Raw genomic sequence first — 56,624 nt, forward strand, 5'->3', positions numbered from 1 at the left:
CCGGCGCCGACACGTTTGACTTCAATTATTACGAAGACAGCCTCGACCAGGACGTGGTTGAGGATTTCAATGTTGCCGAAGACATCGTCGACCTGATGGGGCTGTATTCACGCGCGCTCGGCATATCCGTGTTCGAAAATGCCGTACAGTCTGGCAACGACGTGATTCTGGCGCATCCCAGCGGCCTCGGCTCGACACTGGTCCTTCGCAATGTGGACCTTGGCGACCTGACGGAATCGAACTTCCTGTTCTCTCCGCTCGTGGCTCAGGACGATGACCTCACTGTTTCCGCCACAGGTACGCTGACGGCGAATGTGCTGGACGATAATGGGAATGGTCCGGACACAAATGACTTCCAGAACACCACAGGCGTCTATGGCGTGTCGCTTGATCCGGACACACCGTTTTTCAGCTTCAGCACGGAGCCGCTCATTCTGGGTGAGGGCGCCACATTCTTCGTCAATCCCGATGGCAGCGTCGACCTCAATCTGAACGGCGCCTTTGACTATCTGCGTGATGGCGAGTCGCTGACGTTCCAAATCTATTATGAAATGCGCGATCAGGATGAGGCATATTCGGACCGCGGAACGATCAATCTGACGATCACCGGTGTCGATAATGACATCGACTACATTGAAGGCGGTATCGGTGACGACACGCTGACCGGCGGAACCACGGATGACCAGATCGTCGGCCTTGAGGGGAACGATACGATTGATGGCGCATCCGGCAACGACACTCTGGTTGGTCTGGAAGGTGACGATACCCTGACCGGCGGCACCGGCCGTGATTGGCTCTTCGGCGGAGATGGCAATGACATTCTTTCGGGCGGCATGGGCCCGGACCGCCTGTCCGGAGACGTCGGCAATGACACGCTGACGGGCGGTTCTGGTGCCGATACGTTCGTTTTCCTGCCAGAAACGGAAGAAGTCTATGTCGACGGGCAGCCCGAATATATTCCGGTTGCCATCGGCGATGACGTGATCACGGACTTCGACCCGTCTGAAGACCTGATCGATCTGTCCGGCTTCTCCAGCCGCAGCGTCCGCGAAGCTGTCGCTCTAAGCGCCGTTCAGTCCGGGGCCGATGTTGTCCTCACAATCGGGGGAGACTCGCCCGGCACAATTACGCTGCAGAACACGGATCTGGGGGACTTGTCGGAGGCGAACTTCGTATTCTTCCCGCTTGTCCTGCAGGATGACTATATCACCGTTTCTGCGTCTGGTCCGCTCACAGCCAATGTGCTTGATGACAATGGCAATGGTGCCGACGCGTCCTACGGCGCCCCGCTCCAGGGCATGTACGGCACCTTCAGTCCCGCACTGAACAGCTCTTCCTATCCGGGCGGATGGTTCACGTTTGGAGACGGGGTTCAGGTCGGCATCAATTATGATGGGTCGATCATCTACAATCCGAACGATGCGCTGGACTATCTGCGCGACGGCGAAAGCGTCACCTATGAGATCGTCTACACAATCGGCAATGAAGACGGCTACCGGGATACCGCCACGCTCTATCTGTCCGTCACAGGCGAGGCGAACACAACGGGCTTCCAGGACGGGGACGGTGATGGCAACACCCTGACCGGAGGCACCGAAGACGACACGCTCAACGGCTTCGGCGGCAATGACACACTCGATGGCGCCACGGGGAATGACCGGCTCCATGGCGGCGACGGGGAAGATGCACTGACAGGCGGGGCGGGCCGGGACCGTCTGTGGGGCGATGCCGGAAACGACACACTGAACGGCGGCCTCGGGCCCGACGCCCTGCTCGGCGGCGATGGCAATGACACACTCTATGGCGGCACAAGCTTCGACAAGCTGCTCGGCGGGTCCGGCGATGACATGCTGAACGGTGAGGATGGCGACGACATCCTCTCCGGCGATGACGGAGACGACACGCTTTATGGCGGTGACGGTAACGACACCCTGAACGGCGGTGCAGGCAATGATGCGCTGTGGGGCGGTGAAGGAACCGACACGATGACCGGCGGCGCCGGCTTCGACGTGTTCTACATCGGCAATGGCGAAAACCAGGTCATCACGGACTTCAACCCGACCGAGGACCGGATCGTGCTGGACGGCATGAACTTCTTCTACACCCAGGACGAGCTCGAACTGGTGCAGTCGGGCAAGGATGTGATCCTCACGCCGATCGAAGACTCCGGCTATTTTTCCCTCACGATCCGAAATGTCTCGCTGGAGCAGCTGCAGGACTGGATGATCACCTATGAGATCATTCTCGGATCAGAGGCGGAAAGCGCCGCCAAGCCGGAGACGGCCGCGCCGGAATGGCTGCCTCTGCCTGAGCCTTCCCACGCCCTGCCCCAGCCGGACCTGTCGCACGATGACGGGGGCTACGCCCCCTATGACCCGGTCTTCGACCTCTTCGATTCCGCGCCGCCAGACTGGCACCTGGCCTGATCCCTTCGCGAGGCGTACCGCCCCTCGGTAAGGTTACGTATTGATTTTACCGGAGTCAGGGCCGACCCTGCCCGTCACAAATGGCAACCGTGCAGGAGGCGATTATGGGGAATCTGACGGTCGACAATCTGGCAATTTACGCCCTTATCGGGTTTGGCTGTCTTGTCCTGATCATGGTGGGCATCACGGCCTGGGTTGTGCGCAAGGCGTTCAGCGCGCCGGTAACGCCGCCACAGGTCGAGCCGCCCAAGGACTAGAACAGGAACCATCCGGGCATCATGACCGACACAATCCGCCGCTCCGGCGAAGAACGGCAGGCTTCGATCCAGCACACTTCGGCCGCGCTCGGCATCGACGAGGCGCTGGTCTCGCAGCTGGTCGATACCTTCTATGCCCGCGTGCGTGAGGACGACCTGCTCGGCCCCATCTTCCAGTCGGCTTTGGGGGAGGACTGGGACCCGCACCTCGCCAAGCTGAAGGATTTCTGGTCCGCCATCGCGCTGGGCACGCGGCGCTATAATGGCCGCCCCATGCCCGCGCATCTGCGCCTGTCAGACCGCATCAGCGAAGCCCATTTCGGGCGCTGGCTGGGCCTGTTCCGCGAAACCGTCGACGAGCTGATGCCGAATCCCGCCGCCGCCGACTTCTTCTACGACCGCGCGAACATGATCGGCCGGAATTTCCAGGCCATGATCTTCGCGCTGAACTCATGAGTTTCGTGACAGTCTTATGACATCTACAGCCTGATCTTTCGAATCCAGTTGAAAATTCCGGCTGTATGCGGCTGATGCGGCACATCGCCTGCAAGCGAAGGGGCTCTCATGGCTGACGGCAAGGAACCGACACTCGTCAAGGAAACCCTCGATAAGGACCTTGCCAAAATCGGCAGGGCCGAGGCCGCCGTTCAGGCCACCGCACGCAGTGTAGTCGCCCCCGGTCTCGCCTTCCTGTTCCTGGCTGCCATCGTCGTCATCGGCGGGGCCCTGCTGGGCGGACAGGACAATGGCCTCCTGATCATCGCTGCGGCCGCCATCGGCGGCTATATGGCCCTCAATATCGGTGCCAATGACGTGGCCAACAATGTCGGCCCGGCGGTCGGCTCCAAGGCGCTGACCATCGGCGGCGCGCTCGTCATCGCGGCCATCTGTGAAAGCGCCGGCGCCCTGCTGGCCGGCGGCGACGTGGTTTCCACGATTTCCAAGGGCATCATCGACCCGTCCACCGTGCCGACGACCGAGACCTTCGTCTGGCTGATGATGGCGGCGCTGATCTCCTCGGCGCTCTGGGTGAACCTTGCCACCGTGCTGAACGCGCCGGTCTCGACCACGCATGCCGTTGTCGGCGGCGTGATGGGCGCCGGCATCGCCGCGGCCGGCTTCGGCGCGGTGCACTGGCCCACCATGGCCTCCATCGCCGCCAGCTGGGTCATCTCGCCCGTCCTCGGCGGCATCATCGCTGCGGCCGTGCTGGCCTTCATCAAGATCTTCATCATCTACCGGGAAGACAAGATCGCCGCCGCGCGCCGCTGGGTGCCCATGCTGATCGCGATCATGGCCGGCGCCTTCGGCACCTACATGTCGCTCAAAGGCCTGAAGCACCTGCCCTGGTTCGATCATATCGGCCTGCCCAAAGCGCTGCTGATCGGCCTCGGCGTCGCCATCTTCGCCTGGATCGTCACCCACCCGTTGATCAAGCGCCAGTCGCGTGACATGCCCAACCGCAACCAGTCGCTGCGCGAGCTCTTCGTGTGGCCGCTAATTTTCTCCGCTGCCCTGCTCTCCTTCGCGCACGGGGCCAATGACGTCGCCAACGCCATCGGCCCGCTGGCCGCCATCGTCCATGCGGTTGAGGCCGGCGAAGTCGCCTCCAAGGTCCAGATCCCGCTCTGGGTGATGCTGATCGGAGCCGGCGGCATCTCCTTCGGCCTCGTTCTGTTCGGGCCGAAGCTGATCCGCATGGTCGGCGAGTCGATCACCAAGCTGAACCCGATGCGCGCCTATTGCGTCGCGCTGGCCGCCGCCGTGACCGTGATCATCGCCAGCTGGCTGGGCCTGCCGGTCTCCTCCACGCACATCGCCGTCGGCGCCGTGTTCGGCGTGGGCTTCTTCCGGGAATGGTTCACCGCGAACTCGAAGACGCGCCTGCGCTACATCCACGCCTATGCGCCGAATGCCGCCAAGACGCAGTATGCCGGTGTCCAGCGCCGCAAGGCCGCCCGCAAGCTCGTCCGCCGCGCGCATGTGAACACGGTCGTCGCCGCCTGGCTGATCACCGTTCCGGCCTCAGCCGTGCTGGCCGCCGCCATCTTCTTCGCGCTGGAGCATTTGTTCGGCGTGGTCCCTGCCACCTAAGCCAGATCCAGAGCGCGCAGCACGGCGCCCTGATCGAAATAGGGCCGCTCGCAGATGATGCGGTCACTGCCCGGCGCGAACTCAAACGTCGCCGCCATCCGCACCCGGAAGCTGCGCCCCGTCGGCTCGATCACCTTGTCGCCCACGCGCAGCGGCCCGGTATGCGTGCCGGTCAGCCAGAACTCGACCAGAACCGTGTCCTTGTCCTCGTCCGCCGCGATGGAGATGATCTCATTGTCCTGGTCCGGGAACGGTGTGCGCGACAGCTCGAAATAGCGCCGCACCGCCGCCTCCCCATCAAACACCTGCCCGCCGCCATGCATCTCGTAGCGCGGATGTTCAAACGTCGCGATCACCGCATCCCAATCATGCGTGACTTCGAGCGCCATATGATTGCGGACGTTTGCGATGCGGGCTTCGGTGAGTTGGGTCATGGTGCATTCCTTCTAAGGCTCCCCAAGAAATCTTCCAGGGACCAAATTTGATCACGAACAGATTCGGGATACTTCTTCTGAAGCCTACTCGGCACGACCAACTTGACGCCCGCTGCTGTCATCTCAGAAAATTGATTAACAGATATTCCTTCCTGCAACGTAAGAAGGTATTTGGTGGAAACGCGATCGGCTTCGTTCAGAATTTGTCGCCACCTGTCCTTACACGTTGTTTTTGCCGCCAACACAGTCAATTTCTCCGCAGGAAATGACGCGTCATTGTAGTTGGACACGCTCGGAAACAAAAAATCGGGTTTCTTATTGCCTTCAATTTTCGGATTGTACTCGTAGTCGATTCCTTCCCTGAGCCCCTCCTCATCAAAGATGGACTTAGCATGGTATTCAAGCGATTTTCCGGCTCTTGATTTTCTGCTTTGCAGAACCGTCTGCGCCATTCCAAGGAAATCATCGAGCGTACTGAAGCCCTTCTGAATTTCTGGCGTATAAAATGCACGCTCAACGCTTCGAAAAACTTCAAATTCGCAGTCCCGTCTGCGAAGAATGCGGTCATCTACCGGCTTTTCCCGATCCGGCCGTAGACTGATCGCCTTTCTAATAATCTCCAAACCACTCGGAAACGAACTAAGCCAGTCCTGCGGAATATCTTCCGTTCGAAGCACACAGCTTGCCGCGTGGACTTCAGAACTCTCAGACCGGATCTTTAATTTGGGCTCCCAGACAACCGTTTCACCAGGCTCAACTGGGCCAGAAATGTCTTCCAGCTGAACTTCTTCCTCGTGGTTTCTGCAGATCCAGACCTGACAGTTAACTGGGGTTTCCAATGCAAACGCGAAGGCAACCAGCGCTCCGGTATTCTCCGGGTCTAGGAGAGGATTCTCCTTGCCGCCCAGCTTGGTCATTCGAGTTTCATTGCGTCCGCTGGCAGGATTTTCGTGAAACTTGTTGTTGTAGTAGATTATGTTTGAAGTCGTTTCAAAACCGTCGGGCAGAACTTTGAGAATGACTTCATCGCGGGGATTTTTTTGACTAAGGTCAGTCAAACTAGGCATTAGTCGAAATGCCAAATCCTTCGGCACATAAGGTCCGGCCTGATGTCCGCCGGTTAGCTGAGTGTCGTTTCCCGAAAGCCGCTTTAGGTACCAGACAAAGCCTTTTCCTGATACTTCCTCAACCCAATCATCTAGTTCCATGTTGGATCTCCAGAGATTTGGATTTCTTGTCGATCAGAACTCACCCAATTGCCCAATAACCGAATACGCTCAGAAACTTCTGAAGCATCACGAAAAGAACACTCCCACACTACTGCAACCCTCCAACCACTGTTCTTCAATACTTCCATCGCGGTTTTATCACGGGCAACGTTCTTTTCAATTTTGGAGCGCCAGAATTCTTTCCGCGTTTTGGGCCACTTGAAGTATTTGCAATCGTGCTTATGCCAAAAACAGCCATGAACAAAAATTACGGCCCTATACTTCGGAAGAACCAAATCGGGCCGTCCTGGCAGCCTTTTATCGTGCAGCTTGTAGCGGAACCCCATCGCGTGCAGTCCGCGCCGCACGATCATTTCCGGTTTTGTGTCCTTGCCACGAATGCCGGACATCATCCGGCTACGTACTTCAGGGCTTACAACGTCAGCCATTCACAGCCATACGCCGCCCTCGGTACAAGTCGCGCTGGCGCTTTTCCTTCCCCGAAAGGTCCTTCGCAACCGCAGCCCGGATATGCGGCTCCATCACTTCCGCAATGGCTTCCACGACTGGAACGACGACAGCATTCCCGCACTGTTTGTAAGCCTGCGTGTCTGAAACGGTCGTTGACCAAATCCGGTTGCCACGCTCAAACCCCATAAGTCGCGCACACTCTGTTGGCGTCAACCGTCTGGGACGGCGGCCCTTCCCTCGGTCGACGAGGATTTCGGAACCATCCTTGTAATAGCGGGCCGACAGCGTCCGGGTCACGTCATCCGGCCCGAACAGGCCGTAACCAAAACCATTGCCCTTGGCGTTATGTTTGGCCTTGTAATCCTGAAGGTACTGCCAGAGCTTTGGCGTCAGAGTGTATTTCTCGGAAACCTGTTCTTCCGGCATCAGTATGCTGCCAAGCGTCGGCCACGGCTTTTCAGGCACCCGCAAATCATCAAAAGAAAAATCTGCCTCCTGACGAAATCCAACAATAAAGATACGCTCTCGTTTCTGCGGCACCCACGGTTCAGAACTAATGACCCGAGTAGTTACGTGATAGCCCAACTCTTCGCGAAGCACCTTCATGATGGTGGCAAATGTGCGCCCTTTGTCATGGCGCTCAAGATTCTTCACATTTTCCAGCAAAAAGGCCTTGGGCCGGTGTCGCTTGATGATCTGGGCCACATCAAAAAAGAGCGTACCCTGTGTTTCATCTAGAAAACCATGCTGCCGTCCGAGGGCGTTCTTCTTGCTCACACCGGCAATGGAAAACGGCTGACAGGGAAAGCCCGCCAGCAGCACATCATGCTCGGGGATTCGATCCAGTGCCGTGTCGTCCTTCGTGAACTCCCGAATGTCCCCTGCGAATAAATGGTCTTCATCTTCGGGGAAGTTGCGTACGTAGGTTTCGCGCGCATACTTGTCCCATTCGCTGGTGAAAACGCATTTGCCGCCAATCGCCTCAAAGCCGATGCGCAGCCCGCCGATACCGGCAAAAAGGTCGATGAATTTGAAAGCAGGTTCAACACGATCCGGCCTCCGCGAAGCGGCGTACTGTTCCAGAATAATGAGCACCGCTTTCTTGGGTTCAGTCTCTCCCTCGTCGTATCGGCGCACCGTTCTCTCGGCCAACCCCAAGAGGCTCGCCGCCTCCTTGTGGGAAAGCCCGCACTCCTGCCTCAATTTGGCAAATTCATTCGTCATGGAAGCCCCGGATTCCTGGGTGGAATTTTGACAAACTGTCGTGATTTGACTCGGCAAACAAGCTCAAAGTTCGTTTTTTGTTCGCTTTTTCACAGATTTCAGCTGCTCAAAACTGCGTCCGAACACAACAAGAACACCCTAGACAGCCCCGCTCCCCCGCTCCATATCTCGCCCTATGGCTCGGTCTCCCTCCAAAACTGTTTCGGAAGCCCCGGCGATTTTCGGGGCGGATGGCTTCGCGCGTGATGCGGCGGGGGCGCTGCCGTCGGACAACTGGACGCCGCACCGGCCGGACCGCAACTGGGTCAGCGTCGACGATTCCCGGCCGCTGCGCGTCGCCTCCCCCTATGAGCCGGCGGGCGACCAGCGCACGGCCATTCCGGAACTCGTCGAGGGCATCGCCGCCGGCGAGCGCGACCAGGTCCTCCTCGGCGCGACGGGCACGGGCAAGACCTTCACCATGGCCAAGATCATCGAGGCGACCCAGCGCCCGGCCCTGATCCTCGCCCCGAACAAGACGCTCGCCGCGCAGCTCTATGGCGAGTTCAAATCCTTCTTCCCCGACAATGCGGTGGAGTATTTCGTTTCCTACTACGACTACTACCAGCCGGAGGCCTACGTGCCGCGGTCGGATCTCTATATCGAGAAGGAATCCTCCATCAACGAGGCGATCGACCGGATGCGCCACTCGGCCACCCGCGCGATCCTGGAGCGCGACGACGTGATCATCGTCGCCTCGGTGTCCTGCATCTACGGCATCGGCTCGGTGGAGACCTATACCTCGATGACGTTCAAGCTGGAGGAAGGCCAGCGCATCGACCCGCGCGCCGTTGCAGAGCGCCTGGTGGCGAACCAGTATGTGCGCAACGACATCAACTTCGTCCGCGGCTCGTTCCGCATCAAGGGCGACGTGATGGACATTTTCCCCGCCCACTATGAGGACCGCGCCTGGAAGCTCTCCTTCTTCGGCGACGAGCTGGAGAGCATCACCGAGTTCGACCCCCTCACCGGCCGCACGCAGCAGAAGCTGCCAGCCATCAAGATCTACGCCAACAGCCACTACGTCACGCCGCGCCCGACGCTCAACCAGGCCATCGAGCAGATCAAGGCGGAGCTGAAATCCACCATCGCGCACTTCCAGAAGCACGGGAAACTGCTGGAGGCCCAGCGCATCGAACAGCGCGTGCAGTACGACATCGAAATGCTGGCCGCCACGGGCAGCTGTAACGGCATCGAGAACTATTCGCGCTACCTCACCGGCCGCAAGCCCGGCGAGCCGCCGCCGACCATGTTCGAATACCTGCCCGACAACGCCCTCGTCTTCGCCGATGAGAGCCACCAGACGATCCCCCAGATCGGCGCCATGTTCAAAGGCGACTTCAGCCGCAAGTCGACGCTGGCCGAATACGGCTTCCGCCTGCCCTCCTGCATGGACAACCGGCCGCTGAAATTCGAGGAATGGGACGCCATGCGCCCGCAGACGGTGCACGTCTCCGCCACGCCCGGCCCGTGGGAGCTGGAGCGCACCGGCGGCGTGTTCACCGAACAGGTCATCCGCCCCACCGGCCTGCTCGACCCGCCGGTCGAGGTCCGCCCCGTCTCCAATGACGGCGCCAACCAGGTCGACGATGTCATGGCCGAGGTGAAGGCCGTCGCCGCGAAGGGCTACCGCTCCCTCATCACGACGCTGACCAAGAAGATGGCGGAAGACCTGACGGACTTCCTGCACGAGAACGGCGTGCGCGTGCGCTACATGCACTCAGACGTCGACACGATCGAGCGGATCGAGATCATCCGCGACCTGCGCCTCGGCCAGTTCGACGTGCTGGTCGGCATCAACCTCCTGCGCGAGGGGCTCGACATTCCGGAGTGCGGTTTTGTCGGCATCCTCGATGCGGACAAGGAGGGGTTCCTCCGTTCAGAGACCAGCCTCGTGCAGACCATCGGCCGCGCGGCGCGCAACGCCGAGGCGCGCGTTGTTCTCTATGCGGACAAGGTGACCGGCTCCATGCAGCGCGCCATGGACGAGACCGACCGCCGCCGCGCCAAGCAGATGGCCTATAATGAGGAACACGGCATCACGCCGACCACGATCAAGCGCGACGTCGCCGACATCCTCAGCGAGCTCGGCGAGAAGAAGGACGTCTCGGCAAAAGGCCGGGGCAAAGGCAAGGACAAATCCCGCGGCCGCACCCGCGCCGTCGCCGAAGAAAAAGCCTTGCCACTTGCGGGCGAAAAGGGGCACAATCTCAAGGCTGTGGTCGCCGACCTCGAAAAACAAATGCGCGAAGCCGCCGCGAACCTGGAGTTCGAAGAAGCCGCGCGACTGAGGGACGAGGTGAAGCGGCTACGGGAGGAGGAATTGGGGCTCTAAAAACGGCTGGTCAGCCAATGTGGCGCGGCTTAGGGCCGAATCTATTGAGAATTCAGCGTGGATCGTGACGTAAAAGCCAAATACTTCAGGGTTTCAGACAGAGATGCGGGAGGTTTGAGTTTTGATGAGCAAATTCTAGACTTCCTCGTGCGTTCTCCGCGACCACGTGATCGCGAATACACAACAGAATCTGGACACTTAGTTCGAATAGAGTCTGTCGAAAACGAACCGGATTGGGTTTCCGGAAATTTTTGTAGAATCCAAACGGACAACATCCCACCAGAAGTAACCGATGACGGGTTGCAGGCGGTCCAGCTTGCAAACGGTCGCGGGCTGGGTCACCAAAACGCCTTCCTGTTTCACAGACCAACGCGAATTCTTCTGTGGCAGCAGAATCGACTTGGCGTGAGTTTTTTGGATTTGGCTCACTACCTCAACCGAGATGTTGATTTCGTGAGCTTCTTTCTGTTCGAGCCGGTAGGCGTTGAAGAAGCTTGGTCACACTTCGCGAACAACAGCATTAAAAAGGCCGTTGTGAAATTTGCCGGAGAAAGGCCAGCCGATCCGCCAGAGGGAGAAGTAGTCCCTGCTATACTGCAAGCTCGAGACATCGCCGAACGATACTCTGGGCTTGAGGTAGAAATCACCATCTCGGTGGGACGTAGCCGTCAGCACTTTCTCAATAAACACAAGCTCGGCGATACGATCCGCAGATTAACTCTGCGTGACGATCTAGAGAAACTGAAGGTGTTTACGGATGGGGACTTGAACGAGAAAGTCTTAGACTTTATAGATGAACATATGGAGAACATCGCGAAGCTGGATCTACCATCAGACGATCCTGATCGAAACTATACCGTCAGGAAATCTTTTCTGAGAGAATCATTCGAAAGTAGATTGGCGGACTTGGTGGCACGATATGGCTCATGAAGATCAAACGCCTTCTTTACCGTGTTTGGCATTTTGAAGAGTCCCACAACGCTGCCATTTGGTTTGTATTGGGATTGGTAGCTGCATTGCGTTTTCATGCGCTCTTTTTTGAGTGCGCAAATTATTACGACTGGGAACGGCAAACTATCTATTCATCCGCCTTTGATTTTGGCGGAATATACACAGCATTTCTATTCGCCTTCTATACCTACTCAATTAGCAGCGGTAGCGATTTTTTCGTCAAAGCACGGAACACAAAGATTTTCAAAAGAATGATTGTCTTTGTAAAGAAGGCCATCGTTCTGGGCTTCATCCTTACCTTAGCATCGATACCAATGATGATTTGGAATCCGTCTCCAGACCGCACTTTCAACACTGATAGTTTGATCGTTTGCCTTTGGTTCGCGCTCGCTTGCGCCTCCCTTGCCTCTTTTTGGCAAGCCACAAGATTATTTTGGGTATTCGCAAAAACTGCTGAGTGAGTGATATTAGGGGAAAGTTCGAATGACCGCACTAGAAGCAACTGGAAAATTTATTCTGCAGATCGTGCCAAATGCTATTTGCGACGATTGCCTCGCAGAAAAGCTGAAACTCACTCCGAGACAGCACGCAAACCAGAAAACCCGCGAGCTTGCAAAAAGCGCCAAGTTTGATCGCAGGAAGGCCATTTGCTCTTATTGCGGAAGAACGAAACTCGTCATCCGAAGTGCATAAGCGATAAGCAAGCGGTAGGTATCACTTCCTTCCAACACAACGACCAAGATGAGGGCTGCACGTGTACCATCATCTGAATACGACTATTTTGGCCTCAAGACAATTTATGATATTCTACCTATACGGGATTGCTCATTAGCCGAACAATTCCAACAGAGGGAGAATATAAAATGGGCAAAAAGCACGTTAATGATGACAAAGGGCCTGACTTTCAGAGATCACAAGGGCGCCGGGATGGTGGGAAGCCTGCACGCAATGACGCAGGCAGAGAGCGGAATATGAAGCATGGGAAGGGCGAAGAGCATTCTCGCACCGCGAAAGGAAATCGCGGCTAACGCCTAAGCAGCTCGGGATGGGTTGAGGCGGAGCCGATACCCACCGGTCGGGCCTGCGGCGGGGTGTGTTGGTGGGCATCGCGAAGCGTGGGCCCACCCTAGGGGGTTTCGTGCTTTGCCGCTTCATCCTTCGACTTCGCTCAGGATGAGTCCGTACTTCAGGAGCGCTCATGCTGAGCGAAGTCGAAGCACGGCCGCGGGCGGCGCCAGGGTCCCCATGTTGCGCCCCCTCTTCCCTTGCCCGCCTAGGGATCGTCCTCCCCTCTCTTCTCTGCCAGTTGCTTCCTTGCCTCGACCAGCGCGGTCCAGGGGTTGCGGCGGGCGAGGCGTTCGTTTTCCTCGCGGATGAGGTCGTCCAGTGTCAGGGGCAGATGGGACACCGCTCCGGGCGGCAGGGGTGGCGGCGGCTGTGGCGCGTCCTCATCCGGCGAGCCGCTGAGCGCGGCCTGAAATTCCAGATCATCGGCCAGCAGGAGGGCGCGGGTCTGGAACCGCTCCATCTCGCCCGTGCCCGCGCGGCCGAAGGCGAGGAGGCGCGCGATGCGGCGGACAGAGGCCATCTCTTCCTCCGCCGCCTCGAGATGCCCCGCCTCGGCCAGGGCGAGCGTGCGGGCGCGGGCAAGGGCCACCTGACGCCGGGCGCCTGTTGACGGCCGGTCCTGCATCTCCTCGCAGAGGTCCCACAGCTCTTCGGCCTGCTCGCGGATGGCCTCGACCGCGTCCGCCCCTTCCCCGCGCGCAGCCGCTTCCGCCGCCTCTGCTTCCTTTTGGGCTTCGGCGCGGGCTTTCAGGTCAATCTGGCGGTAGCCGTCCTGCCGGGCCCAGAGGGTGAGGGTCGGCTCCGGAATGTGAAGGCGGGCGCGGATGCTGGCGAGGCTTTCGCCGCGCAGGGCCGCTTCCCGGGCGAGGGTGCGCAGGGCCTCAAGCTCGGCCCGGCCGCGCCGGTGGCGGGGCAGTTTCAGTCTGGGTTCGGTTCGCTGTGTCATGCGGCAGAGATTGCCACGGGCGCGTATCAGACGGATTCAGGCGCGCCGGGGCCGCCCTATATGGCGTCTACACGGTGTATATAGGGTGTTCTTCACGGTGTTTGGGGGGACTTATCCAACAGCCCGGAACGCCCCTTCGTCTGTGTGCGGCGCAACAAATTCACAGCCGATCCGGAAGCTGTGGAATTCTTCGCGTGATTTGCGAAAATTTTTTGACAGGGACTCGACTCAGGCGAGCTTTGGTGAGATCGTTTCGTTAAGCTAACGAAACCCGGCGGGAGCAGACCCGCCAACGGACGGTGGCAGAGCACGTCGCCCCCGGATCGATCCGGGTCAGGAGCAAGGCTGTGAGAGCAGCGGCGCAAAGGACCCGGCGGGATGAAGGGACAAAGCAGGCGGCGTATTCCGGAGGGGAGCTAGACCCCGCAAGGAAAGGCTGTAGGCCATGACCGGAGCGCGATCCGAAACATGGTGGCAAAGCTGAAGCACGGATGGAAATCCGACAGGGCAACCTGGAAGAAAACCTGAAGGAAATCAGCGGCGTACAGGTGACGTGAGGCATCGCCCGGGATGCTGCGGAACCGCGGACCTTAACGGCCATGGGCGCCAGCCCGTTCCCAAGACGAGCAGGCGACCGGCCGGGTCCGACAGGGGTGAAGACAGCCTGTTAGCGCAGGCCTGAAGCACTCCGGTGTTAGATGACCGGCGACGAGTGCTAGCACAGTGTCTCGGTAGTCCGATTCGAAACACCAGGAAAGGCGTCCTCCCCTGGGAGGGCGCCTTTTTCTGTTGGGGGCTTGCTGTGTGTACGGATCAGCTGAGCGCGAGGCCCGCGAACAGGTAGATCACCGAGGTGACCGCCCCCGCCGCCACAGCATAAGGCAGCTGCGTCGCGACATGGCGGACATGGTCGCATCCTGCTGCAAGGCTTGCGATGACGGTGGTGTCGGAGATGGGCGAGCAATGGTCGCCGAAGACGCCGCCCCCGATCACCGCCGCCAGCATCAGCTCCGGCGGAAAGCCCACCACCTGCGCCACAGGCATCGCAATCGGCACCATGATCCCGAACGTCCCCCAGCTCGTCCCGGTCATGAACGCGGTCACGCCCGCGACGATGAAAACCGCCATCGGCACCAGCGCCGCCGGCAGATAATCCGAAACGATTCCAGCCATGTAGGTGCCTGTCCCCAGCGCCTTCAGGCTCGCCCCGAACGCGATGGCGAGCAGCAGGACAGTCACCGGCGGCACCATCTCGCCAATGCCGCGGAAGAAGCGCTCCTGGATTTCCTTGCCGGTGAAAACCTTGCCGAGCCACAGCATCACGGCGGCCAGCGCGATCGCCACGCACACGCCCCACAGGATCGACAGGCTGCCGCTCCCGGCCAGCATGTTGCCCTTCCCCGTCCACGCCATGAACCCGATCGACCCCACCACCATCACCAGCAAAGGCAACCACATGTGAATCGCCCGGTTCGCAGGTGTGTGGTCCACGGTCTCCAGCTCCGCCGCGCCTGGCCGTGCCTCCAGATCTGCTGTGCGCATGGGGCCAAAGGTGCGGTTCAGCGTGACGGTCAGGAACACGCCTGCCAGCGTCAGCAGGGCATAGGCGTTCCACATCACCGTGCCCGCAACCACGCCAAGGCTCTCTTCTCCGTAATAAGGCTGGACCAGTGTCAGCACATAGGCGCCCCATCCGTTCAGCAGGATCAGGGCTGAAACCGGCGCGGAGGTGGAGTCGATGACATAGGCCAGCCGCTCACGGGAGAGGCCGTGCGTGTCGAACAGGCGCCGCCCCAGCACGCCGGAGCTGAGCAGGCTGACATTGGTCTCCACGAAAATCAGCGTGCCAGCGATGGCAGGCGCGAGGCCCGCACGGCGCGGCGTGGAGGTCAGCCCCTTGCGGTCCAACAGGCCGACGGTGGCATCCACGCCGCCGGATTCCCGCATGAACACGATCAGCGCGCCGATCAGGAGGCAGAACACCAGCACGCGTGCATTGCCCGCATCGGTCAGCACCTGCACAGACCGTTCCGCAGACATCAGCGAGCCCAGCACAGGATTGCCGCCCACAATCAGGGTTTCAGACGCGATCAGGCCAAGGCCGAGCGCGACATAGACATTGCGCCATAGCGCCGCCACGACGATCGCCAGCACGGGCGGCAACAGGGTCAGGATTTCCAGGGCGCGCCCCTTTCCGATTCAGCCTTCCACGGGCGCACACTCGCCCAGACACGGCAGCGCTGGCAAGGGCGGCCCGCCCCGGACGGCAGCCACCTCATCGCGCGCATGCTTAACGGGCAATCGCTTGCAACTTCGGTTCTGCTGGATGCACAGGCAGGCTTGTGCTTAACTTTCTCCAGTTTCGTGGAGGGAGGAAAACGGGATGACACGCCGGTCCAGGGCATTGATTGCCGCGAGTACGCTGGTTCTGGCAGCGGCCTGTGCCAGCACGCCCAATTCGCAGTCCGGCAGTGATGACGCCGCAAGCGACAACTGGCTTGAGGCAGCCTGGCACTGGATGTTTCCGCCTGAAGTGCCTCCACCTCCACCTCCGCCCCCTCCTCCCCCACCGCCGCCTCCGCCGCCGCCACCTCCTCCGCCTCCACCGCCTCCTCCTCCGCTTGTGACGGAGATGGTGGCCGGATACCCGGCCGACGAGCTGGCTGCGGTGATCCAGTCGGCCGGCGTCGACCCCTACCAGCCGGCCAATCGCGAAATGGTCCGCGCCCAACTCATGGTGCATGGCGTCGCATATGAGAAAACGGATGAAGTGCTTCGCTATTTCGGGATCGACCCGGGCGAGCCGTCCAACCCGGGCAGCGCATCTCAAGGCAGCACAAGTGGTACGTCCGGCGGTAGCCGGAACAATAGCGACGATTATTACATGGAGAATGGCCCGGGAAGTCCGCCGGGAGAAGAGGAGAGTGCCTTCAATTATCAGGAGCTTGAGAGCATGCTGCGCGCCTACGGTTATGACGTGCCGGCCAACGCGACAGCGGACGAACTGGAAGCCCTGTTTTACGACGCCCTTGAAAGCATGCCGGAGCCAGCCGCCGCAGGCCCGGGCAACATGTCCCAATGCCAGGCCGAACTGGAAGATCCGGAGACGATCAGCCTGATCTGTGAACTGTATGATGACATCGGCCGGAACAGTGAACTGAAGACCGCGAAAGTCCCGGTCGGGGATGACCTGACCGCCACACTCAGACGGATCGCCGTTCAGGTAAGTGGCGGCATGGACCGGCTGGAGCTGGGCATGCCGGATGCGCGGCTGTGTGTCTGGAACATGGATGGCGTCGTTACCCAAGAAAACTACATGTACTTCGGCGAATGCGGTCTGTGGACGGAACCCCTCAGCAAGCTGGTTGAGGCGGGCGCCGGGAATTTCAATACCGGCCGCGTCGCCCATCAGGCCCCGAACGAAATGGTCGTCGACCAGGCCTATTTCCTCGAAATAGCCATCCAGCCGCTGACACAGAACATCTCCGTTGAAGCCGCCGATACGATGCTGACCAGTACGCTCGGCACCGGCCTTGCGCCCGGCAGCACGGAAACCCCCTTCGCCATCTCATTCGATACGGTGAAGGCGTCGAAGATCATGTCGGCGACGCTGGAAGGTGACGACGAATTCGAGATCCGCGCCATGACGCCGGAGCAACAGGCTGTCCTGCCGGATGCACCGACGGTGTGGAAATGGCGGGTGGTTCCGAAGGAGGATGGTGCCGGCTATCTTCAGTACAACCTGTCCCAGAGCCTGGAGATCGATGGCGAACGGTTCGACCGGTCCGTGAAAACGATCTGGCTGGATGTCGATGTCTCGACCATAGACGACCTGCTGGAAGACGATGAACCGCCTGCGACGCGTGACACGTCCATCATGGCAAGCACGCTGGTGGCCCCAACAAATAATGGCACGCCGGAAATGATGTCTGCGTCGGCCGAGGCCAGATGTACGTTCATAGAAGGCAGCGATCCGGACCGGTTCGCCATGGTGCTCTCCAATCTCGCCTACAATCCGCCGATCAGCCGTCTGGCGGTAACCCATGCGGATGGGGACCGGATCACCGACGCCCTGCTCGAAACGGGCTTCAGCGTCCAGCGCTGCCGTGACACCGGACGCAGCGCCACGCTCAGCGCTCTGCGCGAAGTGGGCCGCAAATCGCTCGCCCGCAAACAGGCCGGCGCCCATCCGGCGACCTTCTTCTATTATTCCGGACACGGCGTGAATATTGACGGGACAAATTATGTCCTGCCAGTCGACCTGCCGGGCGCCAGCACGGCGGAAATTGAGGACGGTGCCGTCAGCTTCGAGCAGATCTTCAACATCGTCTCGACAGCGGTCGCCTCCACCAGCTTCATCGTGTTCGACGCCTGCCGGACGGTCATGGACGATGAAAGCCGCGGCATGCTGCGCAGCTACCAGCCGGTCACCTGGTCAAGCGGTGTCTTCCAGGCCTATGCGACCGAGCCCGGCAAGACGGCCGCCGATGACGGGGCTTATTCCGAGGAACTGGCCCAGCGCATTCCGGCCGCCGGCGTCCCCGCCAACGTCCTGTTCAAGCGCGTTCAGGACGCGGTCGCCCGGCGCACCAACGAACAGCAGCATCCGAACTATATAGACCTGACGACCGGCGGGGACTTCTACTTCCAGCCTGAATAGGCTGACCGGAATGAAGAAGCCGCCTGCTCCCCCTCCGGCGCAGGCGGCTTCCGCTGTCAGTCCCAGCCCCCTGGGCGCAGCGATCAGTAACGCAGCGGCGACTCTTCCTTCACCGGCTCTTCCGGTGCCGGCACCGGATCGGGCGTGCCCTTGATCAGCGTGTCTTCCGGCGTGACGCCGGAGCTGGCCGCCGCGCAGCAGCGTACCTGCATCTCAAGCACCTTGCTGTTGAAACGGCATTGCTGGTCGTTGATTTCCCGCATGATCGACATGCCGCCGGCGCGATATGTGTAGCGCGTCTGGGTACAGCTTGTCAGCGTGAAGCCCGGACGGCAGGTGCCGATTGCGGAATTCTGGATGGTGCGGGTCTCGCACACGACTTCGTCCGTCTTGTTGGCCGCCTCTTCCGCGCGCGCCATGGCCGCGGCGGCGAGTTCCTTCGCCTCGGCGGCGGCAGTGGCAGCGCCGTCGGCGACGTTCCGCGCCTCGGACAGGCGCATGTCTGTGTCAGCCAGGGCAACGGACTGCCCGTCAATCTCGACCTTCAGCTTGCAGACGCCCTCGTCCTGATGGTCCGGCACGGCGCAGTATTGAGCGACCGTCTGTTCCTTCGGAATGCCCTGGCAGGCAGCGGTGGCCGCTGCGAGCGCCACGGCGGCGAATAGTCCTGATTTAGCCATGCGAGGCCTCCGTTCTGTCCAGCCTGGGCGGGACTTTGGGCTTTTGACAGCCGGAGGGTCAACCTCACTCGCGGATAAGGCGAGTCTCAGGCCTTGAGTTTGTAACCTGAACGGAAGAGCCACCAGACCGCCAGAACCGAGATGGCCGAGAGGGCCCCGGTATAGGCCATGCCGGTCCAGACGGAGGAGTTGGACACGCCAAGGAAACCATAGCGGAAGCCGTCGATCATGTAGAAGAACGGGTCCATATGGGCCAGGAACTGGAAAGGCGGCGTCATCACCTTGATGTCGTAGAACGTGCCCGACAGGAAAGTCAGCGGCACGATCACGAAATTGGTGACGGCGGAGAGATGGTCGAACTTGTCGGCCCAGATCCCGCCGATTGCGCCCAGGCCGCCGAGAACTATGGCTGATGTCAGGCTGAACCAGACAATCGGCCAGACATGCGCCACCGACAGGTTCGCCAGGCCGCTCAGCTGAATACCGATGGCGGAAATGATCGCCACCAGCAGGCCGCGGACAATCGAGCCACCAAGGAAACCGGCTGTCAGCTCGAGCGGCGACAATGGCGGCATCAGGAAGTCGACATAGGTCGCGTTGAACTTGGCCTGCACCAGGCTGGAGCTGGTGTTCTGGAAGGCATTTTGAAGGATCGCCATGACGATCAGGCCGGGCGCCAGGAAGTCATTGTAGTTCAGGCCCTCGAAATCGCCGGTCAGGTTGCCCCTGTCCCCGAAGGCCAGCTTGAACACGGTCATGAAGAGGAGCGTTGTGACCACAGGCGCCAGGATGGTCTGCATCCACACCTTCATAAATCTGCCCACTTCCCGTTTGAAAAGCGTCCAGAGGCCGAGCCCGTTCACCGCACCATACTGGCGGACATTACGGCTGGCAGAAACGGAGGGGTCCGGTGCGGGCGCCGTAACGGCGGAGGAGTCGGTCGAAGTCATGGCGACGTATGTAGGGGCATTTCAGGCGCTGTGCGAGGCCCGATTTACGGAGTTTTTCTGAACCCAGCCATCAGGCTGCCCATGTGAGGAGAATTCCACAGGCGCCACCTTTTTAACCACAATATGTAGAAAGCCTGTGGAAAGGCCGTCCCGCATGTTGTGTTTCGTTTCGCCATGGATACGATATATAGGTGCTGAGCGGGGTGGCGCGTAACTGCCATCTCAACATATAGGGGCTGACGGACCTGAGTGTCGGGTCTGTACCAAGCAGGAAGGTGAATGCATGTCCTGGACTGACGAACGCGTGAGTACGCTTAAAAAACTCTGGGCAGAGGGGCACTCGGCCTCCCAGATCGCAAAGCAGCTTGGCGGCGTGACCCGCAATGCCGTGATCGGCAAGGTCCACCGTCTTGGCCTGTCAGGCCGCGCCACACCGTCCCGTCCGGTCAAACGCCCGCCGCGCCTGGCCCGGCCGAAGCCCCGCGTTCTGCCGGATGGTTCGGTCAAGGTGGCCGCACCGCAGGCTCCGGAACGGCCTGCAGAAGCCCCGCGGACGGCGATCGAACGCCAGGAACCGCTGGCACCGCTGCCGCCGCTGACCATGGCGGACGGCGAACCGGCCACGATCCTGACGCTTCGGGATTCCATGTGCAAATGGCCAATCGGTGACCCGGCCGATCCCAAATTCGCGTTCTGCGGCCGCAAGGCTGACTGCGGTCCTTATTGCGCGGAACACGCAAAAGTCGCCTTCCAGCCCGCCCGCAAGCGGGCCTCCAAGCGCGGCGAATATGACTACGTCCGCCGCATCGCCGGCTGATCAGCCCCGGCCGCGACGGCGAACGGAAAGCCCCCGGATGATTTCCGGGGGCTTTTTTTATCGCTGTCGACGCCTTCTTGCAGGACGTCGGCCCGGGAATTAGTTTGCCGGCATGCCAAACTTCAACGCCACCTCCTTCCTGGAAAAGCTGGGCCTGCGCGCAACGCGCCCCCGGCAGGCGATCGCGCGTATCCTGTTCGCCGACGGGCACAACCGGCACGTCACCGCCGAATGGCTGGCAGAGGAAGTCAGCCAGCAGGGCGAGCCTGTGGCGCTGGCGACAATCTACAACACGCTCCACAGCCTGGCGGATGCCGGCGCGCTGCGCATGGTACGTGGCACGGGCCAGGACAATATCGTCTTCGACACCTACACCCAGCCGCACCATCATTTCCTGGATGAGAAAACCGGCGAACTGACCGACATTCCGGACGGCGCCCTGTCCATCGACGCCCTGCCCGCTGCACCGGAAGGCCGGACCATTGCGGGGTACGACATCGTTATCCGCCTGCGGTGACCACAGGTTGCAAGACAACGAGGCGCAAACCCCGGTTTGTCCTTCAGGAATGAACAAGTGATCGGCCACGCGAAGCATGCTATGTTTTGCGTGACTTGGATGCCCGCGTCTGTTGCAAAAAGAACAGGAAACAGAGAACACTTGAGTTGCCGTGTTTCACTTGGGCACTTCGCTGTGTAGAGTTTGATTCTGGATGAAATCGCGGTTCGGGGGAACCTACATTGCTGGCTGATCTTATCTCGGGTGAGTTGCCATATCTGCGCCGATACGCCCGTGCCCTGCTTGGAACCCGCAGTGCCGGAGATGCGGCGGTCGAAACAATGCTGGAGACCAAAATGATGGTCTTGCTGAACCAGCATCAGACGCCGACACAGCGCAAGGACCTCTTCCGCGCCCTTGATGAAACGATCATGGAGGAGCTTTCAGACGGGAAGCTCAACCAGGAAGTGGCCAAGATCCTGCGCACCATGACAACGGATGAGCGCCGCGCCGTGATGCTGACAGCGGTCGAAGGGTTCAGCATTTTTGAAACAGCTGAAATCCTGTGCACATCCACAGGTTTTGTCGAAGAAGCCCTCACCAATGCCGAAACCTCGCTGAAGTCGGCACTGGCGACCACCGTCCTTGTGATTGAGGACGAGATCCTGATCGCCGAAATGCTGGCCGGGATTGTCCTGGAAGCCGGGCATTCGGTCCTGGGTATCGCCACGACACATCGCCAGGCCGTCGAACTTGCGGCCTCAGGCGAATTTGGCCTGATCCTGGCAGACATCGCCCTCGCCGATGGCTCTTCCGGAGCGGAAGCCGTGCAGGAAATTCAGCTCAGTCTGCCCCGGCCTGTCCCGGTCATATACATCACCGCCTTCCCGAAGCGCCTGCTGACCGGGGAGGCCACCGAACCGGCCTTCCTGATCCCCAAGCCCTTCCTGCCCCGACAGGTGCGCGCGATGGTCGAACAGGCCGTGATGGCAGCCTATCTGGAACAACCGCATTAGAGGCGCCTGCGGGCCTCGCCTTCCCCGGCAAAGACCGCTAAGCCCGGCTGATGGCTGACACACCGGACAATATCTACGCGGCCCCAGCCCGCTGGGTTGCAAGCGGCGCCGGCGCACAGGGAAACCTGTTCCTGACCGGACGCGCCGGCACCGGCAAAACCACGATGCTGCGCAAATTCCTGTCCCAGGCCGGTGACAGCGCCATCGTCCTGGCCCCGACCGGTGTGGCCGCCATGAATGCCGGCGGGCAGACCATCCATTCCTTCTTCAAATTCCCGCCGCGCCTGATCGAACCGGCGGACATCAAGCGCCTGCGCTCGACCCGCCTGATCAAGGCCATCGACACGATGATCATCGACGAGATTTCGATGGTCCGCTCCGACATGCTGGATGCCATCGACAAGTCGCTGAAGCTGAACCGGGCCTCGAAGCGCCCCTTTGGCGGCGTGCGGATGATCCTGTCGGGAGACCTTCACCAGCTACCGCCTGTCGTATCCGGCCAGGAAGCCCCGATCCTGAAGGAGCGTCATGGCGGGCAGTACTTTTTCAATTGCAACGCCTTTCGCGAGGCCGAGTTTGCCCTCTTGGCGCTGAAACATGTCTTCCGTCAGGAAGATCCGCGCTTTCTTGCCCTGCTCGGCGCGCTGCGCACCGGCCGGGTCACCCCGGCAGATGAAGCCACCCTGCAGGGCCTGGTATCCCACCGCTCTGCGACCGATGCCTCCGAGACCCATGTCGTGCTGACGCCGAACAATGCGAACGCCTTTCGCATCAATCAGGCCCGGTTGGATGACCTGCCGGGCAAGCCCCACCCCTTCTATGCGGATGTTCAGGGACAGTTCGACGAGAAAGCCTATCCCACCGAGGCCGAGCTGGAACTGAAAGAAGGTGCGCGGGTCATGCTGATCCGCAATGATCCGGAAGGCCGCTGGGTGAATGGCTCCCTTGCGGTCGTAGCCGGGTTTACCAGCAAGAGCGTGATCGTCGACATTGACGGGCACGCCTACGAAATCGAGCCGGCAGCCTGGGAAAAATACCGCTACGAGCTGGACCCGGAGACCAAGAAGGTGAAGCGGGAAGTTGTCGGCACATTCAAACAGATGCCGCTGCGGCTCGCCTATGCGGTCACGATCCACAAGGCGCAGGGCCTGACGCTGGACAAGGTCTATATCGATTTCGACCATGGCATGTTCGCACACGGACAGACCTATGTGGCCTTCTCACGCGCGCGAACATTGGAAGGGCTGGAGATCAGCCGCCCGCTGCGCCCACGCGACCTGGTGTTCGATCGCGAAGCGTTCGCCTTCGGAAAACTCGAGACGATCGAGGACACCGATGCTTACCTGCTGGCGAAATTCGCCCGGGACGACACGGTCCTGATCTGACATTGCGCTGATTTCAGGATCAGGCGAACACTTCACCATAGCCTTCAGACAGAGCCGCCGGTACGCGCTTGCGCACCATGGTGCCGGACATGATGTCATGAAGGCAGCGGCGGTCTTTGCGGAACAGGCCCATGACATAGCCGGCACAGAACGGCACCACATTGACGATAAAGCGCCCCAGCGTATTGCGCATGATGATGCCGCCAAGCCCCGGCTTTCCACCATCGCGATCTGTCACCACGGCGCCAACCAGCATCTTGCCCAGTGTCGCCTGCAGACGGGACGCTTCCATGCCAATATTGTAGGCGCTCTCGAGACAGCCCCAGAGCAGCGCATATCCGAACAGGGCCGCACTGGCGGCATTTTCTTCCGGGCTGCCCATCGGGGCCTCGATATAGACTGACACCTGCCGCCCGAGGTCTTCATGGAACATCAGGAAGACCAGTCCCCAGACGAGCAGCTCATCCACGATCCGGGCGATGACCCGGCGGCCCCAGACGGGCTTGCCACCGGTCACGTTGTTGCTGTTGGACGGAAACGGAAAACCGCCGCCGGAGGATTCCTGCCCGCCGGACTTTTCACGTTCGCTCTGAAGAAAGGCTTCCGCCTTCGCAGAAAGGGCCTGCGATTGCGCCGGCCGGGCCGCGCGATGGCCAGCAGCGCCTGAAGTCTTCTTTCCGAAAACCGGTCTGGACGTCGTCATGGTCTCCCCCTCAATCCTGTATTGATTGCAGCACAACTTTCTGGAGAATCATGGAAAACGAGGCATTCAATTTTCTGCGTCCCGTTAATCAATTTGCCGGAAAAGACCGGCATCGAGCCCTTCCGCGTCTGTTGGCCCTGAAAGAAAAATCATGCTGAAATCCCTGTCCGCCCTGCCCCTGTTGCTTTTTGCCGGTCTTGTGAGTGCCTGTATGTCTGCTGCCCCCTACGCCCCCGGTGACATGGCCCGCACACCCGTTGGCATTACGTGGACATATGAAGAAGGGGCTGCCCGGCTGAAAGCCTACCGGTCTGGTGAAGGACCGGAGATTGTCATGTTCGCCAGCGCCGGACGCGAAGCCAGCGACTTCAATGAGCTTGCCGAACACCTCACCGGTGCCGGGTACAGCGCGACCCTGTTCGAAGCCCCCGCTATCAATGGAACACAGGCCTCCGTGGAAGCGCCCAGCCTGTTCGACCTGGCCGACGATGCTGCGATCTATCTGGAAACACGCGATGCGCCGGTCGTTGTGCTGGGCCACGCTTTCGGAAACCGTCTCGCCCGGGCCGTCGCCACCCGGCACCCGGATCAGGTGCGCGGGGTCATCCTGCTTGCGGCTGGTGGACTGAATCCCATCGAGGAAAAGGCCAACACGGCCCTAATGCAGAGTTTCGACCCGCGCCTGACGCCGGAGGCGCACCGGGAAGCTGTCCGCTATGGCTTCTTTGCAGATGGCAATGACATTCCGGATTACTGGCTGCGCGGCTGGCACATGGAAACGGGCCGCCTGCAGGGCGCGGCAACCCGGTCCGTGGAGTCGTCACTCTGGTGGAACGCTGGCGGCAAGCCCATGCTGGTTATCACCGGTCTGCAGGACAAGATCGCCCCGCCTGCCGATACCATTGACCTATTGGAGGCGGAACTGGGCGACCAGGTCACGGCCGTTCGGATCGATGGGGCAGGCCACGCCCTGCTCCCGGAAGTGCCGGACCAGCTTGCAGGGGCGATCACGGACTGGCTGGCCGGGCTACCGGAATAGCCGTCAGCCTCAGAGCCCGTCGAACTTCCGGCGCAGGTCGCGATCCTGATCGAGGACGGCGCGTTCCAGAACCTCGACCCGGTCACGCAGGCGGGAGAGCTCTTCGTCCTTCCGGCTGGAGGTTTCCGGGCGCGCCGGCCCGCGGATCAGGGTGGCAAGGATCAGCAACAGGAGAAAGACCACAAAGGGGTATAGCAAGGGCATTGTCTTATCTCCTGTTCAATGGGTGGGGCTGCGGCAGGTCTGGCTCATACGAGAAAGAGTTCAGGCGAGCCGGGAAATCTCCTCGCTGAGATGCTTGTCACTGTCGGTGACGATCTTTTCGAGCACGCGGACGCGCTCCTTCAGGCGGGCGACTTCCTGTGTCATGCGGTCGAATTCGACATCGGACGCACGGTCATTGGCCCGCATTTCCTTGAAACGCATATGGTCGCGCCAGGCTTTCGTGCCGAAAACAATCGCCACGATGACGACAACCATCTGAAACGGATCCATAGACCCCATCCTCCTAATTCATATCGACAAACGATATATGGTATTCCATGAACACCTGTTCAAGGAAAATCGCATGAAATTGGAAAAACGGGAAGGACGGCCCTCCGAGACAGTCCGGCTTTAACGGCCGGTGGAGCCGAAGCCCCCTGCCCCGCGCTCGGTCTCGTCAAGGCTGTCGACCGCCTGCCAGGCAAGGCGTGTGACCGGGGCCAGCACCAGCTGGGCGATCCGCTCGCCGCGCTGGATGGTGAAAGCCTCCTGGCCGAGATTGACGAGGATCACCTTGATCTCGCCGCGGTAATCGCTGTCGATCGTGCCCGGCGTGTTGAGGCAGGTCAGGCCGTGCTTGGCGGCAAGGCCGGAGCGCGGACGCACCTGGATCTCATAACCCTGCGGGATCGCCACGCTGAGGCCTGTCGGCACCATGGCCCGCGCTCCGGGCGCCAGCACCATCGGCTCGCCTTCGGGCACGGCGGCACGCACATCCATCCCGGCCGAACCGGCGGTTTCATAAGCGGGCAGCTGAAGCCCTTCGAAATGCGGGAGCGGCAGGACCGCGACATTAACCTCGTTCATGCCCGCAGCGGTGCGGGAGTCGGAAGGCCAAGTCAAGCAGGCAGAGGCGGCCTATTCTGCCGCGAGTTTCGCTTCGTCGCCTGAGCCGTCAAGCGCTTCGGCGATCTTCTGCGCGAGGCGGCGGGCGACGGCATCCTTGCCCATGCGGGGCCAGCGGTCGATGCCGTCCTGCGTCACCAGCGCAATCTCGTTCTCGGTGCCGCCCATGACATCGCCGGAGACGTCATTGGCGACGATCCAGTCACAGCCCTTGCGCTTCAGCTTGGCGGCAGCATGCTCCTCCACATCATTGGTCTCGGCGGCAAAGCCGATCACCAGCGAAGGGCGGTGCTTGCGCTTGTTGGAGATGGTGCGGAGGATGTCGGGGTTCTCAGCGAGCTCCATCGACGGCGTTGCGCTTCCGGCACCCTTGATCTTCAGCTTCTTCGTAGCGGCCCGCGCCGGGCGCCAGTCGGCGACGGCGGCGACGCTGACGAACACGTCTGCAGGCAGCGCCTCTTCAACCGCTTTCAGCATCTGACGCGCCGTCTCGACCTTCACCAGGTCCACGCCATGTGGCGGGTCGATGGCGACAGGCCCTGAGACGAGTGTCACGCGGGCGCCCTCGGCGGCGAGCGCGCCGGCAATGGCATAGCCCTGACGGCCGGAAGAATGGTTCGACAGGAAGCGCACCGGGTCCAGCGGTTCGCGCGTCGGGCCGGCGGTGACCACACAGTGCGCGCCTTCCAGCGCCCCGCTGCCCTGCCCTGATAGCTGGCGTTCAATCTCGGCCACAATCTCCGGCACTTGCGGCAGGCGGCCCGGACCAAACTCGCCGCAGGCCATCGCGCCTTCGTCCGGCTCCATCACTGTGACGCCGTCGGCGCGCAGCTGGGCAACATTGCGGACGGTCGCCGCATGCTGCCACATGCGCACATTCATCGCGGGCGCCATCAGCACAGGCGTGTCGGTGGCGAGCAGCGTGGTGGAGGCAAGATCATTGGCATGGCCATGCACGGCTTTCGCCATCAGGTCCGCCGTTGCCGGGCACACAACGACCAGGTCTGCTGAACGAGACAGCTGGATGTGGCCCATCTCCGCCTCGTCATCGAGATCGAAAAGTTCCGTGAAGACCTTCTCGCCAGACAGGGCCGACACCGACAGGGGCGTGACGAATTGCGTTCCGCCAGAGGTGAGGATGCAGCGGCAGGCAATGCCGCGCCGGCCCAGCTCGCGGATCAGCTCAAGGCTTTTATAGGCAGCGATTCCGCCGCCGATGATCAGCAGGATGCGTTTGTCACTCATGGGTCCCGGGTCGTCTTTCCGGCCCTGTCTTAACCCAGAATCCTTGCGTTACCGCCATGAAATTCGCGTGAAAACACAGTGCGCGTTAAGGATTTATCCGGATCGTCGGCGGGCGAACCGGCATTTCCTCATGCCGTTCCGCAAGGTCGATCCCGTATGCGGTATAGGAAACGCGGGGGCTCGCGCCGATGCGGATCAGCTTCATCTGGCTGCGATGAGAACCGGTTTGCGCCGTCTGCTCAAGCTTGCGCACGCCCGGCTGTACGACGGAGACGCGATTGCCGCGGAACACCCGGATCCCGGATGTTCCGGCAATCCCCTGCGCTGCGCGCACATCGACAAAAACCATTGGGCTCGCGCGCTTTCCGGTCACCGGCGCGCCGCTCAGCTTCGGCACGGCATCCGGCGAAGAACGGGGCTTCGGCGGCGTTTTACGCACTTGCTCCAGCTGCGCGACGGCTTCCGGCGTGGGCTGGCCGGACCCGGCAATCTGAGCGGCCACGGGCGACGCCAGCAAGACGCCAAGCAGGGCTGAGGCGATGTAGCCTTTCATGGCAGGTCCTTTCCTCGGAAGCTGCCATGACTGTAGGGCGATGCTTAAGGCGCGTTAACACTTTACTCCATCAACGGGAGTTCACGCCTGATTGGACGTCATATCCGCGAGAAATTCGCTTACGGCTGGTGTGTCACCTGTGCATTCGCCCGGAATGTCCTCGCAAAACGTAACAAACGGCACTTTCGATTCGAGTCCGAACTGGTGGATGATCGGTGCGTCTTCCGGATGGTCGAGGCTGCCAATGGTCACATACTGGCGCGCGTTCGGCAGGTTGTAGGTAAAACCGAGCGGTGTGCCGCAGGCCTGACAGAAGGCACGGCGCGCCAGATTCGAGCTCTGGAATTCTTCCGGCGGTGTCGCCGTCCAGCGGATCTTGTCCTTCGGCGCGCCGACGAGCGCAGCGAACAGGCCGCCGGTCGCCTTCTGGCACATGCGGCAATGACAGACATGCGCCTCTTCCAGAACATCCATTTCAAAACGAACACGCCCGCACTGGCACCCGCCCGTATGCGCCATGGAACAGCCTCCTATTTGAAGGCCCACACTGCCAGACCGGCCAGCGCCACGACAAGCCCGAACCAGCCCCACCAGGGCGCAAACGGCTTCTTCGCAGGCGATGGCGCCTCTTCCAGTTCATGCGCCATAAAGGCTTCGAACCGGTCCATGACTTCCGGCAGGCGCTTCAGCCTGTTCGTCACCTCACGGACATTCTCGGAGACGAGCTTCGCCGCGCCCTGCGGTCCGAAGCTGCGCCGGATCCAGCCTTCGACGACAGGCTCGGAGGCATTCCAGATATTGTGTGCCGGGTCGATGGCGCGCGCGACGCCTTCCACCTGCACCATCGTCTTCTGCAACAGGACGAGTTCCGGACGCAGCGCCATGCCGAATGTGTGCGTATAGTCGAACAACTGCAGCAGCACCCGGCCCATGGAGACTTCCTCGGCCGGCTTGCCATGGATCGGCTCGCCGATCGTGCGCAGTGCCTGCGCAAACTCGCCGACCGATTGCGAGGCCGGCACATAACCTGCCTCGAAATGTACTTCCGCCACGCGGACATAATCGCGCTTCAGGAAGCCCCAGAGGATCTCCGCCAGGAAGCGCCGCTCCGTCATGCCGATCCGGCCGATAATGCCGAAATCGATCAACGCGATCTTGCCTTCCGGTGTCAGGATCAGATTGCCTTCATGCATGTCGGCATGGAAGACGCCATGCTCGATGGCATTGGTCAGAAAACCGCGTGTGATGTCGTTTGCGAGGGCCTTGCGGTCGATGCCCGGCTGGTCCAGAGCCGTCGGGTCGGTCAGCGGCTTGCCGTCGACCCAGTCGATCGTCAGCACGCGGCGGCCAGTCCGGTCCCAGTCGACTTTCGGCACCTGGAAATAGCCGTTCTTCTCACTGAGCGCGCGCATCTCGTCTGCCCCGCCCGCTTCCAGACGCAAATCCGTCTCACGCATCATGGCGGTGGCGATGGTTTCGGTGAAGGCGACCGGCTTCAGGCGGCGGCTTTCAGCGGAAACACCTTCAATGGTCCGCGCAGCCCGCTTCATGGCCGAGAGCTCTTTCGACAGCCGCTCCTCGATCTTCGGGCGCAGGATCTTCACCGCACGCGGCCCGTCCGGCAGGTCCATCCGGTGCACCTGAGCGAGGGAGGCCGCAGCGACGGGTTCGGACAGGTCTGCAAACAGACGGTCTGCCTCCGCCGCGCCGAACTCTGCCACAAGCGCCGCGCGGGCCGCCTTCATGGAGAAAGGCGGCAGCTTGTCTTTCAGATGGTCGAGGTCGGAGGTCACTTCCGTGCCGAACACATCCGGACGCGTGGCGAGGAACTGGCCGAGCTTGATATAGGCCGGGCCCAGCCCTTCAAGGGCACGCGCCAGACGCTGGCCGGGCCGCCCGCGCGCGCCGCCCGTGAACAGGCGCAGCGTGCCACCAGCAATCCGCGCCGCCATCGGCAGGCGCGACTGATAGTCCGCCGGCAGGATGACGTCGTGCCGTGCCAGCGCAATGCCGGCGCGCATCAGGCGCCTGTAGTCTCCGATCAGCCCCATCGTCACACAGCCCAGCCGAAGTGCAGGGCCGCAATACCACCCGAATAATTCGTGACGGAAACGTTAGAGAACCCGGCGCTTTCGATCTCCGCACGGAAGGTTTCCTGATCGGGGAACTTCCGGATCGATTCCACGAGATACTGGTAGCTTTCCTTGTCGCCCGCGACGAGGCTGCCGAGCTGCGGGATCACGTTGAAGCTGTACTTGTCATACGCCGCCTGCAGGGCGGGCGCCGTCATGTGGCTGAATTCCAGCACCGCGAGGCGGCCGCCCGGCTTGAGCACGCGGCGGAATTCCTTCAGGCCCGCCACCCGGTCCGCGAAGTTGCGGATGCCGAAAGAGACGGTGACCACGTCGAAGCTGTTGTCCGCCCAGGGCAGGTTCTGGCCATCGGCGCAGACCCAGTCCAGCCGGCCCTCCCATTTCGCATTGTCGGCCCGCGCCTTGCCCGCCTCCAGCATGGCATCATTGATGTCTGAGACGATCGCCGTCGCCGGCTTGTCGATGCCGCGCCGTTTGCCCGCCTTGTCGGCGAGGTCGAGGAAGGCCCGCGCCAGCTCACCGGTGCCGCCCGCGACATCGAGGTGACGCTCGCCCGGCTGCGGGTTCACGCGATTCATCGCATCATGCTTCCAAAGGCGGTGCACGCCGGCGGACATGAGGTCGTTCATCAGGTCGTAGCGCGACGCGACGGAGCGGAACACGCCCTTCACGCGCGCCACCTTCTCGCTCTCGGTCACCTCTTCGAATCCGAAGGAAACCTTGCGCTCTGTTTCAGGTTCAGCAGACATGCGCGCCACCATAGTTACCCCGTACGCCCTAGGCTATATGCCATAACCATGCCTGAATTACCCGAAGTCGAGACAGTTCGCCGCGGCCTCGCCCCCGTCATGGAGGGCCGCAAGATCGTGTCGCTGACACAGAACCGGGCAGACCTGCGCTTCCCCTTCCCCGAACGCTTTGCCGAACGGGTGTCGGGGCAGAAAATCGTTCGCCTCGGACGGCGGGCAAAATTCCTGACGGTGGAGCTCTCGTCCGGCGAGGTGCTGGTGATGCATCTCGGCATGACCGGGCGGTTCACCGTGAGTGGTCATGCGACAGCCCGCTACAAGCATGAAACAGGCACGGATCCGGCCCATGATCATGTCGTTATAGTCTTGGATAGTCATGACATAGTCACTTATAATGACCCCCGCCGGTTCGGCTTCATGGAACTCTGGCCTGCCGAGCAATTCCAGTCATATCCACGGTTAATGGCCATGGGGCCGGAACCGCTCAGCAACCATTTCTCCGCTGCCTATCTGGACACGGCCCTCAAGGGCAAGAAAGCCCCGATCAAGGCCGCCCTGCTGGATCAGTCGGTGATTGCGGGGCTTGGAAACATTTATGTTTGTGAGGCGCTCTGGCGGGCCAAGATCTCACCCAAACGCCTGTCACAAAGCATCCCCGGCCAGCGCGCCGCCCGCCTGGCCCCGGCCATCAACGACGTGATCGCAGAGGCCATCGAGGCCGGCGGCTCGTCGATTTCAGACTTTGCCAGCGCCAGCGGCGAACTCGGCTATTTCCAGCACCGTTTCGCTGTCTATGATCGCGAGGGCCAGCCCTGCCCGGCTTGCGGCACCACGATCAAACGCCTCGTCCAATCGGGCCGCTCCACCTTCTACTGCCCCTCCTGCCAGCGCTGACCGGCCGGTATTCAGACCACCTGAAGAGTGAGTTCCCTTTACAAACTCACTTGGATCAGGGAGCGTCGTCAAAACACCGGAGGAGGACCGAAGCATGGCAAATGGGGCAGCTCTGATCATTGGCGCAGGCGACGCAACGGGCGGCGCAATCGCCAAGGCCTTTGCGCATGAGGGCCTGACAGCCTGCGTCACCCGGCGCCCACGCAACTTGTCAGACCTCGACGCACTGGTCGGTTCGATTGAGGCAGAGGGCGGCAAGGCCCGCGCCTTTGGGGTCGATGCCCGCAGCGAAGACGAGACCATCGCCCTGTTCGACCAGGTGGAGGCAGAAGTGGGCCCGATAGAAGCCTGCGTCTTCAATATCGGGGCAAACGTCCGCTTCCCGGTCACCGACACAACGAGCCGCGTCTACCAGAAGGTCTGGGAAATGGCGGCCTTCGCAGGCTTCCTCGCCGGGCGTGAAGCGGCGCGGGTGATGAGCCCGCGCGGCCGCGGTACGATCATCTTTACAGGGGCGACCGCTGCCATACGAGGCGGCGCAGGCTTTTCTGCCTTTGCCGGGGCCAAGCACGCCTTGCGGGCGCTTGCCCAGTCCATGGCACGCGAACTCGGCCCTCAGGGCATCCATGTGGCCCATGTCGTGATCGATGGCGCAATCGACTCTGCCTTCATCCGGGACATGCTGCCGGATGCCGCCGAACGGCGCGAGCGGGATGGATTACTGATCCCCGACGAGATCGCAAAGAACTATGTCTGGCTGCACAACCAGCATCGCTCGGCCTGGACACACGAGTTGGACTTAAGGCCCTGGTGCGAAACCTGGTGAACCTCAGGCGCCCAGCGCCGGGGCTGACACCGCTCCTTTCGGGTTCATCACCAGCTGTTTGACAAACTCGACATGGCTGCGGAGGCGATAGAGGTCGTCTGTGTAGGAGAGCGGCACATCCACCGCGCCGATTTCTTCCTGCAGATCCTGTAGCTCCTTCACGATCCGGGCGCGCTCCTCAGGCGTCGGAGAGGCGCGTCCGCGCGCTTCCAGTTCCCGGATGTCCTTGTACCAGACATAGATCTTGCGCCGCACGCGCCAGCGATAGATCGGCGGGGCCGCCCGGACCAGCGGGAAGAGAAGCGTGAGCAAGGGGATCGCCAGCACCCACGCCCGGTCGAGGAAGTTCGCCACATCGAATGAGAAATACCGGCGCAGGAAGGATGGCCCGTCACGGTAATAGCGGCGCGCCTGGCTGGAAACCGGCAGGTCGGTCGCATCAGGATCCGGCCAGCTGCCTGCGGCGGACAGAAGCGAGCCATCGCCGTGAATGGCCATGGCGGAATCGATCAGCAACGCCTCGATCGCCGGATGGATGTCCTTTCGGATGGCTAGCTGCGCCACGGGCGCCACAAGAGGCACGTCGGTCGCTGGAATGTCGGCACCGATGTCGATGACACCGCGCAGGAGCGTGACCGCCGACAACGCATCCTGGCGCCGCGCGAGAGCGGGTGCGCGTTCAAAAGGTAGCAATTTCACGGCCGGGTCACGAAGAAGGTCCTGCACATAGGGCGCCTCAACCGAAGCGGCGAAAGCGACCGCATCGACGGCGCCCGCACGCAGAGCATCCGCCGCGTCGCTTCCGGACAGGGTCATCTGTGCAGTCGTGGGCCAGGTGCCGCCGAACTCAGATTGCAGGGAGAGCGCAAGCGCGCGCGTGCCGGACCCATCCGGGCCAATGGCAAAACGATAGCCACGCAGGTCTCCGAAGGCATTGATGCCGTTACCGGCCCTGACAAAGACCCAGAAAGGTTCAGGGAAAAGCCCGCCCAGCGAGTGAAGCTGTTCGCGGTCCTGCCTTGAGGCGAGTCCGCCCTGTACAAGGGCGACATCCACCTCCCCCTCGTCCAGGAGGCGCAAATTTTCGATCGAGCCGGCCGTGTCGACGAGGGAGACCTCTACTCCCTGAGCCTGCATCAAACGCTGATACCGTTCGGCATAGGCATGATAGGCCCCGCCCTGTGCACCGGCAGCAAAGCGGATTTTCTTCGGTGGCGCCGGATCCATCACCATCAGGGCCGCAATCAGGCCGACGGCGGCAACCGCGATCAGCGGCCAGTACACTTTCAGGAAATCCCGCCAACCTGACATTGCTTCGTCTCCCGCGCCGTCTGTGTGTCCGGTTCTGGTCTAGGCCGGGAACCGGGCGGGATCAACAAGATGAACGAAGCGTCACCGCTGGCCCGGAAATTGCCTTATTCAAGCCGTGCATGGAACCCATTCCGTTTGGAATGTGTTCATCTTGAAAGGTCGCTCCCATATCGGGTGCAACAGAGAAACCGGCCAGAAGGACGCCACCGATGAACGCCCAGCCCGCCTTGTCCAGATGGATAACGCTCGCGACATTTGCCGCGATTGCGGGCCTCTTGTTCGTGATGGCCTTTGCTCCGGAACCGTCGCTTTACGCGGGCTGATCCTGCTGCAGAGGCTCTGGTGAAGACCAGGTTCGCTCAGGCCTTGTGGTAAGGCGTTCCTGCCAGGATCGACATTGCCCGGTAGACCTGTTCGGCCAGCATGGCGCGCACGAAACGATGCGGCCAGGTCTGAGGCCCGAAGGCCAGCGTTTCGGTTGCCGCTTTCCTTACCGCCTCACCATAGCCTTCGGCACCGCCGATCAGGAAAACAAGGTCTGGCGTGCCCTGATCCCGCCAGGTGGCAAGTTTGTCCGCAAACGCGGATGAGCCCATGGAGGGACCAAACTCATCGAGCCGGAGAATATGCGCCCCGGCCGGAATTTTCTCGAGAATGCGCCCGGCTTCTGCGTCCAGCCCACCGCCACTGGCGACTTCAATTTCCTCGATTCCGCGAAAGCCAAGTCCGCGCGCTACAGGGCGCGCACGCTTCAGGTACTCGTCGACAAGGTCACGCTCCGGGCCGGACTTCATCTTGCCGACCACCAGAAAAGTCAGACGCATGGCGCCTAGTGGGCCTTGTCGCGCATATGAGCGGAATCAGAAGCCCAGATCTTTTCCAGATTATAGAATTCGCGCACTTCAGGGCGGAACAGGTGAACGATCACGTCGCCGGTATCGATCAGGACCCAGTCCGCATTCGGCATGCCTTCAATGCTCGCCGGGCGACCCGTGAGCTTCTTCGCTTCCTGGGAAATGTGATCGGCAAGTGCAGCAACGTGCCGGCCAGAACGGCCAGACGCAATGATCATGAAATCGGCAAGCGAGGATTTGCCCTGAAGATCGATGAAGAGCAGGTCTTCAGCTTTGTCGTCTTCAAGGGACTTTGCGAGAGACTCGGCCACGGCGCGGATGTCCTCAACGGTGGCCTGCTTTGCGGCCTGCAGCCGCGGAGCGCTGGAAGTCAGGGTTTTCGTTCCTTCTGGTTACTCATCCTCACATATTACCATGGCGGACGCTTCACAACCAGAAGAAACCCGTATTGTCTGTCATCGGTGCGCCTGTTGCAGCTCTCGGGCAGCAGTCCGGCGCTTTGCCAGAATTTCGCCTCAACCCGCGTGTTAATAAGCCGCGCCCAGACCCGACCGCCGACCGGAGTTGCCCATGAAGTCGCCTCTCACCGCCCTCGCCCTGTCCATGACCCTGCTGCTGCCTCTGGGCGGCTGCGTGGTTGCTGCGGTTGGAACTGCAGGCGCGGTGGGGCTCACCGCCGCACAGGACAAGACGATGGGCCAGGCGCTGGATGATGCGAACGTGTCCAACCAGATCAAGGCAAAGCTGCTCACGGAAAATTCCGAGAAGTTCGCGGAAGTGGATGTGGAAGTATCCAACGGACTGGTCCTGCTAAGCGGCCGTGTGAACAATCCGGAGGATCGCGTGCGGGCCGAAGGCATCGCCTGGAGCGCGGCGCTGACCCAGGATGTCGCCAACGAAATCAAGATCGAACCGCCGGGCGGCTTTATCGCCAATATTTCAGACGAGGTGATCACCGGCCGTGTGCGGGCACGCCTGATAGGCTCAAAAACCGTGAAAAGTCTCAATTTCAATGTCGAGACCTATGACGGCATCGTTTACCTCATGGGCACGGCCCGCTCCGCCAGGGAACTCAAAAAGGCCGCGGAAGAAGCGAGCATTGTCGCAGGCGTCAAACAGGTCGTGTCCTATGTCCGGATCCACCAGCCAGCCGTTCATGAACCTGAACCGGTACTGCAGGGCGAACCCACCTCTTACCAAAACGGCTCTGATACCTCATATGGGTCGGACGCCGAACTGATCGGCGCTAATTACTGACGGGACGCCTTGCCCGCGTTCCTGTAACCGGGAGCGCCCCCATGAGCCTTCGCGTCGCGATCCAGATGGATCCGCTTGAACACGTCAATATTGATGGCGACACCACATTTGCCCTTGCCGAAACGGCCCAGGCCCGCGGCATGGAGATTTTTGTCTACCAGCCGCAGGACATGAGCCTGGAAGGCAAACGGGTGACGGCGCGCGTGCGCCCGGCAAAGGTTCAGAGAGTCCCCGGCCAGCCGGGCGTTTTCGGGGACGCCGTGACGCTCGACCTGGCGAAGGATGTTGATGTTGTCCTGATGCGGCAAGACCCGCCATTCGACCTTTCCTACATCACAGCCTGCCACATGCTGGAACTGATCACCGGCGAGACGCTGGTCCTGAACGATCCGGCCGGCGTGCGGTCGAGCCCTGAAAAGATCCTGCCCCTGATGTTCCCGGAGCTGATGCCACCGACACTGATCAGCCGCGATCCGGAGGCCATTGACGATTTCCGGGCGCGCCACAAGGACATCATCGTGAAACCCATCTACGGGCATGGCGGGGCTGGCGTGTTCCGGCTGAAGGAGGAGGATTCCAACCTCGACTCCCTGCTGGAGCTCTTCTTCTCGAAATCCCGCGAGCCTGTCATGGTGCAGGCCTTCCTGCCTGCGGTCAGCGAAGGCGACAAGCGAATCATGCTGGTCGACGGGAAGGCCGTGGGCGCGCTGAACCGGCGCCCGAAATCCGGTCAGGTGCGCTCAAATCTGGTTGTCGGCGGAACGGCTGAAAAGTCCGACCTCAGCGACGCCGACAAGCATATCTGCGAGGCGATTGGCCCGGAATTGCGCAAGCGCGGCCTGGTTCTGACGGGCATCGATGTGATCGGTGGCCGGCTCACCGAGATCAATGTGACCTCACCGACCGGCGTTCAGGCCATCCGGAAACTCAGCGGCATTGATATACCTGCCATTTTCTGGGACTCTGTGCAGGAGAGACTTGCAGGCCGCTAGTCTCAGGGACAAGATCAGGCGCATGAACATGAAACTTATGACCGTCCTCGCCGTTGCTTCCGTCGCCTTTGCTGGTGCTGCTTGTTCAGAATCGACGACGAAAGCTTCTTCTGAAAACACGGACCAGGTTGCTGTTGAGGCGCCTTCCGGCACGCTGAACCTGTCCCTCGGGAGCTCGGTCAACGAAACCCAAGCTGCGGGGGGTACCCTGAACCTGAACCTTGGCGGGACTTCGGATCAGCCGCGGCTCATCGGTTCGGATCAGCTCGGCTCTGTTGATTTCAATCAGGACGTGCCCGCCCCGGTGTTCACAGACGGTGCCGCTCAGCCGGCAGCCGGCGGTCAGGATGATGATATTATCCGGCTCGATCCGAACTAACCGATACAGAGCCGCAGCACCGCGCAACATGACACGCCGTGCGCCCCGAAGGCATCAGGGCCCGCTAGCGCAGTCTGCCTGAAATCAAATTTTTGCTCGCACAGGTTGTATTTTGACCTGTGTTTGCATACTGCTTCTGGTTCCTGCCCTGAAACCGGGAAGACAGATATGCCCAGTCCGGCCAATTCCAGCAGCCCTGAAACGCGCAAGCCGACCGATGCGGATCGCTTTGTCGGCCAGAAAGTACGACAGGCCCGACGCGAACTCGGCCTGACACAGGAGGCCCTCGCAACCCTGCTGGGCATCACATTCCAGCAAGTCCAGAAGTATGAATCCGGGCAGACCCGCCTCTCGGCCGGACGCTTGCGGTCCGTCGCCATCGCAGTCCGCAAGCCCATCGACTATTTCTACGAGCCATTCGTGATTGCCACGCCCGCATCGGGCCTTGCCGAAAAAGAGGCCCGGATCCGGGAACTGCGCCGTGACGGCAAACGCCTGATCGACCGGATCGAAGATGATCGCTCCCTAAGGGCCGCTATTCATATCCTGTCAGCTCTGGAAAAATCGCCCTGACGCTTAGTCCTCGTGACGGGCTTCGGTTTTCAGACGATAGACAAGATCCAGCGCCTCTCTTGGCGTCAGCGAATCCGGATCGACCTCCTCGAGAAGTGCGATCAGCCGGTCCTCCGCGGCAGAGTGAACCGGAGCGTCCGCAGCGTCCTCCTCAACCGTCAACGGCGCCGAAGCAAACAGCGGCAAGGTCTCTGCCGAAGAGGGATCTGTTTCCAGCCGCTTCAGGATCTGCGCAGCGCGGGAGACGGCCTTCTTCGGCAGGCCGGCCAGACGCGCGACCTGAACTCCGTACGACTTGTCTGCCGGTCCCGGCTGAACCTCGTGCAGGAAGACGAGATCGTTCTTCCACTCACGCGCCCGCAAAGAGGCGTTGGCTGCCCCGGACAGATCATCGGCCAGCCCGGTCAGCTCGTGATAATGGGTTGCGAACAATGCACGGCAGCCATTGGTCGAGTGGAGATGTTCGACAGCAGCCCAGGCAATTGCCAGCCCGTCCCAGGTCGATGTCCCCCGGCCGACCTCATCGAGAATGACGAAGCTGCGGCGTGTCGCCTGCGTCAGGATCGCGGCGGTCTCCACCATTTCCACCATGAAAGTGGAGCGCCCGCGCGCGAGGTCATCCGAAGCGCCGACCCGGGAAAAGACACGGTCTGCAAGGCCCACACGGATGCTCCGCGCCGGCACAAAATACCCGGCCTGCGCCAGAATAACCGCCAGCGCCGACTGACGCAGATAAGTCGATTTACCCGCCATGTTCGGTCCGGTAACCAGCAGCAGGCGCGGCGCTTCCTTGATACCTGCATCCAGCTTCAGCGCATTCGCCGTAAATCCCTGACCGTCTTTCTTCAACGCCGCCTCGACCACCGGATGGCGCAGGCCTTCTGCTTCGAAGACAGGTTCTGCCTCGATCCGGGGGCGGATGGCATCAACCTCCAGCGCCCAGGCCGCTGTCGCGGCAGCAACATCGAGACATGCGATAGCCTCGGCGCTCGCGGAGAGGCTCACGCTCGCAGCAGACACACGCGCGGACAGATCTTCGAAGACAGCCAGTTCCCGTGCCTTGGCTTCTTCTTCGGCACGGGAAATCCGTCCGGCGAGCTCTGCGAGTTCGCTGGTCGAAAAGCGGACATTGCCGGCAAGCGTCTGCCGGTGAATGAAGGTTTCCGAAAAAGGCGGCGCCATAAGCGTGTCGCCATGCTTCGCCGGGACATCGACGAAATAGCCGAGCACATTATTGAATTTGACCTTGAGCGCGGAAATACCCGTGTCTGCAGCGTAACGCGCCTGCATCTCGGCGATGATCTTCCGGCTATCGTCCCGGAGACTGCGCACTTCATCCAGCGCCTTGTCCCAACCGGCGGCAACAAACCCGCCATCACGCGCCAGCGTCGGCGGGCTTTCCATGATCGCCCGCCTCATGTCGTCCTCAAGCACCTGAAGATCGGGTTGGCGTGACAGGTTCAGTTGTTCGCAGGCCGCCGCCAGATGTGCTGGGAGTTCTCCCGACTGGTTCAGCAGCCCCGCCGCATCGCTGGCCGCATGAAGGGCATTTGCAATGGCCAAAAGGTCGCGCGGACCGCCCCGGCCGAGATTGAGCCGCGTGCGGGCACGCTCCAGGTCCGGCGCCTGCCGCAGGCGCGCCCGGAGGTCTTCCAGCGCAGATGTGTCGTCCACAAACCATGCCGCCGCATCCAGCCGCGCTTCAATTTCCGATACGTCCAGCGAGGGGCGAGCAAGCCGCGCCGCCAGCAAACGGGCCCCGGGCGCCGTGACCGTGCGGTCGATTGTTCCCAGTAGCGATCCGTCGCGACCGCCATTCATCGCCCGGTCAATCTCCAGACTAACGCGGGTTGCCGGATCGATGGCGAGATGTCCCGACGGATCCGGCCGGCGTGGCGGATCGAGGCGGATCTCGCTGCCCGCTTGGGTCAGCTTCACATAATCGAGCAGCAAACCAATGGCGGAGAGTTCGGTCCGGCTGAAATCTCCGAGCGCATCGATTGCGGCAAGACCGAACGCCTCTTTCAGAAGGGCTTCGCCGGTCTTGTGCGTCGCGGCCCGTGCCGGCCGCCAGGTAACAGGCGCAGTGGAGGCAGCTGTTGCCGAAATAATGGGTGCCTTACCACTGTCCGCATCCGCCGCCAGCAATTCCGACAAGGGCCAGGCCAGCAACATGTCTGCCAGGGCGGCCGGGTCGACGCCTGCCACATCGAACTTTCCGGTTGAAACATCACAGACCGCAATGGCGCCTTCCGAGCCCCCTGCCCCAATGGCGATCGCTGCCAGCGCCTGTCCTTGCCGGGCAGGCAGCAAGGCTTCTTCCGTCAGCGTGCCGGGTGTCACGATCCGCACGATCTCGCGGTTCACGATTGCCTTTGAGCCGCGCTTCTTTGCTTCGGCCGGACTTTCGGTCTGCTCACACACCGCCACCCGGCACCCCGCCTTGATCAGGCGGGCGAGATACCCTTCCGCCGCATGGTAGGGTACGCCGGCCATGGGAATCGGTTTGCCCTCATGTTCCCCACGCGACGTGAGTGTGATGTCGAGGATCTTTGCCGCCTCCACAGCGTCATCGAAGAACAGTTCATAGAAATCGCCCATGCGGAAGAACAACAACGCATCGGGCTGTTGCTTCTTTATGGAAAGATATTGCGCCATGAACGGGGTCGGCGCGGAAGTCTTGCTCGCAGGGGAGGATGTTGCAGTGTCAGCCATGTCGCGCGGACGCTAGCCGTTTGCCAGGGGATTCGCAAAGCATCTGGCCAGCCATGCTGAAATGGCATGCTTTTCGGTCATTTAGACAGTTGGCAGCCCCTTCGGTGCGGCCTAGGGTCCGGCCCCAACGAGAACCGAAACAGACCCGCAGAACAGACCCCCAGTCATGACGTCCAAGCGCCCCAGCTTCACCGATCAGGAAGCCCTTGATTTCCATTCCAAGCCGACCGCTGGCAAGATTTCCATGGCGCCGACCAAGCCCATGGGCACCCAGCGGGACCTCTCGCTGGCATACAGCCCAGGTGTGGCTGTTCCTGTGCTTGCCATCGCCGAGGACGAAGACAAGGCGTACGACTATACCTCCAAGGGCAACATGGTCGCCGTGATTTCCAACGGCACCGCCATTCTCGGCCTTGGTGACCTTGGCCCGATGGCTTCGAAACCAGTGATGGAAGGCAAGTCGGTCCTGTTCAAACGCTTTGCCGATATCGACAGCATCGATGTGGAAGTGAACACGAAGGATGCGGACGATTTCATCCGCACGGTTCGCAACATCGGCGACACCTGGGGCGGCATCAACCTGGAAGACATCGGTTCTCCGGACTGCTTCATCATCGAAAGCCGTCTCCGGGAAGAACTCGACATTCCGGTCTTCCATGACGACCAGCATGGTACGGCGATCATTGCAGCAGCAGGACTGATCAATGCCTGCCACATCACCGGACGTGATCTGAAAGACGTGAAAGTCGCTGTCTCGGGTGCGGGGGCTGCTGGCCTCTCCTGTGCCGGCCTGATCCGTCATCTCGGCGTGAAAGCGGAAAACATCCTCATGTGCGACTCCACAGGCGTCGTCTATGAAGGCCGCACTGAACGGATGGACCAGTTCAAATCCGCCTTCGCTGTGAAGACCACCAAGCGCACCCTGACCGAAGCCATGGAAGGGGCCGACATTTTCCTCGGCTTGTCCGCCAAGGGCGCGGTGACGCAGGATATGGTCAAGGCGATGGCACCGAACCCGATCATCTTCGCCATGGCCAACCCGGACCCGGAAATTACGCCGGAAGAAATCAAGGCCGTGCGTGACGACGCCATTATCGCGACGGGCCGGTCGGACTATCCGAACCAGGTCAACAATGTGCTGGGCTTCCCTTACATCTTCCGCGGCGCTCTGGATGTCCGGGCGCGCAGCATCAATGAAGAGATGAAAGTCGCCGCAGCTTATGCGCTGGCAGAACTTGCGCGTGAGGATGTGCCGGACGAAGTCGCCGCAGCCTATCATGGCTCACGCCCCACGTTCGGACGAGACTATATTATCCCGACTCCGTTCGATCCGCGTCTCATCTCGCATGTGCCACCCTTCGTGGCCCAGGCTGCCATGGACACGGGCGTTGCCCGTAAACCGATTGCAGATATGGACGCCTACCGCGCCCAGCTGAAGCGCCGGTCGGACCCCGCCGCCGCCTTCCTCGAAGGCGTGCAGGCGCGCTGCAAGGAAGTACAGCGCCGCATCGTCTTCGCCGAAGGGGAAGAACCCGCCGTCGTCCGTGCGGCCTACAGCTTCAAGAATCAGGGCCTCGGTCACCCGATCCTGATCGGGCGCGAAGCACAGGTTGAGCAGACGATGGAGATGATGGGCGTTCCAGCCGGTTCGCTGGAGATCATCAACGCCCGCCTGTCTGACAACAATCCAGTCTATACGGACATGCTGTATGCCCGCGTCCAGCGTGAAGGCTATCTGAAGCGGGACGTCCAGCGCCTGGTCAACAATGATCGTAACGTCTTCGGTTCCTGCATGCTGAAGAATGGCGACGCAGATGGCATGGTCACCGGCGTGACCCGCAATTACGACGTTGCCCTGAAAGACGCCCAGATGGTTCTGGATCCGATCCCGGGCCAGGCCGTGATCGGCATGTCCATGGTGATCAACCGCGGCAAGACGGTCTTCATTGCCGATACCAGCGTCACCGAACTGCCTGGGGGACCGGAACTGGCGGACATCGCCATCGAGGCAGCCCGCGCAGTCCAGTCCGTCGGCTTCGTGCCGCGCGTGGCCTTCCTGTCCTATTCGACCTTCGGCAACCCGATGGGCGAACGCGGAGAAAAGGTTCGCGAAGCGGTCGCCATTCTCGACAAGATGGACGGCATCGACTTCGAATATGAAGGCGACATGTCAGCGGACGTGGCCCTCAATCCGAACCACTGGATGCTGTACCCCTTCTCGCGCCTCAGCGGCCCGGCAAACGTGCTGGTGATGCCAGCCATCCACGCCGCATCGATCTCGACGAAGCTGCTGGAATCGATGAGCCGGGCGACAGTGATCGGCCCAATGCTGCTCGGCCTCGAAAAGCCGGTGCAGATCGCCTCTCTGGGCGCGACGGTCGGTGACATCGTGAACCTTGCGACCATCGCGGCCTATGACGTGGATGGTGTTCACGGCTGATCGCCGGTTACGATGTTGACATATCGTCGGGTAAGGACTCGCGGCTGACGAGCCCTGCCCCTATACTTATTGTAGTCAGACAATCTGCAGGGAGGCCCGAGCGGCATGAAAGAGTACCTGAAATTCTACATCAACGGTGAATGGGTCGATCCCGTAACGCCGAAGACGCTTGAAGTCGAAAACCCGGCAACCGAAGAAAACTTCGCGGTTATTTCGCTTGGCTCGCAAGCCGACGTCGACAAAGCTGTTGCGGCCGCCAAGGCCGCTTTCCCCGCCTTTTCGAAAACGACCGTCGAATACCGCGCCGAACTGCTTGAAAAGATCGCTGCAGGTATCCAGGCCCGTCTGCCGGAACTGGCCGAAGCTGTTTCGACGGAAATGGGCGCACCGATGTGGCTGGCCAATGCTGCTCAGGTGCCGGCCGGTATGGGCCACTTCGCCACGACCGCTGCCATCCTGCGGAACTACAAATGGCAAGAAGTGAAGGGCACGACCCTGCTTCGCAAGGAACCGATCGGTGTCTGCGGTTTCATCACGCCGTGGAACTGGCCGATCAACCAGATCGCCTGCAAAGTGGCTCCGGCCATCGCAGCGGGCTGCACCATGGTGCTGAAGCCGTCCGAGATTGCTCCGATCGACGCCATGATCCTGGCTGAGATTATCCACGAGGCCGGCGTGCCGAAAGGTGTCTTCAACCTCGTCAATGGCGACGGCCCCGGCGTCGGCGCAACACTTTCCGCTCATCCCGACGTCGACATGATGTCCTTCACCGGCTCTACCCGGGCTGGCGTGCTGGTGGCTCAGGCTGCCGCGCCAACCGTGAAGCGCGTGGCGCAGGAACTGGGCGGCAAAAGCCCGAACATTGTCCTGCCGGGCGCTGACCTCAAGAAAGCCGTTGCAGGCGGCGTCATCCAGATGATGACCAATTCGGGCCAGTCCTGTAACGCCCCGTCCCGCATGTTCGTCCAGAAGGACCAGCAGGATGAAGCGATCGCGATCGCCAAGGCAACGGCAGAGTCCGTAAAGGTCATGATGCCGGCTGAAGCCGAGCCGGGTGCCATCGGCCCGATCTCGAACGGGAACCAGTACCAGAAGGTGCAGGACCTCATTCAGAAAGGCATCGAAGAAGGCGCCACGCTCGTCGCCGGCGGCCCGGGTCGTCCGGAAGGCTTCAACAAAGGCTACTTCGCCCGCCCTACCGTGTTCGCGAATGTCACCAATGACATGACCATCGCACGCGAGGAGATTTTCGGTCCAGTGCTCGTCATGATCCCCTACGAGGACGTGGACGATGCCGTGGAGATGGCGAACGACACGGTCTACGGCCTCGCTGGTTATGTGCAGGGCCCCGAGGAAGAAGCCAATGCGGTCGCCAACCGCATCCGCGCAGGCCAGATCCAGGTGAATGGCGCCCGGCCTGACTTCACCGCACCGTTCGGTGGCTATGGACAGTCCGGCAACGGACGGGAATGGGGCGAAGAAGGCTTTGAGGAATTCCTCGAAGTGAAAGCCGTGATTGGTTACAAAGCCGCCTGATCCGGCCGGAAAATCAGACTATAGAAGGGCGGCTCTCGAGCCGCCCTTTTTCTTTGTTCAGATACTCATGGCACGCTGACGAACCTGAAGATGTCGCCAGTGCTGAAAGACACGATGTAGAGGTTTCCATTGGAATCCTCTCCGAAACTGGAAACGTTGGAAAGACTGCCCTGATCAGGCGATAGCTGATCGTTCAGGCGCATGCTGGCCATTACATCAACCGTCGTCCCATTCACCAAGTCCGCTTCAGGCACCGACCAGACATTGCTGTTCACGAAGTCTGCGAACACATAGTGGTCGCGGATGGCATCCACATTCCCCCGGTAGACATATCCACCGGTGATCGAGTTGCCCTGATCGGCCCCGCTCCCATGGAAGTACTGCAACACAGGATCCCGGAAGGACGCGTCATCAGGCCCTTCAAAGATCTGTGTCCCTTCAAGATTGTCCCAGCCAAAATTGACACCGCCTTCGCTGGTTCCAAGCCGGTTCACTTCTTCGACGGCATTTTGTCCCACATCAGCGATGAACAACTCACCCGTGACAGAATCGAAACTGCATCGGAAAGGATTGCGCAATCCAAGAGCATAAATCTCCGGCAAGCCTCCGGCACCACCGGGAAAGGCATTGCCTGCCGGAATCGCATAGTCTCGTCCGGGATCGGCCGGAAAGTCATCTGACGTCACGTCGATCCTCAGCATTTTGCCAAGCAGATAGTTCGGGTCCTGCGCCCGCTCCAGCGGATCACCGCCACCACCTCCGTCCCCCATGGCAATATAGAGCAGGCCGTCGGGACCGAAATCCAGCCAGCCCCCATTGTGGTTCGCCTGTTCCTGGGGGATCGTAAGAATAACGTCCTCAGTAGATGGGTCCACCTGTTCGGACGATCCGGAAAACATCCGGTAACGTCGTATCTCGGTATCACCCGCCGGGTTCGTGACGTTTACAAATAGCGTCCGGTCTGTGGAGAAATCCGGTGAGAAAGCCATCCCCAGGAGACCGCGTTCCCCGTTCGTGGAAATGGACCCGGAGACGTCCAGAAAATCGACACTCCCGATTGCTCCATTCTGCGGATTGAGCAGTCTCGCCCGTCCTGCCTTTTGCAGGACGACGAGCTGATCGCTGTCCGGCAGGCCCGTCACGAAGAGCGGGGCCGAAAAACCGGAACCAACTCTCTCAAGGGACACCTGCTCAAGAATGTCTGTTACGGTTACGGCAAGACTGAGCGTGGCGGTGAGACCTCCAGGGTCCCGGGCCTCGAGGGTGAGGTCGTAGATATTGTCCGCATTTCCATCATTCGGCGCTTCGAAGTTGGGGGGTGACGCAAATGCGATGGTCCGCGCTGTAAGGTCGATGGTGAAAGCGTCCTCATCCCCGCCCGGGACCACTCTCAGAGTGAGGGAGTCTCCATCGGGATCGGCAACACTGACTGTGTAAAAAGCGCCCGCGGTGTTTTCTTCAACATCAACGCTGGCGGATCCGGAAAAGGCTGGTGGCTGATTGGGCGGTGGCGGGGACGTACCGCCACTGCCGCCTCCTCCACAGGCAACAACGGCCAGTAAGCATGTACCACTTAACCAGTGCGGGACCTTGGACAATCGTTCCATAAGATTCCTCCCGTTCCCGCCCTTACTCTATACATTATCGTATACGGGTGACTGCTGCTGACCAGATCGGATACGAAAAGTAACAATATCGTCATCCGGCTGGCGGCCCTTCGGCGCATGGTTCAACTGGTGTTCATCCAACCTCCCCGATATTATCTTCAGGAATTCCTGTATGCCGGAGGTCATCCACGATGCGGAAACTTGTTCTCCCCGTTGCCATTGCAGCCCTTGCCCTGCTCGGTGCCTGCGCGACCGCAACGCCGTATCAGGCGGCCATGGACGCCTCCAGCCGCGGCTATTCCGAACAGCAGATAGAAAACAACCGGTTCCGCGTTCAGTTTGCCGGCAACAGCCTGACAGACCGCAAGACAGTTGAGACCTATCTGCTTTACCGCGCAGCAGAGCTGACGAAGCTGAACGGGTATGATCACTTCCGCGTCGTTCACCGCGATACGGATGCGAAGAGCCGGATGGTCCCGATTGGCGGAGGCCCCTACTCGCCGTTCTATGATCATTTCTATCTCGATTATTACTATTACGGACCACGGTCGGCCTATTACCGGACCAGGCCCTATGCCTATGATCCGTTCTGGCCGCGCTGGGGATATTACGATCCCTATTGGGGCGGTGCGGAATACCGGGAATCGACCCGCTACATCGCTTCGGCTGAGATCCTGATGGGCAAAGGTCCGAAACCCGATGACGCTGCCTATTTCGATGCGGATCAGGTCATCATGAACCTCTCCGGCAGCATTGTACGGCCTGAGCCCTGATCTCAGTCGCACGTCCGGATTGGACAGGCTTTTCAGTTCGTCGGAAGCGCCGGATCCCGGCGCAGCGCAATTCTTGCTGACAGTTTTCTGCCCGCAGCTCTGGTAATGCCAGCCTGACGGGTCCAGATAGCCTTTCCAGAAACCTGCCCGCTCGAAAGGTGCCCACGGTGCCCGATACCGAAACCAAAGCACCCGAACCGGAGACGCAGTCCGAACCTTCCGTACCGGGGCGTTCGGAAATGGTGGTGATGGTGGCTGGACTCATGGCGCTGAACGCGCTGGCCATCGACATCATGCTGCCTGCGCTGAACCAGATTGCGCACGATGTCGGCCTGACAGCCGAAGGCGTGGAAAGCGACAACCGGCAGCAACTGATCATTTTCGCCTATATCCTGGGGTTTGGCGCGCCGCAGCTCCTGTGGGGCCCGATCACGGACCGGTTCGGGCGGCGCGGCCCGCTCTTTGTCAGCCTGACCGGCTACATATTGATGGCTGGCCTGTGTGTCACACTGCGGGAGTTCCACGCCCTGCTGGCTGCCCGGTTTATACAGGGTGTGTTTTCGTCCGGCGCACGGCTGGTTGCTGTGTCCGTCGTCCGCGATCTCTTTGCCGGACGCCAGATGGCGCGCTTCATGTCACTGGTCATGACCATTTTCATGATCATTCCGATCGTCGCCCCGGGCGTCGGCCAGATCATTCTTCTCGTGGCCCCCTGGGAATGGATCTTCGGCGCACTGGTTGTGTTCGGTATCCTTATGCTCGGCTGGACGTGGCTGCGCCTGCCTGAAACATTGCCGGCAGACCAGCGCCGCCCGCTCAATCTGGGCAATGCGCTGGGGGCGTATGCTCAAGTTGTCCGGACGCCCATTACGTTCGGCTATATGTGCGCATCCGGCATCGTCTTCGGCGCCTTGTTCTCTTTTATCGCAAGTTCAGAGCAGGTTTTCCGCGAAGTGTTTGGCCGGGGTGAGGACTTCGTTCTCTGGTTCTCCGGGATCGCCGGCATGCTGGCCGTAGCCAATTTCACCAATTCGCGGCTGGTTGAGAAAATCGGCATGCGCCGGATCAGCCATGCGGCCTTGCTTCTGTTTACCGGTCTGTCAGCGCTCTCGGCGCTCATCACCTTTTCCTTTGGCGAGAGCCTGCTCTGGTTCTACCCGCTGTTCATTCTGACGTTCGCCTGTTTCGGCCTGCTCGGCTCGAACTTCTCGGCGCTGGCCATGGAGCCACTTGGGTCCATCGCGGGCACTGCATCAGCCGCTTATGGCTTTGCCACGACGACCGTCTCCAGCCTGATCGGCATGCTGATCGGCAGCCAGTATAACGGCTCCACCATTCCCCTGATGATCGGCTTCGTGTGCCTGGGCGCTTCGTCTCTCGTGATCATCCTGATCACCGAAAAGGGAAAGCTTTTCAGCTCACGTTGATGCGGCGTTTGCTCCTTGTGGCCGTTTCCCGGTCACTGGAAAGCGGGCGCACCTGACGCTCGAGGTGTTCGATCACCTTGCCGGCAATATCCTGTCCGGTCGCACTTTCGATCCCCTCAAGGCCGGGCGACGAATTGACCTCCAGGACCTTCGGGCCGTCCTTTGTCTGCAACAGGTCAACACCCGCCACGTTCAGTCCGAGCACCTTTGCCGCGGCACGGGCTGTTTCCCGCTCCTCTGCCGTGAGGCGGATGCTGGAGGCCGTACCCCCGCGGTGCAGGTTCGAGCGGAACTCGCCTTTCTGCGCCTGCCGCTTCATGGCCCCGACGACCTTGTTGCCGATGATCAGAACCCGCACATCCGCGCCTGCAGCCTCTTCGACGAATTCCTGGACCAGGAAATTCGCATCGAGGCCCCGGAATGCATCTACAAGGCTTTCGGCGGCTTTGCGTGTTTCCGCCAGCACCACGCCCCTGCCCTGTGTCGACGTCAGCAGCTTCAGGACAACTGGCGCCCCGTCGACCAGCCCGATCAGGTCCTTGGTATCCTTCGGGCTGTGCGCAAAAGCCGTCACCGGCATGGCAATCTTCGCCCGGGCAAGCAGCTGCTGGGCCAACAGCTTATCACGCGAACGGCCGATGGCGCCGGCACCATTCAGGCAGACCGCACCGGTATTCGAAAATTGCCGCAGCACAGCCATTCCGTAGTCGGTTATTTTGGCACCGATCCTCGGGATCACGGCATCATAACGCGGCAGGGCCTTACCGTCATAATGCACTTGCGGGTCCAGCGTGCCGATCTGCATATAGCAGCGGGCCGTGTCGATCATCTCGATGACATGCCCCCGCTTCAGGGCCGCCTCAACGAGACGCTGGCTGGAGTAATTGTGCGGCTCCCGCGTCAGCAGCGCGATGCGAAGCGGACGCTTCACGGGCTTCTTCTTCGGCAGGCCCTTGTAGAGCTTGTAGGAAAGCTCCGGCATGCGGAAGGATTCGTTCGGGTCGACCACCATATCCGGCTGCATGGCGCCGCGGCCGAACAGCATGCGGTACATCATGTTCTCACGGTTGGTCAGAGTCAGCTGGATGGGCCAGCGCCGGGCGCCCATCTGGACTTCCGTCTCGATGACATAGCGCAGCTCCGTCTCACCATTGGAACTCGTTACCTCACGCCGGTCGACCACCGGCGCGGAACAGGTGACTTCCAGGGACGGATTGTTAGGGTCCGGCTGGATCAGGAAGCGGACCTGCGGGTTGGTGACCGGGCCGAACGGTTCGATGACACTGGCATGCAGGGCCGACGTCTTCGCGCCTGTATCGATTTTCGCCTTTATAGCGGGCAGGCCAAGATCCGGCAGGGATAGCCATTCTTCCCAACCGAGCTCAAAAGGATTGGAGTGGGGCATGGTCTGTGCGCCTCAGTCGAAAATTTTCCGCCGCTTATGCCTGCCGGCAAGCAAGCACAAGCGACAAGAACATTAAGGCGCTCAGCCTTCGACGAGCCAGGCCTTTTCGACGATACCGACGACATCCCCCATAATGCCCGTGATCTTGAAATCCTTCGGCGTGTAGATGCGGGCAACACCCATCTGGCGCAAGGCCTGGGCATCTTCCGGCGGGATGATGCCGCCGACCACGACCGGCACATTGTCGAGGCCGACCTTGCGCAATTCGGCCAGCGTCTCGCGCACAAGATCAAGGTGGCTGCCCGACAGGATCGACAGGCCGACGACATGCGCATTGGCTTCCTTTGCCTGCGCAGCGATTTCGTTCGGCGCAAAACGGATGCCTTCATAGACCACGTCCATGCCGACCTCGCGACCGCGCGCAGCGATCTGTTCGGCACCGTTCGAGTGTCCGTCCAGCCCAGGCTTGCCGAGCACATAAGTCAGGCGGCGGCCAAGTGCTTCGGACACGCGATCGACTTCCTTGCGGACGGCTTCGGTGTCTTCATTGCCGTCGGAATTGATCACGACCGCCACACCGGTCGGTCCGCGATACTCGCCGAACACTTCGCGCATCGCTTCGCCCCACTCGCCCGTCGTGACACCGGCCTTGGCGCAGGTGATGGAGGGCTCCATGATATTGGTCCCCTCTTGCGCAGCCGCCTTCAGGCCGGCCAGTGCCGCCTCTACAGCTGCATTGTCACGGTTCGTACGCCAGGCCGTCAGCTCACGGACCTGCATCATCTCTTCAGCCGGATCGACCGTCTGGATTGCGCCGTCGCCACCGCCCAGCGGGCTCTCTTCCGTTTCGGTGTAACGGTTCACGCCGACGACAGTGAGATCGCCGGACTCGATCGCCTTCACGCGCTCTATATGGGCGCCGACAAGACTTTCCTTCATGAAGTCGATGGAGTTCGTCGCGCCGCCGCGCGCATCGATTTCCGCGAGCGTCGCCCGGGCGAGTTCTTTCAGTTCGTTCGTCTTGCCTTCGACCACATGGCTGCCATCGAACAGATCTTCATATTCCAGGAGGTCTGTCTCGTAGGCGAGGATCTGCTGCAGACGCAGCGACCATTGCTGGTCCCATGGGCGCGGCAGGCCAAGTGCCTCGTTCCAGGCCGGCAGCTGTAACGCGCGGCAGCGAGCCTTCTTGGACAGCGTCACGGCCAGCGCCTCGATCAGGATACGATAGACATTGTTCTCCGGCTGCGGCTCTGTCAGGCCGAGGGAGTTCACCTGCACGCCATAGCGGAACAGGAGAGCTTTCGGATCGGAGACGCCATAGCGTTCGCGGCCGATCTCTTCCCAAAGTTCCACAAAGGCACGCATTTTACAAAGTTCCGTTACGAAACGCACGCCCGCATTCACGAAGAACGAGATCCGCCCGAAGACAATTTCAAAGTCCTCTTCCGGAACTTTGCCGCCGGCTTTCACTGTGTCGAGCACCGCAATGGCCGTCGCGAGGGCGTAGGCCAGCTCCTGTTCCGGCGTCGCGCCCGCTTCCTGCAAATGGTAGGAGCAGACATTCATCGGATTCCACTTCGGCACCTCGGTGTAGCACCAGGTGACCATGTCCGAGATCAGCTTCATCGATGGCTCGGGCGGGAACACATAGGTGCCGCGCGAGAGGTATTCCTTGACGATGTCGTTCTGGGTCGTGCCGCGCAGCTTCTTGCGGTCATCACCGCGCTCGTCAGCCAGGGCGACATAGAGCGCCAGCATCCAGGACGCCGGTGCATTGATCGTCATGGACGTGTTCATCTGCTCCAGCGGCAGTTCCGCCATCAGCTCGCGCATGTCGCCAAGATGCTTGACCGGCACGCCAACCTTGCCGACTTCGCCGCGTGCCAGGATGTGGTCGGCGTCATAGGCCGTCTGCGTGGGCAGGTCGAAGGCGATGGACAGGCCGGTCTGCCCCTTACCCAGATTCATCCGGTAGAGTTCGTTCGACTTTTTTGCGGTCGAATGGCCGGCATAGGTCCGAAAGATCCAGGGACGGTCCGGATCGTGCTGAAAAGAAGTTTGGCTGTCGGCCATGGGGCATGCGCCTCCCAACGCGGATTTTTTGTTGCGGCGCAACATGCCCTCCGGAAACCGGGCTGACAAGCCGCAGGATGGAGCGTCTTGCGGCCGCAGGCGGGCAGGGCCACATTCGCTCCATGATACATATTTCTTCCGGTGGCCAGCCAGGCGGGCCGACAAATGAATTGTCACCCGGTTCATTGCGGCTGGCGCTCCGCCTGCGACTGGCATCATTGGTGGCGTTTCCGGCGGCGGCCATGCTCGCCGCCATTGCCCAGCGCAGCTTCCTGATCCTTCTGCTACTGGCGGGCGGGATGATGCTTGCCTCCTGGATTGAGCGCATCCGGCTTTTGCGCGCAGCAGGCGAAACGCGCATGCCTCATCCCGGCGCTTTCTGGCCGGGTTTTGCTGCACGGACGGGCCTGTTGCTGGGAATCTTCATCATCACGCTCGGTCTGCTGGCCCTCTTTCGCGACACATCGCTTGCCCGCAGCTTTGGCTGGCCGGATTTGCTGATCGCCGGCGGCACGACACTGACAGTTTACCTGATGAACCTCGCCAGCGCCCGCCTTGCCGCCGGACAGGCGAACATCGTGGCGAGCCAGTTCAACGCCTCCTTCCATTCCGCACGCCGCCCGGGCGACGGACCGGATGACATCATCGAAGGCGAATTCACGTCCCCGGACGAGCGATGAACCAGCTTCGTCCGTCAATCAATTGACACTCCCCAAAAGACAGGAATGCGCTTAAAGAGCGCTGTCTTCCGGAGCTTCCCCCCATGATTGACCTGATCGGCACGATTGCCGCCGTCCTGACCACGCTCTCCTTCGTTCCGCAGGCAATCCTCGTGATACGCACCAAGCGCACCGAAGGCATTTCCCTGACCATGTATGCCATGTTCACAGCCGGCGTTGCTGCCTGGCTGGTCTATGGCCTGTCGCTGGGCGCCATGCCCATCATCCTCGCCAATGCTGTGACGCTGGCGCTGGCCAGCGTCATTCTCACCATCAAGATCCGGTCAGTTTTCCCGGCTCAGCCAAGCACCCAAGGAGCAACAGCTGCCACATCAGCGCCCATTGCCTCATAATAAAGGCGCTGCACCCGCCTTGTGACCTGACCCGGCCTTCCATCGCCGACAGGCTTGCCGTCAATGGCAACAACCGGCGCGACAATCGCGCCCGATGACGTGGTGAAGACTTCTTTGGCGGAAACCGCCTCTTCCGGCGTGAAGGCGCGTTCGACCACTTCCAGACCTTCCTTTTTGAGCAAAGAGACGATCCCGGCGCGCGTAATACCCGGCAGGATGGCGTGAGAGAGCTCGCGCGTGATCAGCTTGCCATCCGCATCGACGATCCACGCATTGGCCGATGCCGCCTCGGTCACCAGCCCGTCTTCGATCATGAAGGCCGTTTCCGCGCCTTCCTGCCGGGCTGCGCGATAAGCCAGTGCCTGAGAGAGGAGTTGCACCGTTTTCATGTCCCGGCGCTTCCAGCGCGTATCGCCCAGCGTGATCGCTCTTATCCCGTCCCGGGCCAGATCGCCGATCAGCGGCCGGGCATCTGCGTAAACAAATACAGTTGGCGTGAACGTCTCCGGTCCGGCGAAATCGCGCAGGCCATAGTCCCCGGCTGTCACCTCAAGATAGACCGTCCCCTCCTCCATCCCATTCCTGTCGACGAGGTCTGAGTGGATTTCGGCCCATTTCTCATCACTATAGGGATTGGGGATAGATATGCCTTCCAGAGTCCGCCGGAGACGAGAAAGATGCCCTTCCAGGTCGATAAAGCGGCCATCATATACCGAGGTCACCTCATAAGCGGCGTGCGCGAAGAGAAACCCCCGGTCGAATGGGGAAATTGTTGCATCCTCAACAGGACAGTAATTTCCGTTGAGATAGACGGTCCGGCCGATTGTCATTTTTGTCACGCTCCTGAGGCTTGGCATTGTGCACCGCAACAAAACAACTTGCATCGGGGCAACCATGACGCCAAGGTGGCGCGCGCCGAGGGCCTTGTGAAGCTGCGCCAAGATCGCACCACAGGGTTTTTTGCATAAAGTACAAAGGAGGAGGGCATTCCGCCATGAGCCGGGAAGTCAAAGACATTTACGAGTTGGGCGAAATACCGCCTGAGTTTCACGTTCCGAAAATGATGTACGCCTGGGCGATCCGCCGGGAACGGCATGGCCGTCCGGCGACCGCCATGCAGCTGGAACAGGTGCCGGTACCTGAAATCGACTCAGATGAAGTGCTGGTGCTCGTGATGGCCGCCGGTGTGAACTATAACGGCATCTGGGCTGCCCTGGGCGAGCCTGTCTCCGTCTTTGACGTCCACAAACAAGACTATCACATTGCCGGCTCCGACGCCGCAGGCATTGTCTGGGCCGTTGGCCGCAAGGTGAAGCGCGTGAAGCCCGGCGACGAAGTCGTCATTCACTGTAACCAGGATGATGGCGACGACGAAGAGTGCAATGGCGGCGACCCGATGTTCTCACCGTCCCAGCGTATCTGGGGCTATGAGACGCCGGATGGCTCCTTCGCGCAGTTCTGCCGCGTGCAGGCCCGCCAGTGCATGCCGCGTCCGAAGCACCTGACCTGGGAAGAGAGCGCCTGCTACACGCTGACCCTCGCCACTGCTTACCGCATGCTGTTCGGCCACCGTCCGCACATCGTGAAGCCGGCTGACAATGTCCTCGTCTGGGGTGCCTCGGGCGGCCTTGGCAGTTTCGGCGTCCAGCTCTGTGCCGTGACCGGCGCGAACGCGATTGGTGTGGTCTCCAGCGACGACAAGAAAGAGCACGTGCTCAGCCTTGGCGCCAAAGGCGTGCTGAACCGCAAAGACTTCAATTGCTGGGGCCAGCTGCCCACAGTGAACGGACCGGAATTCAAGGACTATATGCGCGAAAGCCGCAAGTTCGGCAAAGCGATCTGGGAACTGACCGGCAACAAGGATGTCGACATCGTGTTCGAACACCCGGGCGAGTCGACCTTCCCGGTCTCCGTCTTTGTGGTGAAACGCGGCGGCATGGTGGTGATCTGTGCCGGGACGACCGGCTTTAACCTGACTATGGATGCCCGTTTCCTGTGGATGCGCCAGAAGCGTGTTCAGGGCAGCCACTTTGCCAACCTGAAACAGGCCTCCGCCGCCAATGAGCTGGTGATAAACCGCCGCATCGACCCCGGCATGTCCGAAGTCTTCCCATGGGAAGACATTCCGGCAGCGCATGAGAAGATGCTGGATAACAAGCACCTTCCGGGCAACATGGCCGTGCTGGTGACCTCTCCGAAACCGGGCCTGCGCACGGTGGAAGACGTTCTTGCCGTGAACGGGCAGGCCAGCTGATCATGCTGAGCCGCGCTTTCGCGGAAGAATTTGCCAATGACTGGCTGTCGGCATGGAATGACAGGGACTTAGACCGTATCCTGTCGCACTATGCCGACGACGTCATCTTCCATAGCCCACGCATCGCGCTGGTCACGGGCAATGACGCAACCACCGTCCGCGGAAAGAAGGCGCTGCAAACTTACTGGACGGAGGCCCTGGCCAAGGGCCCTAACCTCTTCTTCGCACTGGATGATATTCTCGTCAGTTCCGACGCGATAACCATTCTCTACACAAACCATAGAGAACAGAACGTTGCGGAGACTTTCATCTTCAATGAGGACGGCGAAATAAGCCTGGCAATCGCCGCCTATCGCTGACTATTCCCGAACCGGTATATGAAGCACCGCCCCTCAACCGAGGGACGGTGTTTTCCATTTAAGGCATTCCCACGACTTAACTGGTCAGCGCGTCGGCGAAACATTCGCCATCATGGGCGCTATGATATGCCTGCGTTAGCAGCGTCCGGACCTCACCATGGATGTCGTCACGCTGAAGGCGTTCTTCCGCCTGTTCGGCAAGGTATTCCTCGCCGTCGTCAATCGCTTCCAGAGCTGCCTTTTGATCCTTCTGGAACAGCGAGGCGAACTGCATCCACCCGCGGTGAGCATCCCCCAACATGCCTCCGTCCGTTTGCGGCTCACCGCCGAGACGACGAACCTGAGACTGGAACTGATCCACCAGCTGACCCCGCTCCTGCGCGCGGTGCAGGAATTGCGGCTTCAGGGCAAAATTGTCATCGACCATCTCATAGGCCTTCTCGTACCCCTTCTTGGAGTCGATCAGGACTTTGGCGATGTCGTTGAGTGCTTCAATCTGTTTGGTCTGGATGTCGGTCGACATGATGATCCTCCTGCATGGCTATACAGGATCAACGGCCCTGGGCCGCTCATGTTCCGAAACACCTGAAGACCGTTTCTCAGGAGGAAGGCTACGTCAGCCCTCGAATGGATCGCGCATCAGGATAACGTCTTCACGTTCCGGACTGGTCGAAACCAGTGCGCAGGGTTTACCAACCAGCTCTTCGAGGCGGCGGACATATTTAACCGCTTCGGCCGGCAGGTCTGCCCAGGAACGCGCCCCGGCCGTCGAGCCTTTCCAGCCCTGCATGGTTTCGTAAACCGGTTCGACCGCTGCCTGGTCTGTCAGGCCCGCAGGATAATGATCAATCTCCTGCCCGTTCAGCCTGTAGGCGACACAGACCTTGATCTCATCAAATCCATCAAGAACGTCCAGCTTGGTCAG

55 protein-coding genes (2 of these 55 cut by a window edge) are annotated in these 56,624 nt (G+C 60.9%); 28 read left to right on the top strand and 27 right to left on the bottom strand.

Annotated features, from left to right (window positions below; genetic code table 11):
- From HJA_RS02180 to HJA_RS02190, 4 genes are all read left to right on the top strand, one after another.
- Positions 1–2,426 carry the 3' portion of a calcium-binding protein gene (locus tag HJA_RS02180; RefSeq protein WP_035577545.1) on the top strand. The gene continues 514 nt to the left of window position 1, outside the view, so 2,426 of the gene's 2,940 nt are visible here — the last part of the coding sequence; its start codon lies beyond the left edge, outside the window; it ends in the stop codon at positions 2,424–2,426.
- 104 nt (positions 2,427–2,530) lie between these two features.
- Positions 2,531–2,683: a hypothetical protein gene (locus HJA_RS18670; RefSeq protein ID WP_199285791.1), complete on the top strand. Its 153-nt coding sequence runs from the start codon at positions 2,531–2,533 to the stop codon at positions 2,681–2,683.
- Positions 2,684–2,704: 21 nt separating this feature from the next.
- Positions 2,705–3,139, top strand: a complete 435-nt coding sequence (locus tag HJA_RS02185; protein ID WP_035577547.1) for a group III truncated hemoglobin — start codon at positions 2,705–2,707, stop codon at positions 3,137–3,139.
- Between the two features lie 108 nt (positions 3,140–3,247).
- Positions 3,248–4,777 carry an inorganic phosphate transporter gene (locus HJA_RS02190; RefSeq protein ID WP_035577549.1) on the top strand — a complete coding sequence of 510 codons (1,530 nt, stop codon included), beginning with the start codon at positions 3,248–3,250 and terminating at the stop codon, positions 4,775–4,777.
- Here HJA_RS02190 and HJA_RS02195 read toward each other — a convergent pair.
- From HJA_RS02195 to dcm, 4 genes are read right to left on the bottom strand one after another with little or no spacing between them, the layout of a single operon-like run.
- Positions 4,774–5,211 (bottom strand): ester cyclase, encoded by a 438-nt coding sequence (locus HJA_RS02195; protein WP_035577550.1) that lies wholly within the window; start codon positions 5,209–5,211, stop codon positions 4,774–4,776. The two genes, HJA_RS02190 and HJA_RS02195, sit on opposite strands and share 4 nt — an antisense overlap.
- Positions 5,208–6,419: a type II restriction endonuclease gene (locus tag HJA_RS02200; protein ID WP_035577552.1), complete on the bottom strand. Its 1,212-nt coding sequence runs from the start codon at positions 6,417–6,419 to the stop codon at positions 5,208–5,210. The genes HJA_RS02195 and HJA_RS02200 overlap by 4 nt, the downstream gene beginning before the upstream one ends.
- Complete coding sequence (locus HJA_RS18295; protein ID WP_081814470.1) at positions 6,410–6,868, bottom strand: very short patch repair endonuclease; 459 nt, start codon at positions 6,866–6,868, stop codon at positions 6,410–6,412. The genes HJA_RS02200 and HJA_RS18295 overlap by 10 nt, the downstream gene beginning before the upstream one ends.
- The gene (gene dcm / locus HJA_RS02205; protein ID WP_035577556.1) at positions 6,861–8,114 is read right to left on the bottom strand and encodes a DNA (cytosine-5-)-methyltransferase; all 1,254 of its coding nucleotides are present in this window, start codon (positions 8,112–8,114) and stop codon (positions 6,861–6,863) included. Before dcm ends, HJA_RS18295 begins: the two co-directional genes overlap by 8 nt.
- Before the next feature lie 175 nt (positions 8,115–8,289).
- Here dcm and uvrB point away from each other — a divergent pair, with 175 nt between their 5' ends.
- The 4 genes from uvrB to HJA_RS18300 are packed head-to-tail and all read left to right on the top strand — an operon-like array spanning position 8,290 to position 12,132.
- Positions 8,290–10,488, top strand: a complete 2,199-nt coding sequence (gene uvrB, locus HJA_RS02210; protein WP_035577557.1) for an excinuclease ABC subunit UvrB — start codon at positions 8,290–8,292, stop codon at positions 10,486–10,488.
- A 57-nt stretch (positions 10,489–10,545) separates the two neighbouring features.
- A complete protein-coding gene (locus tag HJA_RS18480; protein WP_155839833.1) occupies positions 10,546–11,418 on the top strand; it encodes a DUF6731 family protein in 873 nt (290 codons plus the stop codon).
- Complete coding sequence (locus HJA_RS02220) at positions 11,415–11,900, top strand: hypothetical protein (protein ID WP_035577562.1); 486 nt, start codon at positions 11,415–11,417, stop codon at positions 11,898–11,900. Before HJA_RS18480 ends, HJA_RS02220 begins: the two co-directional genes overlap by 4 nt.
- Before the next feature lie 22 nt (positions 11,901–11,922).
- The gene (locus HJA_RS18300) at positions 11,923–12,132 is read left to right on the top strand and encodes a hypothetical protein (protein ID WP_081814471.1); all 210 of its coding nucleotides are present in this window, start codon (positions 11,923–11,925) and stop codon (positions 12,130–12,132) included.
- Positions 12,133–12,712: 580 nt separating this feature from the next.
- On the opposite strand, the gene HJA_RS02225 is transcribed toward HJA_RS18300, so the two are convergent.
- Together HJA_RS02225 and HJA_RS02230 are read right to left on the bottom strand one after the other, a co-directional pair.
- Entirely contained in the window at positions 12,713–13,453 is a 741-nt protein-coding gene (locus HJA_RS02225) for a hypothetical protein (protein ID WP_035577565.1), read from the bottom strand.
- A gap of 813 nt (positions 13,454–14,266) precedes the next feature.
- Positions 14,267–15,607, bottom strand: a complete 1,341-nt coding sequence (locus tag HJA_RS02230) for a Na+/H+ antiporter NhaC family protein (protein ID WP_241764281.1) — start codon at positions 15,605–15,607, stop codon at positions 14,267–14,269.
- 478 nt (positions 15,608–16,085) lie between these two features.
- Here HJA_RS02230 and HJA_RS02235 point away from each other — a divergent pair, with 478 nt between their 5' ends.
- Entirely contained in the window at positions 16,086–18,113 is a 2,028-nt protein-coding gene (locus tag HJA_RS02235; protein WP_035577569.1) for a caspase family protein, read from the top strand.
- An 83-nt stretch (positions 18,114–18,196) separates the two neighbouring features.
- Here HJA_RS02235 and HJA_RS02240 read toward each other — a convergent pair whose 3' ends face one another.
- Positions 18,197–18,793 carry a hypothetical protein gene (locus HJA_RS02240; protein WP_035577571.1) on the bottom strand — a complete coding sequence of 199 codons (597 nt, stop codon included), beginning with the start codon at positions 18,791–18,793 and terminating at the stop codon, positions 18,197–18,199.
- Positions 18,794–18,879: 86 nt separating this feature from the next.
- The gene (locus HJA_RS02245) at positions 18,880–19,743 is read right to left on the bottom strand and encodes an ABC transporter permease (RefSeq protein ID WP_081814472.1); all 864 of its coding nucleotides are present in this window, start codon (positions 19,741–19,743) and stop codon (positions 18,880–18,882) included.
- Between the two features lie 283 nt (positions 19,744–20,026).
- Here HJA_RS02245 and HJA_RS02250 point away from each other — a divergent pair, with 283 nt between their 5' ends.
- The 4 genes from HJA_RS02250 to HJA_RS02265 all read left to right on the top strand — a co-directional run bounded on the left by HJA_RS02250 (position 20,027) and on the right by HJA_RS02265 (position 23,457).
- Complete coding sequence (locus HJA_RS02250) at positions 20,027–20,560, top strand: GcrA family cell cycle regulator (protein WP_035577573.1); 534 nt, start codon at positions 20,027–20,029, stop codon at positions 20,558–20,560.
- A gap of 112 nt (positions 20,561–20,672) precedes the next feature.
- Entirely contained in the window at positions 20,673–21,077 is a 405-nt protein-coding gene (locus tag HJA_RS02255) for a Fur family transcriptional regulator (protein ID WP_035577575.1), read from the top strand.
- 221 nt (positions 21,078–21,298) lie between these two features.
- Positions 21,299–22,072: a PhyR family response regulator anti-anti-sigma factor gene (locus tag HJA_RS02260; RefSeq protein WP_035577577.1), complete on the top strand. Its 774-nt coding sequence runs from the start codon at positions 21,299–21,301 to the stop codon at positions 22,070–22,072.
- A gap of 50 nt (positions 22,073–22,122) precedes the next feature.
- Positions 22,123–23,457, top strand: a complete 1,335-nt coding sequence (locus tag HJA_RS02265) for an ATP-dependent DNA helicase (protein ID WP_035577579.1) — start codon at positions 22,123–22,125, stop codon at positions 23,455–23,457.
- 19 nt (positions 23,458–23,476) lie between these two features.
- Here HJA_RS02265 and HJA_RS02270 read toward each other — a convergent pair whose 3' ends face one another.
- Positions 23,477–24,160, bottom strand: a complete 684-nt coding sequence (locus HJA_RS02270; protein ID WP_035577581.1) for an RDD family protein — start codon at positions 24,158–24,160, stop codon at positions 23,477–23,479.
- Between the two features lie 151 nt (positions 24,161–24,311).
- Here HJA_RS02270 and HJA_RS02275 point away from each other — a divergent pair, with 151 nt between their 5' ends.
- Positions 24,312–25,199, top strand: coding sequence for an alpha/beta fold hydrolase (locus tag HJA_RS02275; RefSeq protein ID WP_035577584.1), 888 nt, complete (start codon positions 24,312–24,314; stop codon positions 25,197–25,199).
- A 9-nt stretch (positions 25,200–25,208) separates the two neighbouring features.
- Here HJA_RS02275 and HJA_RS18485 read toward each other — a convergent pair whose 3' ends face one another.
- The 8 genes from HJA_RS18485 to HJA_RS02310 all read right to left on the bottom strand — a co-directional run bounded on the left by HJA_RS18485 (position 25,209) and on the right by HJA_RS02310 (position 30,949).
- Complete coding sequence (locus HJA_RS18485; RefSeq protein WP_155839834.1) at positions 25,209–25,403, bottom strand: hypothetical protein; 195 nt, start codon at positions 25,401–25,403, stop codon at positions 25,209–25,211.
- Positions 25,404–25,463: 60 nt separating this feature from the next.
- Entirely contained in the window at positions 25,464–25,694 is a 231-nt protein-coding gene (locus HJA_RS02280) for a hypothetical protein (protein ID WP_035577586.1), read from the bottom strand.
- A gap of 120 nt (positions 25,695–25,814) precedes the next feature.
- Positions 25,815–26,270: a dUTP diphosphatase gene (dut, locus tag HJA_RS02285; RefSeq protein ID WP_035577589.1), complete on the bottom strand. Its 456-nt coding sequence runs from the start codon at positions 26,268–26,270 to the stop codon at positions 25,815–25,817.
- Between the two features lie 51 nt (positions 26,271–26,321).
- Positions 26,322–27,554, bottom strand: coding sequence for a bifunctional phosphopantothenoylcysteine decarboxylase/phosphopantothenate--cysteine ligase CoaBC (coaBC, locus tag HJA_RS02290; protein WP_035577591.1), 1,233 nt, complete (start codon positions 27,552–27,554; stop codon positions 26,322–26,324).
- 85 nt (positions 27,555–27,639) lie between these two features.
- Positions 27,640–28,107, bottom strand: a complete 468-nt coding sequence (locus HJA_RS02295) for a hypothetical protein (protein ID WP_035577594.1) — start codon at positions 28,105–28,107, stop codon at positions 27,640–27,642.
- Positions 28,108–28,188: 81 nt separating this feature from the next.
- Entirely contained in the window at positions 28,189–28,626 is a 438-nt protein-coding gene (locus tag HJA_RS02300; RefSeq protein ID WP_035577596.1) for a GFA family protein, read from the bottom strand.
- An 11-nt stretch (positions 28,627–28,637) separates the two neighbouring features.
- Entirely contained in the window at positions 28,638–30,158 is a 1,521-nt protein-coding gene (ubiB, locus tag HJA_RS02305; protein WP_035577598.1) for a 2-polyprenylphenol 6-hydroxylase, read from the bottom strand.
- A gap of 2 nt (positions 30,159–30,160) precedes the next feature.
- Complete coding sequence (locus HJA_RS02310; protein ID WP_035578022.1) at positions 30,161–30,949, bottom strand: class I SAM-dependent methyltransferase; 789 nt, start codon at positions 30,947–30,949, stop codon at positions 30,161–30,163.
- Positions 30,950–30,997: 48 nt separating this feature from the next.
- On the opposite strand from HJA_RS02310, the gene mutM reads away from it, so the two are divergent.
- Together mutM and HJA_RS02320 are read left to right on the top strand one after the other, a co-directional pair.
- Entirely contained in the window at positions 30,998–31,843 is an 846-nt protein-coding gene (gene mutM, locus HJA_RS02315) for a bifunctional DNA-formamidopyrimidine glycosylase/DNA-(apurinic or apyrimidinic site) lyase (RefSeq protein ID WP_035577601.1), read from the top strand.
- Between the two features lie 94 nt (positions 31,844–31,937).
- Positions 31,938–32,669 carry an SDR family oxidoreductase gene (locus HJA_RS02320; RefSeq protein WP_035577603.1) on the top strand — a complete coding sequence of 244 codons (732 nt, stop codon included), beginning with the start codon at positions 31,938–31,940 and terminating at the stop codon, positions 32,667–32,669.
- A gap of 3 nt (positions 32,670–32,672) precedes the next feature.
- On the opposite strand, the gene HJA_RS02325 is transcribed toward HJA_RS02320, so the two are convergent.
- From HJA_RS02325 to rsfS, 3 genes are all read right to left on the bottom strand, one after another.
- On the bottom strand, positions 32,673–33,980 hold the full coding sequence (locus HJA_RS02325; RefSeq protein ID WP_035577604.1) for a TAXI family TRAP transporter solute-binding subunit: 1,308 nt from the start codon (positions 33,978–33,980) through the stop codon (positions 32,673–32,675).
- A 359-nt stretch (positions 33,981–34,339) separates the two neighbouring features.
- Positions 34,340–34,804 carry a 23S rRNA (pseudouridine(1915)-N(3))-methyltransferase RlmH gene (locus tag HJA_RS02330; protein ID WP_035577608.1) on the bottom strand — a complete coding sequence of 155 codons (465 nt, stop codon included), beginning with the start codon at positions 34,802–34,804 and terminating at the stop codon, positions 34,340–34,342.
- Between the two features lie 5 nt (positions 34,805–34,809).
- The gene (gene rsfS, locus HJA_RS02335; protein ID WP_241764275.1) at positions 34,810–35,145 is read right to left on the bottom strand and encodes a ribosome silencing factor; all 336 of its coding nucleotides are present in this window, start codon (positions 35,143–35,145) and stop codon (positions 34,810–34,812) included.
- 259 nt (positions 35,146–35,404) lie between these two features.
- On the opposite strand from rsfS, the gene HJA_RS02340 reads away from it, so the two are divergent.
- The 4 genes from HJA_RS02340 to HJA_RS17750 all read left to right on the top strand — a co-directional run bounded on the left by HJA_RS02340 (position 35,405) and on the right by HJA_RS17750 (position 38,035).
- A complete protein-coding gene (locus tag HJA_RS02340; protein ID WP_035577613.1) occupies positions 35,405–36,091 on the top strand; it encodes a BON domain-containing protein in 687 nt (228 codons plus the stop codon).
- Positions 36,092–36,132: 41 nt separating this feature from the next.
- Complete coding sequence (gshB, locus tag HJA_RS02345; RefSeq protein WP_035577615.1) at positions 36,133–37,083, top strand: glutathione synthase; 951 nt, start codon at positions 36,133–36,135, stop codon at positions 37,081–37,083.
- A 28-nt stretch (positions 37,084–37,111) separates the two neighbouring features.
- On the top strand, positions 37,112–37,462 hold the full coding sequence (locus tag HJA_RS02350) for a hypothetical protein (RefSeq protein WP_155839836.1): 351 nt from the start codon (positions 37,112–37,114) through the stop codon (positions 37,460–37,462).
- Between the two features lie 168 nt (positions 37,463–37,630).
- A complete protein-coding gene (locus tag HJA_RS17750; protein ID WP_051597262.1) occupies positions 37,631–38,035 on the top strand; it encodes a helix-turn-helix domain-containing protein in 405 nt (134 codons plus the stop codon).
- 3 nt (positions 38,036–38,038) lie between these two features.
- Here HJA_RS17750 and mutS read toward each other — a convergent pair whose 3' ends face one another.
- Positions 38,039–40,750 carry a DNA mismatch repair protein MutS gene (gene mutS / locus HJA_RS02360; RefSeq protein WP_035577619.1) on the bottom strand — a complete coding sequence of 904 codons (2,712 nt, stop codon included), beginning with the start codon at positions 40,748–40,750 and terminating at the stop codon, positions 38,039–38,041.
- A 166-nt stretch (positions 40,751–40,916) separates the two neighbouring features.
- On the opposite strand from mutS, the gene HJA_RS02365 reads away from it, so the two are divergent.
- Positions 40,917–43,190 (top strand): NADP-dependent malic enzyme, encoded by a 2,274-nt coding sequence (locus tag HJA_RS02365; protein WP_035577622.1) that lies wholly within the window; start codon positions 40,917–40,919, stop codon positions 43,188–43,190.
- A 105-nt stretch (positions 43,191–43,295) separates the two neighbouring features.
- Positions 43,296–44,726 carry an aldehyde dehydrogenase family protein gene (locus HJA_RS02370; protein WP_035577625.1) on the top strand — a complete coding sequence of 477 codons (1,431 nt, stop codon included), beginning with the start codon at positions 43,296–43,298 and terminating at the stop codon, positions 44,724–44,726.
- A 65-nt stretch (positions 44,727–44,791) separates the two neighbouring features.
- On the opposite strand, the gene HJA_RS02375 is transcribed toward HJA_RS02370, so the two are convergent.
- Positions 44,792–46,333 carry a PQQ-dependent sugar dehydrogenase gene (locus HJA_RS02375; protein WP_051597263.1) on the bottom strand — a complete coding sequence of 514 codons (1,542 nt, stop codon included), beginning with the start codon at positions 46,331–46,333 and terminating at the stop codon, positions 44,792–44,794.
- Between the two features lie 191 nt (positions 46,334–46,524).
- On the opposite strand from HJA_RS02375, the gene HJA_RS02380 reads away from it, so the two are divergent.
- Entirely contained in the window at positions 46,525–47,106 is a 582-nt protein-coding gene (locus HJA_RS02380; protein ID WP_035577628.1) for a CC0125/CC1285 family lipoprotein, read from the top strand.
- Positions 47,107–47,273: 167 nt separating this feature from the next.
- A complete protein-coding gene (locus HJA_RS02385) occupies positions 47,274–48,533 on the top strand; it encodes a multidrug effflux MFS transporter (protein WP_035577630.1) in 1,260 nt (419 codons plus the stop codon).
- On the opposite strand, the gene rimK is transcribed toward HJA_RS02385, so the two are convergent.
- Complete coding sequence (gene rimK / locus HJA_RS02390; RefSeq protein WP_035577632.1) at positions 48,520–49,938, bottom strand: 30S ribosomal protein S6--L-glutamate ligase; 1,419 nt, start codon at positions 49,936–49,938, stop codon at positions 48,520–48,522. The two genes, HJA_RS02385 and rimK, sit on opposite strands and share 14 nt — an antisense overlap.
- Positions 49,939–50,019: 81 nt before the next feature.
- Positions 50,020–52,014 carry a protein meaA gene (locus HJA_RS02395; protein WP_035577634.1) on the bottom strand — a complete coding sequence of 665 codons (1,995 nt, stop codon included), beginning with the start codon at positions 52,012–52,014 and terminating at the stop codon, positions 50,020–50,022.
- A gap of 122 nt (positions 52,015–52,136) precedes the next feature.
- Here HJA_RS02395 and HJA_RS02400 point away from each other — a divergent pair, with 122 nt between their 5' ends.
- A complete protein-coding gene (locus HJA_RS02400) occupies positions 52,137–52,694 on the top strand; it encodes a hypothetical protein (protein ID WP_155839837.1) in 558 nt (185 codons plus the stop codon).
- Positions 52,695–52,777: 83 nt separating this feature from the next.
- Positions 52,778–53,086: a SemiSWEET transporter gene (locus HJA_RS02405; RefSeq protein WP_051597265.1), complete on the top strand. Its 309-nt coding sequence runs from the start codon at positions 52,778–52,780 to the stop codon at positions 53,084–53,086.
- Here HJA_RS02405 and HJA_RS02410 read toward each other — a convergent pair.
- A complete protein-coding gene (locus HJA_RS02410) occupies positions 53,032–53,916 on the bottom strand; it encodes an aminotransferase class IV (RefSeq protein ID WP_051597266.1) in 885 nt (294 codons plus the stop codon). The genes HJA_RS02405 and HJA_RS02410 overlap by 55 nt on opposite strands.
- A 164-nt stretch (positions 53,917–54,080) precedes the next feature.
- Between HJA_RS02410 and ccrA the strand changes: the two genes are divergently transcribed.
- Complete coding sequence (gene ccrA, locus HJA_RS02415) at positions 54,081–55,340, top strand: crotonyl-CoA carboxylase/reductase (protein ID WP_035577639.1); 1,260 nt, start codon at positions 54,081–54,083, stop codon at positions 55,338–55,340.
- A gap of 2 nt (positions 55,341–55,342) precedes the next feature.
- Positions 55,343–55,699: a nuclear transport factor 2 family protein gene (locus HJA_RS02420; protein ID WP_035577642.1), complete on the top strand. Its 357-nt coding sequence runs from the start codon at positions 55,343–55,345 to the stop codon at positions 55,697–55,699.
- Positions 55,700–55,775: 76 nt separating this feature from the next.
- Here the strand turns inward: HJA_RS02420 and HJA_RS02425 are convergent, their stop codons facing one another.
- Entirely contained in the window at positions 55,776–56,222 is a 447-nt protein-coding gene (locus HJA_RS02425) for a ferritin-like domain-containing protein (protein WP_035577645.1), read from the bottom strand.
- A gap of 93 nt (positions 56,223–56,315) precedes the next feature.
- Positions 56,316–56,624, bottom strand: the 3' end of a protein-coding gene (locus HJA_RS02430) for an adenylosuccinate synthase (RefSeq protein ID WP_035577648.1). The gene runs 984 nt beyond the window's last position; the window shows 309 of its 1,293 coding nt (coding positions 985–1,293); the start codon falls outside the window, past its right edge; the stop codon is at positions 56,316–56,318.

Source organism: Hyphomonas jannaschiana VP2 (genome assembly GCF_000685215.1).
In the GTDB taxonomy this organism is placed as follows: Bacteria; Pseudomonadota; Alphaproteobacteria; order Caulobacterales; family Hyphomonadaceae; genus Hyphomonas; species Hyphomonas jannaschiana.

Bases quoted from the DNA above. Each gene is read 5' to 3' on its own strand.
- HJA_RS18295 (WP_081814470.1), bottom strand. From the start codon at position 6,868: ATGGCTGACGTTGTAAGCCCTGAAGTACGTAGCCGGATGATGTCCGGC.
- HJA_RS02320 (WP_035577603.1), top strand. From the start codon at position 31,938: ATGGCAAATGGGGCAGCTCTGATCATTGGCGCAGGCGACGCAACGGGC.
- HJA_RS18485 (WP_155839834.1), bottom strand. From the start codon at position 25,403: ATGCCCTTGCTATACCCCTTTGTGGTCTTTCTCCTGTTGCTGATCCTT.
- HJA_RS02420 (WP_035577642.1), top strand. From the start codon at position 55,343: ATGCTGAGCCGCGCTTTCGCGGAAGAATTTGCCAATGACTGGCTGTCG.
- HJA_RS02405 (WP_051597265.1), top strand. From the start codon at position 52,778: ATGATTGACCTGATCGGCACGATTGCCGCCGTCCTGACCACGCTCTCC.
- HJA_RS02295 (WP_035577594.1), bottom strand. From the start codon at position 28,107: ATGAAAGGCTACATCGCCTCAGCCCTGCTTGGCGTCTTGCTGGCGTCG.
- HJA_RS02400 (WP_155839837.1), top strand. From the start codon at position 52,137: ATGATACATATTTCTTCCGGTGGCCAGCCAGGCGGGCCGACAAATGAA.
- HJA_RS02330 (WP_035577608.1), bottom strand. From the start codon at position 34,804: ATGCGTCTGACTTTTCTGGTGGTCGGCAAGATGAAGTCCGGCCCGGAG.
- HJA_RS02275 (WP_035577584.1), top strand. From the start codon at position 24,312: ATGCTGAAATCCCTGTCCGCCCTGCCCCTGTTGCTTTTTGCCGGTCTT.
- dcm (WP_035577556.1), bottom strand. From the start codon at position 8,114: ATGACGAATGAATTTGCCAAATTGAGGCAGGAGTGCGGGCTTTCCCAC.
- HJA_RS02200 (WP_035577552.1), bottom strand. From the start codon at position 6,419: ATGGAACTAGATGATTGGGTTGAGGAAGTATCAGGAAAAGGCTTTGTC.
- ccrA (WP_035577639.1), top strand. From the start codon at position 54,081: ATGAGCCGGGAAGTCAAAGACATTTACGAGTTGGGCGAAATACCGCCT.
- HJA_RS02245 (WP_081814472.1), bottom strand. From the start codon at position 19,743: ATGACTTCGACCGACTCCTCCGCCGTTACGGCGCCCGCACCGGACCCC.
- HJA_RS02270 (WP_035577581.1), bottom strand. From the start codon at position 24,160: ATGACGACGTCCAGACCGGTTTTCGGAAAGAAGACTTCAGGCGCTGCT.
- HJA_RS02225 (WP_035577565.1), bottom strand. From the start codon at position 13,453: ATGACACAGCGAACCGAACCCAGACTGAAACTGCCCCGCCACCGGCGC.
- HJA_RS02240 (WP_035577571.1), bottom strand. From the start codon at position 18,793: ATGGCTAAATCAGGACTATTCGCCGCCGTGGCGCTCGCAGCGGCCACC.
- HJA_RS02185 (WP_035577547.1), top strand. From the start codon at position 2,705: ATGACCGACACAATCCGCCGCTCCGGCGAAGAACGGCAGGCTTCGATC.
- HJA_RS02425 (WP_035577645.1), bottom strand. From the start codon at position 56,222: ATGTCGACCGACATCCAGACCAAACAGATTGAAGCACTCAACGACATC.
- HJA_RS02255 (WP_035577575.1), top strand. From the start codon at position 20,673: ATGCCAAACTTCAACGCCACCTCCTTCCTGGAAAAGCTGGGCCTGCGC.
- HJA_RS02380 (WP_035577628.1), top strand. From the start codon at position 46,525: ATGCGGAAACTTGTTCTCCCCGTTGCCATTGCAGCCCTTGCCCTGCTC.
- HJA_RS02280 (WP_035577586.1), bottom strand. From the start codon at position 25,694: ATGGATCCGTTTCAGATGGTTGTCGTCATCGTGGCGATTGTTTTCGGC.
- HJA_RS02195 (WP_035577550.1), bottom strand. From the start codon at position 5,211: ATGACCCAACTCACCGAAGCCCGCATCGCAAACGTCCGCAATCATATG.
- mutM (WP_035577601.1), top strand. From the start codon at position 30,998: ATGCCTGAATTACCCGAAGTCGAGACAGTTCGCCGCGGCCTCGCCCCC.
- HJA_RS02310 (WP_035578022.1), bottom strand. From the start codon at position 30,949: ATGTCTGCTGAACCTGAAACAGAGCGCAAGGTTTCCTTCGGATTCGAA.
- coaBC (WP_035577591.1), bottom strand. From the start codon at position 27,554: ATGAGTGACAAACGCATCCTGCTGATCATCGGCGGCGGAATCGCTGCC.
- HJA_RS02365 (WP_035577622.1), top strand. From the start codon at position 40,917: ATGACGTCCAAGCGCCCCAGCTTCACCGATCAGGAAGCCCTTGATTTC.
- HJA_RS02325 (WP_035577604.1), bottom strand. From the start codon at position 33,980: ATGTCAGGTTGGCGGGATTTCCTGAAAGTGTACTGGCCGCTGATCGCG.
- rimK (WP_035577632.1), bottom strand. From the start codon at position 49,938: ATGCCCCACTCCAATCCTTTTGAGCTCGGTTGGGAAGAATGGCTATCC.
- HJA_RS17750 (WP_051597262.1), top strand. From the start codon at position 37,631: ATGCCCAGTCCGGCCAATTCCAGCAGCCCTGAAACGCGCAAGCCGACC.
- HJA_RS02375 (WP_051597263.1), bottom strand. From the start codon at position 46,333: ATGGAACGATTGTCCAAGGTCCCGCACTGGTTAAGTGGTACATGCTTA.
- HJA_RS02220 (WP_035577562.1), top strand. From the start codon at position 11,415: ATGAAGATCAAACGCCTTCTTTACCGTGTTTGGCATTTTGAAGAGTCC.
- HJA_RS18670 (WP_199285791.1), top strand. From the start codon at position 2,531: ATGGGGAATCTGACGGTCGACAATCTGGCAATTTACGCCCTTATCGGG.
- HJA_RS18300 (WP_081814471.1), top strand. From the start codon at position 11,923: ATGACCGCACTAGAAGCAACTGGAAAATTTATTCTGCAGATCGTGCCA.
- ubiB (WP_035577598.1), bottom strand. From the start codon at position 30,158: ATGGGGCTGATCGGAGACTACAGGCGCCTGATGCGCGCCGGCATTGCG.
- HJA_RS02370 (WP_035577625.1), top strand. From the start codon at position 43,296: ATGAAAGAGTACCTGAAATTCTACATCAACGGTGAATGGGTCGATCCC.
- HJA_RS02265 (WP_035577579.1), top strand. From the start codon at position 22,123: ATGGCTGACACACCGGACAATATCTACGCGGCCCCAGCCCGCTGGGTT.
- dut (WP_035577589.1), bottom strand. From the start codon at position 26,270: ATGAACGAGGTTAATGTCGCGGTCCTGCCGCTCCCGCATTTCGAAGGG.
- uvrB (WP_035577557.1), top strand. From the start codon at position 8,290: ATGGCTCGGTCTCCCTCCAAAACTGTTTCGGAAGCCCCGGCGATTTTC.
- HJA_RS02190 (WP_035577549.1), top strand. From the start codon at position 3,248: ATGGCTGACGGCAAGGAACCGACACTCGTCAAGGAAACCCTCGATAAG.
- HJA_RS02250 (WP_035577573.1), top strand. From the start codon at position 20,027: ATGTCCTGGACTGACGAACGCGTGAGTACGCTTAAAAAACTCTGGGCA.
- HJA_RS02350 (WP_155839836.1), top strand. From the start codon at position 37,112: ATGAAACTTATGACCGTCCTCGCCGTTGCTTCCGTCGCCTTTGCTGGT.
- HJA_RS02395 (WP_035577634.1), bottom strand. From the start codon at position 52,014: ATGGCCGACAGCCAAACTTCTTTTCAGCACGATCCGGACCGTCCCTGG.
- HJA_RS02300 (WP_035577596.1), bottom strand. From the start codon at position 28,626: ATGGCGCATACGGGCGGGTGCCAGTGCGGGCGTGTTCGTTTTGAAATG.
- HJA_RS02235 (WP_035577569.1), top strand. From the start codon at position 16,086: ATGGTGGCCGGATACCCGGCCGACGAGCTGGCTGCGGTGATCCAGTCG.
- mutS (WP_035577619.1), bottom strand. From the start codon at position 40,750: ATGGCTGACACTGCAACATCCTCCCCTGCGAGCAAGACTTCCGCGCCG.
- HJA_RS02410 (WP_051597266.1), bottom strand. From the start codon at position 53,916: ATGACAATCGGCCGGACCGTCTATCTCAACGGAAATTACTGTCCTGTT.
- gshB (WP_035577615.1), top strand. From the start codon at position 36,133: ATGAGCCTTCGCGTCGCGATCCAGATGGATCCGCTTGAACACGTCAAT.
- HJA_RS02340 (WP_035577613.1), top strand. From the start codon at position 35,405: ATGAAGTCGCCTCTCACCGCCCTCGCCCTGTCCATGACCCTGCTGCTG.